This is a genomic window from Nesterenkonia sp. K-15-9-6, assembly GCF_052656005.1.
In genome coordinates this window covers 1-56231 of the sequence record NZ_JBQYEY010000018.1, presented here as the reverse complement: position 1 = coordinate 56231, position 56231 = coordinate 1, and the positions used below count along the sequence as shown (strand labels likewise).

General features: G+C 70.4%; 54 protein-coding genes (1 of these 54 running past the window's edge). 35 read left to right on the top strand and 19 right to left on the bottom strand.

Annotated elements, in window-relative coordinates:
• The 6 genes from nth to SD455_RS11765 all read left to right on the top strand — a co-directional run.
• Nucleotides 1–118 carry the final stretch of an endonuclease III gene (gene nth, locus SD455_RS11790; protein WP_445508218.1) on the top strand. Its footprint begins 677 nt before the window's first position, so 118 of the gene's 795 nt are visible here — the last part of the coding sequence; its start codon lies off the left edge, out of view; it ends in the stop codon at nt 116–118.
• On the top strand, nt 111–920 hold the full coding sequence (locus SD455_RS11785) for an NUDIX hydrolase (RefSeq protein WP_445508217.1): 810 nt from the start codon (nt 111–113) through the stop codon (nt 918–920). The genes nth and SD455_RS11785 overlap by 8 nt, the downstream gene beginning before the upstream one ends.
• A 150-nt stretch (nt 921–1070) precedes the next feature.
• Nucleotides 1071–2228, top strand: a complete 1158-nt coding sequence (locus SD455_RS11780; protein WP_445508216.1) for a hypothetical protein — start codon at nt 1071–1073, stop codon at nt 2226–2228.
• Nucleotides 2221–3528: a TadA family conjugal transfer-associated ATPase gene (locus tag SD455_RS11775; RefSeq protein WP_445508215.1), complete on the top strand. Its 1308-nt coding sequence runs from the start codon at nt 2221–2223 to the stop codon at nt 3526–3528. The genes SD455_RS11780 and SD455_RS11775 overlap by 8 nt, the downstream gene beginning before the upstream one ends.
• Complete coding sequence (locus SD455_RS11770; protein ID WP_445508214.1) at nt 3525–4460, top strand: type II secretion system F family protein; 936 nt, start codon at nt 3525–3527, stop codon at nt 4458–4460. Before SD455_RS11775 ends, SD455_RS11770 begins: the two co-directional genes overlap by 4 nt.
• A complete protein-coding gene (locus SD455_RS11765; RefSeq protein WP_083277491.1) occupies nt 4453–5049 on the top strand; it encodes a type II secretion system F family protein in 597 nt (198 codons plus the stop codon). The genes SD455_RS11770 and SD455_RS11765 overlap by 8 nt, the downstream gene beginning before the upstream one ends.
• A 54-nt stretch (nt 5050–5103) precedes the next feature.
• Here the strand turns inward: SD455_RS11765 and thpR are convergent, their stop codons facing one another.
• Nucleotides 5104–5751, bottom strand: coding sequence for an RNA 2',3'-cyclic phosphodiesterase (gene thpR, locus SD455_RS11760; protein WP_445508213.1), 648 nt, complete (start codon nt 5749–5751; stop codon nt 5104–5106).
• A 60-nt stretch (nt 5752–5811) separates the two neighbouring features.
• Complete coding sequence (locus tag SD455_RS11755) at nt 5812–6573, bottom strand: NAD(P)H-dependent oxidoreductase (RefSeq protein ID WP_445508212.1); 762 nt, start codon at nt 6571–6573, stop codon at nt 5812–5814.
• A 148-nt stretch (nt 6574–6721) separates the two neighbouring features.
• Between SD455_RS11755 and SD455_RS11750 the strand changes: the two genes are divergently transcribed.
• Nucleotides 6722–7093 (top strand): winged helix-turn-helix transcriptional regulator, encoded by a 372-nt coding sequence (locus tag SD455_RS11750; protein ID WP_070160138.1) that lies wholly within the window; start codon nt 6722–6724, stop codon nt 7091–7093.
• Nucleotides 7094–7130: 37 nt separating this feature from the next.
• Here the strand turns inward: SD455_RS11750 and SD455_RS11745 are convergent, their stop codons facing one another.
• From SD455_RS11745 to SD455_RS11735, 3 genes are all read right to left on the bottom strand, one after another.
• Nucleotides 7131–7844: a YqeB family protein gene (locus SD455_RS11745; RefSeq protein ID WP_445508211.1), complete on the bottom strand. Its 714-nt coding sequence runs from the start codon at nt 7842–7844 to the stop codon at nt 7131–7133.
• 83 nt (nt 7845–7927) lie between these two features.
• Nucleotides 7928–8737 carry an aminoglycoside 3'-phosphotransferase gene (locus SD455_RS11740; protein WP_070160120.1) on the bottom strand — a complete coding sequence of 270 codons (810 nt, stop codon included), beginning with the start codon at nt 8735–8737 and terminating at the stop codon, nt 7928–7930.
• A gap of 108 nt (nt 8738–8845) precedes the next feature.
• Nucleotides 8846–9430, bottom strand: coding sequence for a TetR/AcrR family transcriptional regulator (locus SD455_RS11735; protein ID WP_070160140.1), 585 nt, complete (start codon nt 9428–9430; stop codon nt 8846–8848).
• 88 nt (nt 9431–9518) lie between these two features.
• On the opposite strand from SD455_RS11735, the gene SD455_RS11730 reads away from it, so the two are divergent.
• A complete protein-coding gene (locus SD455_RS11730) occupies nt 9519–10142 on the top strand; it encodes a hypothetical protein (RefSeq protein WP_445508210.1) in 624 nt (207 codons plus the stop codon).
• Here SD455_RS11730 and SD455_RS11725 read toward each other — a convergent pair.
• Both SD455_RS11725 and SD455_RS11720 read right to left on the bottom strand, forming a co-directional pair.
• Complete coding sequence (locus tag SD455_RS11725; RefSeq protein ID WP_070160124.1) at nt 10120–10866, bottom strand: PIG-L deacetylase family protein; 747 nt, start codon at nt 10864–10866, stop codon at nt 10120–10122. The genes SD455_RS11730 and SD455_RS11725 overlap by 23 nt on opposite strands.
• A 92-nt stretch (nt 10867–10958) precedes the next feature.
• Nucleotides 10959–11369, bottom strand: coding sequence for a hypothetical protein (locus SD455_RS11720; RefSeq protein ID WP_070160125.1), 411 nt, complete (start codon nt 11367–11369; stop codon nt 10959–10961).
• Nucleotides 11370–11480: 111 nt separating this feature from the next.
• Between SD455_RS11720 and SD455_RS11715 the strand changes: the two genes are divergently transcribed.
• A complete protein-coding gene (locus SD455_RS11715; RefSeq protein WP_085437231.1) occupies nt 11481–12092 on the top strand; it encodes a TetR/AcrR family transcriptional regulator in 612 nt (203 codons plus the stop codon).
• Here the strand turns inward: SD455_RS11715 and SD455_RS11710 are convergent.
• The 3 genes from SD455_RS11710 to SD455_RS11700 are packed head-to-tail and all read right to left on the bottom strand — an operon-like array spanning nt 12047 to nt 14401.
• Nucleotides 12047–12508 carry a DUF6069 family protein gene (locus SD455_RS11710; protein ID WP_085437233.1) on the bottom strand — a complete coding sequence of 154 codons (462 nt, stop codon included), beginning with the start codon at nt 12506–12508 and terminating at the stop codon, nt 12047–12049. The two genes, SD455_RS11715 and SD455_RS11710, sit on opposite strands and share 46 nt — an antisense overlap.
• Nucleotides 12509–12552: 44 nt before the next feature.
• Entirely contained in the window at nt 12553–13554 is a 1002-nt protein-coding gene (locus SD455_RS11705) for an RNA polymerase sigma-70 factor (protein ID WP_070159112.1), read from the bottom strand.
• Nucleotides 13555–13579: 25 nt separating this feature from the next.
• Entirely contained in the window at nt 13580–14401 is an 822-nt protein-coding gene (locus tag SD455_RS11700) for a class I SAM-dependent methyltransferase (protein ID WP_445508209.1), read from the bottom strand.
• 185 nt (nt 14402–14586) lie between these two features.
• Here SD455_RS11700 and SD455_RS11695 point away from each other — a divergent pair, with 185 nt between their 5' ends.
• A complete protein-coding gene (locus SD455_RS11695; protein WP_083277355.1) occupies nt 14587–15237 on the top strand; it encodes an NADPH-dependent FMN reductase in 651 nt (216 codons plus the stop codon).
• Nucleotides 15234–16886, top strand: coding sequence for an MFS transporter (locus tag SD455_RS11690; protein ID WP_445508208.1), 1653 nt, complete (start codon nt 15234–15236; stop codon nt 16884–16886). Before SD455_RS11695 ends, SD455_RS11690 begins: the two co-directional genes overlap by 4 nt.
• Here SD455_RS11690 and SD455_RS11685 read toward each other — a convergent pair.
• The 5 genes from SD455_RS11685 to SD455_RS11665 all read right to left on the bottom strand — a co-directional run bounded on the left by SD455_RS11685 (nt 16821) and on the right by SD455_RS11665 (nt 21851).
• Complete coding sequence (locus SD455_RS11685; RefSeq protein WP_170922586.1) at nt 16821–19802, bottom strand: AfsR/SARP family transcriptional regulator; 2982 nt, start codon at nt 19800–19802, stop codon at nt 16821–16823. The two genes, SD455_RS11690 and SD455_RS11685, sit on opposite strands and share 66 nt — an antisense overlap.
• A gap of 58 nt (nt 19803–19860) precedes the next feature.
• On the bottom strand, nt 19861–20271 hold the full coding sequence (locus tag SD455_RS11680) for an Rv3654c family TadE-like protein (protein ID WP_445508207.1): 411 nt from the start codon (nt 20269–20271) through the stop codon (nt 19861–19863).
• Entirely contained in the window at nt 20268–20699 is a 432-nt protein-coding gene (locus tag SD455_RS11675) for a TadE family type IV pilus minor pilin (protein WP_445508206.1), read from the bottom strand. Before SD455_RS11675 ends, SD455_RS11680 begins: the two co-directional genes overlap by 4 nt.
• Nucleotides 20700–20722: 23 nt before the next feature.
• Nucleotides 20723–20959, bottom strand: coding sequence for a DUF4244 domain-containing protein (locus SD455_RS11670; RefSeq protein WP_445508205.1), 237 nt, complete (start codon nt 20957–20959; stop codon nt 20723–20725).
• 268 nt (nt 20960–21227) lie between these two features.
• Nucleotides 21228–21851 carry a dihydrofolate reductase family protein gene (locus SD455_RS11665; protein WP_445508204.1) on the bottom strand — a complete coding sequence of 208 codons (624 nt, stop codon included), beginning with the start codon at nt 21849–21851 and terminating at the stop codon, nt 21228–21230.
• Nucleotides 21852–22424: 573 nt separating this feature from the next.
• Between SD455_RS11665 and SD455_RS11660 the strand changes: the two genes are divergently transcribed.
• From SD455_RS11660 to SD455_RS11630, 7 genes are all read left to right on the top strand, one after another.
• On the top strand, nt 22425–23480 hold the full coding sequence (locus tag SD455_RS11660) for a methionine ABC transporter ATP-binding protein (protein WP_445508203.1): 1056 nt from the start codon (nt 22425–22427) through the stop codon (nt 23478–23480).
• Nucleotides 23481–23482: 2 nt separating this feature from the next.
• A complete protein-coding gene (locus SD455_RS11655) occupies nt 23483–24190 on the top strand; it encodes a methionine ABC transporter permease (protein ID WP_445508222.1) in 708 nt (235 codons plus the stop codon).
• Between the two features lie 89 nt (nt 24191–24279).
• Entirely contained in the window at nt 24280–25140 is an 861-nt protein-coding gene (locus SD455_RS11650) for a MetQ/NlpA family ABC transporter substrate-binding protein (protein ID WP_445508202.1), read from the top strand.
• 638 nt (nt 25141–25778) lie between these two features.
• On the top strand, nt 25779–26747 hold the full coding sequence (locus SD455_RS11645; protein WP_311023445.1) for a MetQ/NlpA family ABC transporter substrate-binding protein: 969 nt from the start codon (nt 25779–25781) through the stop codon (nt 26745–26747).
• The gene (locus SD455_RS11640; protein ID WP_070158487.1) at nt 26744–27787 is read left to right on the top strand and encodes a methionine ABC transporter ATP-binding protein; all 1044 of its coding nucleotides are present in this window, start codon (nt 26744–26746) and stop codon (nt 27785–27787) included. The genes SD455_RS11645 and SD455_RS11640 overlap by 4 nt, the downstream gene beginning before the upstream one ends.
• 74 nt (nt 27788–27861) lie before the next feature.
• The gene (locus SD455_RS11635; RefSeq protein WP_083277214.1) at nt 27862–28461 is read left to right on the top strand and encodes a methionine ABC transporter permease; all 600 of its coding nucleotides are present in this window, start codon (nt 27862–27864) and stop codon (nt 28459–28461) included.
• A 328-nt stretch (nt 28462–28789) separates the two neighbouring features.
• Nucleotides 28790–31060 carry a fibronectin type III domain-containing protein gene (locus SD455_RS11630; protein WP_445508201.1) on the top strand — a complete coding sequence of 757 codons (2271 nt, stop codon included), beginning with the start codon at nt 28790–28792 and terminating at the stop codon, nt 31058–31060.
• A 126-nt stretch (nt 31061–31186) separates the two neighbouring features.
• Here the strand turns inward: SD455_RS11630 and SD455_RS11625 are convergent, their stop codons facing one another.
• From SD455_RS11625 to SD455_RS11615, 3 genes are all read right to left on the bottom strand, one after another.
• A complete protein-coding gene (locus tag SD455_RS11625; protein WP_445508200.1) occupies nt 31187–33586 on the bottom strand; it encodes a DEAD/DEAH box helicase in 2400 nt (799 codons plus the stop codon).
• Nucleotides 33587–33664: 78 nt separating this feature from the next.
• The gene (locus tag SD455_RS11620; RefSeq protein ID WP_070162220.1) at nt 33665–34714 is read right to left on the bottom strand and encodes a homocysteine S-methyltransferase family protein; all 1050 of its coding nucleotides are present in this window, start codon (nt 34712–34714) and stop codon (nt 33665–33667) included.
• A 289-nt stretch (nt 34715–35003) separates the two neighbouring features.
• Entirely contained in the window at nt 35004–35708 is a 705-nt protein-coding gene (locus SD455_RS11615) for a GNAT family N-acetyltransferase (protein WP_311023437.1), read from the bottom strand.
• Between the two features lie 163 nt (nt 35709–35871).
• Here SD455_RS11615 and trhO point away from each other — a divergent pair, with 163 nt between their 5' ends.
• The 12 genes from trhO (at nt 35872) to SD455_RS11555 (ending at nt 48855) form a co-directional block, all read left to right on the top strand.
• Nucleotides 35872–36822 carry an oxygen-dependent tRNA uridine(34) hydroxylase TrhO gene (gene trhO / locus SD455_RS11610; RefSeq protein ID WP_445508199.1) on the top strand — a complete coding sequence of 317 codons (951 nt, stop codon included), beginning with the start codon at nt 35872–35874 and terminating at the stop codon, nt 36820–36822.
• Entirely contained in the window at nt 36819–38441 is a 1623-nt protein-coding gene (locus SD455_RS11605; RefSeq protein WP_445508198.1) for a DUF7059 domain-containing protein, read from the top strand. The genes trhO and SD455_RS11605 overlap by 4 nt, the downstream gene beginning before the upstream one ends.
• Before the next feature lie 71 nt (nt 38442–38512).
• Nucleotides 38513–39247: an ArsR/SmtB family transcription factor gene (locus SD455_RS11600; protein ID WP_083277764.1), complete on the top strand. Its 735-nt coding sequence runs from the start codon at nt 38513–38515 to the stop codon at nt 39245–39247.
• 54 nt (nt 39248–39301) lie between these two features.
• The gene (gene topA, locus SD455_RS11595) at nt 39302–42148 is read left to right on the top strand and encodes a type I DNA topoisomerase (protein WP_311023433.1); all 2847 of its coding nucleotides are present in this window, start codon (nt 39302–39304) and stop codon (nt 42146–42148) included.
• A gap of 7 nt (nt 42149–42155) precedes the next feature.
• Entirely contained in the window at nt 42156–43208 is a 1053-nt protein-coding gene (locus tag SD455_RS11590) for a Ppx/GppA phosphatase family protein (protein WP_311023432.1), read from the top strand.
• A complete protein-coding gene (locus tag SD455_RS11585; protein ID WP_445508197.1) occupies nt 43195–44079 on the top strand; it encodes a sugar phosphate isomerase/epimerase family protein in 885 nt (294 codons plus the stop codon). Before SD455_RS11590 ends, SD455_RS11585 begins: the two co-directional genes overlap by 14 nt.
• Complete coding sequence (gene proC / locus SD455_RS11580; RefSeq protein WP_445508196.1) at nt 44079–44924, top strand: pyrroline-5-carboxylate reductase; 846 nt, start codon at nt 44079–44081, stop codon at nt 44922–44924. Before SD455_RS11585 ends, proC begins: the two co-directional genes overlap by 1 nt.
• 10 nt (nt 44925–44934) lie before the next feature.
• Entirely contained in the window at nt 44935–46326 is a 1392-nt protein-coding gene (locus SD455_RS11575; protein ID WP_445508195.1) for a TrkH family potassium uptake protein, read from the top strand.
• On the top strand, nt 46319–46990 hold the full coding sequence (locus SD455_RS11570; protein WP_083277765.1) for a potassium channel family protein: 672 nt from the start codon (nt 46319–46321) through the stop codon (nt 46988–46990). Before SD455_RS11575 ends, SD455_RS11570 begins: the two co-directional genes overlap by 8 nt.
• Nucleotides 46991–47027: 37 nt before the next feature.
• Nucleotides 47028–48245: an acetoin utilization protein AcuC gene (locus SD455_RS11565; RefSeq protein ID WP_445508194.1), complete on the top strand. Its 1218-nt coding sequence runs from the start codon at nt 47028–47030 to the stop codon at nt 48243–48245.
• 97 nt (nt 48246–48342) lie between these two features.
• On the top strand, nt 48343–48441 hold the full coding sequence (locus tag SD455_RS11560; protein WP_081652675.1) for a 30S ribosomal protein bS22: 99 nt from the start codon (nt 48343–48345) through the stop codon (nt 48439–48441).
• A 111-nt stretch (nt 48442–48552) separates the two neighbouring features.
• Nucleotides 48553–48855, top strand: coding sequence for a glutaredoxin family protein (locus SD455_RS11555; RefSeq protein WP_445508193.1), 303 nt, complete (start codon nt 48553–48555; stop codon nt 48853–48855).
• A gap of 118 nt (nt 48856–48973) precedes the next feature.
• Here SD455_RS11555 and SD455_RS11550 read toward each other — a convergent pair whose 3' ends face one another.
• Nucleotides 48974–49534: a hypothetical protein gene (locus SD455_RS11550; RefSeq protein ID WP_070162236.1), complete on the bottom strand. Its 561-nt coding sequence runs from the start codon at nt 49532–49534 to the stop codon at nt 48974–48976.
• 319 nt (nt 49535–49853) lie between these two features.
• Here SD455_RS11550 and SD455_RS11545 point away from each other — a divergent pair, with 319 nt between their 5' ends.
• The 5 genes from SD455_RS11545 to SD455_RS11525 all read left to right on the top strand — a co-directional run bounded on the left by SD455_RS11545 (nt 49854) and on the right by SD455_RS11525 (nt 55854).
• Nucleotides 49854–50378 (top strand): CarD family transcriptional regulator, encoded by a 525-nt coding sequence (locus tag SD455_RS11545; RefSeq protein ID WP_070162238.1) that lies wholly within the window; start codon nt 49854–49856, stop codon nt 50376–50378.
• 47 nt (nt 50379–50425) lie between these two features.
• Nucleotides 50426–51820, top strand: a complete 1395-nt coding sequence (gene ispF, locus SD455_RS11540) for a 2-C-methyl-D-erythritol 2,4-cyclodiphosphate synthase (RefSeq protein ID WP_445508192.1) — start codon at nt 50426–50428, stop codon at nt 51818–51820.
• A 9-nt stretch (nt 51821–51829) separates the two neighbouring features.
• Nucleotides 51830–53296, top strand: coding sequence for a cysteine--tRNA ligase (cysS, locus tag SD455_RS11535; protein ID WP_445508191.1), 1467 nt, complete (start codon nt 51830–51832; stop codon nt 53294–53296).
• Entirely contained in the window at nt 53289–54284 is a 996-nt protein-coding gene (gene rlmB / locus SD455_RS11530; protein WP_070158960.1) for a 23S rRNA (guanosine(2251)-2'-O)-methyltransferase RlmB, read from the top strand. Before cysS ends, rlmB begins: the two co-directional genes overlap by 8 nt.
• Before the next feature lie 94 nt (nt 54285–54378).
• Nucleotides 54379–55854, top strand: coding sequence for a maltokinase N-terminal cap-like domain-containing protein (locus SD455_RS11525; RefSeq protein WP_445508190.1), 1476 nt, complete (start codon nt 54379–54381; stop codon nt 55852–55854).
• Nucleotides 55855–56231 lie beyond the last annotated feature (377 nt).

Sequence of the window (56231 nt, the reverse complement as noted above, 5' to 3'; positions counted from 1 at the left end):
GGCGCGCGAGCTGCTCAAGTACGAGCTCGCTCCGGGTCGGGAGGAGCTGCTGGAGAAGATGCGGGCCGGGTGGAGCCGCCGCAGGCTCCGCGAGGAAGGCTACTCGCTCAGTGCCTGAGCCGCAGAGGGGAGACGTCCGCCGAGATGGGCGCCGAGACCAGCAGGGGACGGCCGCCCGGTATCGGGTGGCCGAGGACCTGACGCGCCTGGTCGCCGAGGCGGCGGACTACAGCGCGAACCATCCGGAGGCCGCTGAGCTGGGCGGCTGGTGGTGGACCCCGGAGCCGGCTCTCGAACCGCCTGCCGAGCCCGCCATGCGCGTCGGCGAAGGCCGAGAGGCTGCGGTGCTCGCCCTGTTCTGCCTCGAACCGCACTCCGGCGACGGCGTCCCGGACGTGCCGGGGGTCGTCGAGGCTCCCTACCTCCTGGTGACGGAACGCTCCCGAGGACTCGCGAAGCACCCGGGACAGGTGGCATTTCCCGGTGGCGCGCTCGAGGCCTTCGACCATGGCCCAGGGGCTGCTGCGCTGCGCGAGGCCCACGAGGAGATCGGACTGGACCCTGCGCGGGTCGGGGTGATCGGGCTGCTTCCTCCGGCGCCCGTACCGATCAGCGGCTTCATGGTCACCCCGGTGGTCGGGGTGACCGAGGATCCGGGTCTGCTGACTCCGCAGGCTGGGGAGGTGGAGGCTGTGATCCGGGTGCCGGTTCGCCGGCTCGTGGACCCTGCGAACCGGACCACCTCGGTGATCCGTCGCCACGGCACCACGCATCGGGCGCCGGCGTTCGTGGTGGACGGCACGCTGATCTGGGGTTTCACGGGGATCCTGCTGGACCGCATCCTCAGCAGGCTCGGCTGGGAGGAGCCCTGGGACCAGGAGGCCAGTGTGGACCCGCGGGAGTACCAGCCGCTGTTCTGATCGGCCTGCGCGGACCCTGGGGCGCTGGCTCGGGGACCGTCGGGGATTCGCCGCTGGGCCGTTCCTCCACAGGCTCCGTGACACGCCGACCTCTCCACAGGGCCGCCCCGGGCCCTGGGCGTCTGCCGTCCCGCCCGAGATGCTGGGGCCATGCCGCTGCTCAGGTCAGATCGTCCCCGACCCTCCGTTCCGCCGGTCGGCGCCGAGACGGAGGATCCCTCGCTGCTGCTGGTCACCGACGAACCGGCCCTCCGCGACGACGTGGCCCTGCTGGCCGCCGTCGTCGGCGCCCGCCTGGAGACCTTCTCCACCTGGCAGGAGGCGCCCAACCGCCAGTGGGCGGCGGTGCTGTGCGGACCGGACGCCCCGCCGCCGGAGAGCAGACGCGACGAGGTTCTGCTCGTCATCGGCGAAGGAAGCTGTGCAGACCCTTGGGCCCTGGCCGCTGAGCATCCCCCTCTGCGGCCTGTGCCCCTGCCGGCCGGTGAGCAGTGGCTCGTCGACCATCTGGCCGCCCAGGTCATGGACCGACTGCCCGGGCGCGTGGTGACGGTGCTGGGTGCCCTGGGCGGCGTCGGAGCCTCCACGGTCGCCTATCTGACGGCCGCCGAGGCGGCTGCCCGCGGGATGGGAGTGCTGCTGCTGGACGCCGACGCCGGGGCCGGCAGCGGGCTGCGTGCCCTGCGGGAGCAGGCCCGACGCGCCGGAGTGCTCACCGGGGCGTCGAGCGCCCTGGACTGGGAGGAGCTCGATGCGCTCGACGGTCCCCTCTCGGCGGCCCAGCTCACCGCTGCGCTCGCCGAGGTGGACGGGATCTCGCTGCTCACCGGGGAGGCCTCCGAGGATGACGCCGGTCCCCGAGCCTTGGCGGCGGTGGTCACCGCCGCTCGGCGTGCCGTGGACCTGGTGGTGGTCGACGCCGCGCGACGCCCGGGCGTGCTGGAGGCCCTCGGGGGAGCGCCGGAGGCGGGACTGCTGGTGACCGAACCCTCCGCACGCGGCGCGGTGGCCGTCGCGGAGATGCCGCTGCGCGGCCATGACGTGGACTGGTCCCTGGTGATCAACGGCGCCGCCCGCGGAGGGATCACGGCCGCGGAGCTGACCCGTCGTCTGGGGATCCCGGTGGCCGCCGAGCTCGCCGAGCAGCGGTGGCTGCGGCGGGCAGAAGAGTTCGGGGAGGCCTACGAGGTGCTGCGCAGTCGACGGGGCGCGTCCTTCGCCCAGGCGCTGTTGGAGGCTGTCGGTGTGGGGACCCAGGGGCCTGACGCCGTCGTCCGGAGGATGGGCGGAGGTGGCCTGGATGCCTGAAAGGAGCCATCGACCGCCGCTGGCCATCGGATCGCGGTCAGGAGGCTCCAGGGCCGGCGACGCGCGACGCCAGGGGCCGCCGCGGGACGGTGGCCTGGAGGAACTGCAGGGCCGGCTCCGCGAGGAGCTCACGGCGGGCACCGAGCCGCTGACCGCGGCCCGGATCGCTGAGGCGGTGCGGGACTCCGGGGTCGCCCTGGGCGCTGAGACCACGCGTCGCCTGGTGGGATCCCTGCGGGACGAACTGGTCGGCATGGGGCCGCTGCAGCGTTTCGTGGACAGTCCCGGAGTCACCGACGTGCTGGTGGACGGCCGGCGGCGCGTCTGGGTCGACGGAGTCGAGGGGCTCGCCGACACCGGCGTGCGGCTCGACTCGGAGGAGCAGGCACGGGGCTTGGCGCGGCGGCTCATCTCCCTCTCCGGCGGGCGGTTGGACGAGGGCCACCCCTGCGCCGACGGTCGCCTGGGACCCTGCCGCATCCATGCCGTGATCCCGCCGGTGGCGGTCGAGGGGACGCTGATCTCCGTGCGGATCTCCCGCGCGGCGCAGGCCGGTCTCGATGACCTCGCCCGGCAGTGGCACGGACCGCGGATCTGGCTGGAGCTCATCCGGGGCATCGTCGGCGCCCGGCTGAACGTGCTGATCTCCGGGGCCACCGGCTCCGGAAAGACGAGCCTGCTGGCCGCCATGCTCGGTGAGGCTCCCCCACAGGAGAGGATCCTCATCGTCGAGGACACCGCCGAGATGGTCCCGGACCACCCGCACGTGGTCCATCTGCAGGGTCGGGCCGGCAACGTGGAGGGCGCCGGACGCATCGAGATGGGCGACCTGGTCCGCCAGACGCTGCGGATGCGGCCCGATCGGCTCATCGTCGGTGAATGTCGCGGCGCGGAGCTGCGCGACTTTCTGGCTGCGATGAACACCGGGCACCACGGGGCGGCCGGCACGGTGCACGCCAACTCCCCCGACGCCGTCCCGGCTCGGCTGGCCGCCATGGGCGCGCTGGCGGGCATGCCTCCGGAGGCGGTGGCGCTGCAGGTGGCGGCCGCCCTGGATGTGGTCGTCCATGTCGAGCGGCGCGGAGGCCGGCGGATGCCCGTGGCGGCCTCCGTGGTGCGGCAGCGGCAGGGTCGCCTGCACATGGAGCCCGCCCTCAGCATGGAAGGCCCTCTGCCGGGAGCCGGTGAGGTGAGGCAGGGGCCGGCCTGGGAGGAGCTCGCTGCGCGCAGCGGAGCCGCGGGAAGCCTCCACGGGACACGGCAGCCCCGGTCGGACGACGCGTCGCAGGGGTCGAGATGATCGATGCCGTCCTGCTGATCTCTGCGGGGACGCTCGCGGCCGGAACCGTCCTGCTGCTCCTGCCGGGGGCCGCCGCGCCGGAGATCGTCGGAGAGGCCGCCGGGCCGATGCCGGGCCAGATCAGACGGGTGCGCGGACTCCTCGACGGCGTCCGGAGGCGGCTCACCGGACGGGCGCGGGGTGCAGACGTGATCCGAGAGTCCGCGACGCTGCTCAGGCAGCTCGCCGCCCTGCTGCAGTCGGGACGAGGGCCTGGCCGGGTCTGGGACGATCTGGCCCGGAGATGGGCGATGGCCGATCGGGGAAGTTCCTCGGGACCGGCGGCCGGGGTGGCGACCCGCGGCGCGCACCCCCTGGCTCAGGTGTGCGCCCGGGCCGCGGCCGCCGACCGCATGGGCAGGGGTGCCGCAGACGGACTCGAACGATTCGCCGGCGAACTGCAGGCCCGGCTCACGCACGAGAGGGCCGCCGGGACGGGGTCTGCGCGAGGTTCCCATCCAGCGGGGTCCCGCCGGTGGGGACGGACAGGCGGGCGGCGAGGTCCGGTCCGATCATGGGTCACCGGCTCGCGGCGTGAAGACCAGAGGCTGCTCGACGTCGTCGGCCGTCTTGCCGGGCTGCTGAGGCTCTCCGAGGAGACCGGAGCTCCACTGTCCCGCCTGGTGGAGGAGCTGGCCGCCACTCTCGACGACGACGGTGAGGCCGCCGCGGCGATAGCCTCCGCCGCGGCCGGGCCGCGTCTGACCCAGCGGGTCCTCGCGGGGCTGCCGCTGGGCGGCGTCCTGGTCGGCCAGCTCATCGGTGCGGATGCGGTCGCGGTGCTGCTGGGCAGCGCCCTGGGGATCGCCTGCCTCGTGGCGGGGGCTGTTCTGATGGTGCTCGGGATGCTGTGGAGCCGACGGATGATCCAGGCGGTGGAGAGCCATGCATGAGCTGCTGACGACGGCCCCGAGCATCCTCCTGGCAGCGGCTGCGGCGTTGTTGATGGTCCCTCCGGCCCCGAGCCTGCCCGATGCGGGTCCGGGGCGGGAGCCGGGACCGTCGCGGATCGCGGCCGGCATCACCGCTGAAGGCCCAGCGGTGGAGGAGCTGCGGACTGCCCCGGATGCCGCGATGCTGCTGGATCTGACCGCCGCGCTGCTGACCTCTGGGGTCGGTGTCGAGGCCGCCCTGGACCGGCTGGCCCGGACAGTTCCCGGGGCGGAGCCGCTCGCGACGGTCCACCGCGCCCTGGTGGCGGGTGCCGGGTGGGAGGAGGCATGGTCCGGACAGGACCGGGAGCTGGCGGAGCTCGGTGCGCAGCTCTCCTTCGCCCACGCCACCGGAGCTCCCACGGCTGAGCTGCTGCAGGCCGGGGCGCAGCAGCTGCGGCGGCGACGTCGTCATGAGGCCCAGCGACGCGCCGAGGAGCTCGGAGTGAAGATGGTGATGCCGCTGGGGGCCTGCTTTCTGCCCGCGTTCATTCTGCTCGGCGTGGTGCCGGTGCTGCTCGGGCTGCTGCCGCAGGTGTTCAGCCTGTGAGTGCCCAGATCCGGCCGGTGGGCGAACCGGGGCGGGCGGCCCCGGGGCGAGCGGTCAGCCGCCCCTCGGCAGCCGGGCGAGCGTCTCATGCCGCGGTCCGCCGCCCGGGCCAGCCCCGAGCTCGGAGAGCATCAGCTGTGCCTCGTCCACGCTCCAGGGCGGACCCTCATAGACGGCCAGGGCCTCGGCCAGCCGATGCAGCTGCTCGGCGGCGTCGGCTCCCGGTCCGCGGTGCCGCCCTCTGCCGTTCCCCGCACGACCCCGGGCTCGGGCCAGGGTGAGGTGCGCTCGTCGCCGCTCCGGGCGCTCCACGGTGGAACCCGCCGCTCGACCGGCGCGCTCGCAGGCTGCCATGAGGTCCGTCAGGGGGCCGTTGCGGCGGCTGTGGGCGGCAGGCGCCAGGTCCTGGACGCCGGCCCACAGCGTCCGGGAGGAGAACACACCTGCCCCGCGCAGCCGAAGCTCCAGGGGAGGACACTCCTCCATCACGACGCCGAGCGCGTCATGGAGCTCCTCCACCGCACCAGCCGGGAGCTCTCCGAAGAAAGCCACGGTGATGTGGCGCAGCTCCTCCGGCACCCAGCGCAGCGCGGGGGGACCGTGTCCGGTCTCCAGGGGAACCAGGGCCCGCACCGATTCCAGGGCGTTGTCCAGATGGTCCAGCACCTCCGGCGGCGGGGTCAGCGACACGAAGAGCCTCATGAGGTCAGCATGCCCTGGCGTGCCGTCCGAGGAAAGGCCAGGGGGACGCCACCAGAGGATTCAGCGCAGATGCACGGAGAGCCCGGTCTCGCCGGGACGCACGTCGGGCTGGAGCTCCCACTGGTCGGTGTAGTCACCGGTGAACTGCTCCCGGTAGGGCAGCGGGGCCTCGTCGAAGATCCCCTCGAGGCGACGTGCCAGCGACTGCGCCGCCGCAGCGTAGGACTCGGAGTCCGTGAAGTCAGCACTGGGCAGTGCCCATGGAGACAGAGGTGCCATGCCCGTGTAGGCGAAGGTGCCGTGGAGCAGACCGAACAGCAGCTCGTGGAGCTCGCCGCTCTTCCCCCGCGGGCCGATCGAGGCCGGACGGTCCCCCAGCGTGGTCACCACCAAGGCGCGGGTGCCCCGGAAGGGGCCCTGCTCGAAGCGGAGCCGGCGGCCGGTGACGGGGTCGGTCCCGAAGGCGAATCCGGAGACGAACACCCGGTCGAACCAACCCTTCAGCATCGCTGGCATTCCGTACCACCAGAGGGGGAACTGCACGATGACGGCATCGGCGCCGCGCAGCTTCTCCTGCTCCGCGGCCACGTCGTCACACGGTGCACCCTCGAGCTGGGCGCGCCGCCCCGCCGCTGTGACGCGCACCGGGGCGTCGGTGCCTCGCCGGTCCAGGTTCTCCGCGCGCACCACAGGATCCCAGCCCATGGCGTAGAGATCGGACTGGATCACAGCGTGGCCGCGCCGGCTGAGCGCCTCGATGCCGTCACGCCGGAGCCGTCCGGTCAGCGACTCCGGCTCAGGATGGGCGCTGACCCACAACACAGTGCGACCAGACACGGAGGAGGAGGAAGAAAGCGACGGAGCTGACATAGGAGCAGTCTGCTCCGCTAGGGTGAGAATCACCAGTACGGACATTCTTGTCCCTATAGGGATCCACGGTGCCGTGTCCTTCTGCCGATCGGAGTCTGTGATGCGCCTCCCCGTCCGACGCGCCGTCGAGGTCTGCCCCGTGGAGGTGGCGGTCTCGATCCTCGGCGGCACCTGGAAGCTCACGCTGGTCAAGCACCTGACCGCCGGTCCGCTGCGTTTCGGCGAGCTTGGCCGGCGCGTCCCGGCCGCGAACCGCAAGACGCTCACCCGTGCCCTGCGCGAGCTGGAGGAGGACGGAATCGTCCACCGCGACGTCCACGCGGAAGTCCCTCCCCGAGTGGAGTACTGCCTGACGGCCCTGGGCGGAACTCTCGCCCCGATCGTCGAGGCCATGGACAGCTGGGGCGCGGACTATGCCGCTCGTCTCGCCGCCGACCCGCTCCAGGGGCGCGGCAGCAGCCGCTCGGCGTGAGCACATCGCGCCGACCAGGAGCACGAACCCGCCGGCCTCACCCCGGCAGGATCCGGATCTGCTGCTGGCCTCCGGCACGGTCGCGGACCATCACACCGTGGGCGGCCAGCTGATCGCGCAGCACCTCAGCCTGGGCGGCATCGCCGGTCTCGAGCGCGCGCCGTCGGTCCCGCAGCATCGCATGCATCTCGGCATCCAGCTCCTGGCTGCGGTCGACCCACGGGTGGAACTCCACATCGCGGGGATCAGTGGTGCCGGACCAGGGCAGGCCGAACATGGTGAAGGCCTCCTTCAGCTCGGAGGCCAGCCCGTCCTCCGCCGGGGTGCGGGCAAGCTCGTGCCCAGCGCGGCCCAGAAGCACCAGGTCCGCGTCGTCCAGGAAGACCTCGGTGATGTCCCGGTGCTGGAACGCCGCCGGCCCTTCCGGGCGGTCCACGGTCACGGTCTGGGAGTCGATCGTCAGCCGTCCTACCCGCCGGTCCCGAGCCGAGGAGACCCACAGGCCGATCACGGCACCCAGGACCATGAGGACCGGGACCGACCAGATCAGGCGCACCTGGTCCATCATCTCCACCAGGGTCGGCGGAGAGTCCAGCCGGGTCATGAGCCAGGCGGCGGTGGGGCCGATCGCCATCGCGACCAGGCCTCCCATGGCCGCCCCGGCCACGGTGAAGGCCAGGACCAGGCGGGACCGTAGACGCACCGTCACGGGTGCTTCCGGCGTCGTCGGGGATGGTGTCGTCGGGACCATCGTCGGCCTCCTCTCCCGCGGGGACAGCTCGTGGGTCCATTGTCCTCCTGGCGTCCACGGGTCTCCAAGGGTCGACGGTTCTCTCAGCCTGTCCAGAGCGCGCGGTAGAACTCGATCCGCTCCGCATCCGGCTCCACCCCGTAGGCGTCGAAGAACAGATCATCGTGGCCGGGGCCGAAATTGACGTCCCAGCTGATGCTCATCGAGGCGATCGCCAGGTCGGCCCACCGGTCTGCCACGCCCAGCGCGCCGAGGTCCACATGGGCGATCGCCTGGCCGTCGGAGTCCAGCAGCGTGTTCGGCACGCACGGGTCACCGTGGCAGACCACCAGCCGCTCCGGCTCAGGGGCGTCGGCCAGCCGCCCGTCCAGCCACCGGCAGGTGAACGGGCAGTCCTCCACGGGAAGGGCCTCGTGAAGTCGCCGCAGGCCCCGCGCGATGGCCGGCACGGCCCTGGCCGGGTCCGCCGTCCAGCCGCCAGCCAGCGGGTTCTCTCCCGGCAGGCCCGCGGTGAGCAGCCAGGCTCCGAAGGTGCCAGCACCCCGGGCGGCGCCGTCATCGACCTCGGGAGACTCCGGCACGGCCTCGACGTCCGGCACGGCCTCGACGTCCGGCACCGTCCCGACATCCAGCACCTGCGGCACGGAGAGGAATCGGCCGGCCCAGTCCAGCCGGCGCGCCTCCTCGGGCAGGTCGACGTCGGCCAGCAGCGCGGAGGAGAGCCCGTCATGCGGCTGCCATTTCAGGTACCGCGCCCCGCCGTCGAGTCGGAACGTCCGTCCGCCGAGCTCATTGGTCCACACCAGCTCAGCGGAGCGGCCGAGCCGCTCGAGGACCGCAGGGGGAAGTCCGGCGACGTCGTGCGCCTCCCTCAGGTGCGGGGTGTCCGTCATGGGTCCGTCCGTTCGTCGTCAGGCGCAGGCACGCGCCACGTCAGGTCAGTGCCGCATCGGTCAGTGCGGCATCGAGTCAGCGCCGCCTCAGGTCGGCCTCGCATGAGGTCAGAGCCGCAGCGCCGAGACGAGGCGCGCGGCAGTGGCCCGGGGGTCGTCGAGCGGGCGGTCCTCGTAGGCGGCGAGGAAGGCCTCGTGGAACGCCGCGCCGACCAGCAGCTGGGCGGCTGCGTCCGGGTCCACCTCGGGGGAGATGCCCCCTCGGGAGATCTCGGTGGTCAGCAGGTCGGCCACCGCTGCAGACGGCGCCCGGGGTCCGGCGCCCCGGGCAGCCAGGGCATCCCGGTGGAGCGTGAGGAGGCCCCGATCGCCGAAGAGCGCGGCCGCCATCGGGAAGTTCTGCGCGTAGAACTCCAGAAGTCGGGAGGTGATCGCGCAGAGGCGCTCGCGGGCGTCGCCGTCGTCGGGCCCTGCCGGGGTGAGCCGGGGGGAGCGTTCCTGGAGCACGGCCAGGAAGAGATCTCGTTTGTCGGGGAAGTGCTTGTACAGCAGCGCTTCGGAGCACCCCGCCGTGCGGGCGATGAGCTTCGTGGTGGCGCGCACCAGGCCGTCCTCGCGCATCACCTGGGCGGCGGCGTCGAGGATGCGCTCGCGGGCGGGTCGAGGGTGCCCCTGCTCTGGACTTCTCACCATGGGGCCAGCATACTGGTCGTTCGAGAGGGTGAGTGAACGCTTACTCACCTCCTCATGATGGCTGATGTCGACACGAAGGGAGATCCCCATGGACGCGTCGGAGGTGGGTGTCGGACCTCGCCGCCACCGGGTCGAGCGGCGTCGCGCTGGTGATGGCGGTGCTCTGGTGAGGGGTCGGCTCGTTCCCCTCGCGGCGGTGGCGGTGGTCCTCGTCGAAGTGCTGGCGTTCCTGGGCGACCTCGGCAGTGATCCCGTCGCCTTCGGCCAGGGATGGGGGCCGACGCGCGCGGGGGGACTCGCCGCCTGGTTCCTGCTCGCCGCGGTCTGCCTGCCGATGCTCGGGCTGCCTCGATGGCCCGCTACGGCCGCATGGATCAGCACCACGGCATACGGGGTCGCCGTCGTCACCGACCACGCGTTCGGTCTCACGCTTCCGCCCATGCTGGCGATCCTCGTACTGGCCGCCCGACGTCGGCGGGCTCCGGCCTGGCTGCTGGCCATGGTGGCCCTGGCCGCCACGCTCCTCTGGGTCCACCGTCGCGCCGTCGGCATCATCGATCCTGAGATCGGCGTGCTCGTCTGGATCTCCTTCGGCGTGGTGAGTGCCATGTTCTTCCTGGGATCCGCGCTGGTCGGTGAACTGATCGCCGCGCACAGCTCGCGTCCGGCTGAGGGTCCTTCTCCTGTGCTCAGCCCATCGGATGGACCGTGACGCCCAGGGCATGGGTGACGCCCTCGACGCCGGAGGCCGCCCCGACCTCCGCCGTGAATCCCTCCAGCATGCCGCGCACGTCGAACTCTCCGCCCAGGGCGGCCAGGTACTGCTCATGGGCCTCCAGGGAGGCGACGCCCTTCTCCAGGGGCTCTCCGGTGACATCCACCAGGTGCGTGGGCTCCCCGCCGACCACGACCAGTTCCTTCGCGCCCCAAGGTTCCAGGCGTTCCTGCTCCAGCAGCTCACGGAACACCCAGGGGTTGTCGGCGTCACGCACGGCGTCCACCGTCGCGATGCCGGCGGCCCGGTGATCGGCATGATTCAGTCCCCAGCCGACCTCAAGCTCCCAGGGCTGGGTGACGACGACGTCGGGCCGCACCTGCCGGATCCGGCGGGCGATCTGCCTCCGGGTCTCCAGGTCCGCCTGCAGCATGCCGTCGGGCAGGTCCAGGATCACCAGGTCCTCGACTCCCACAATCGCGCAGGCCCGCCGCTGCTCCTCGGCCCGCAGCTCGGCGACCTCCTCCGGGTCCCGGTCCCGCATCCCGGCCTCTCCAGCGGTGAGCAGCAGATAGGAGACCTTCACCCCGCGGGCCGTCCAGCGGGCGACCGCAGCCGAGGCCCCGTACTCGAGGTCGTCCGGGTGGGCGACCACGCACAGCACATGGCTCAGTGAGGCGTCGTCGTAGAACGGCAGGGCTCTCTCTGCAGCGGTGTCCATGCGCGTCAGCGTAGTCAGCAGCGCCGGCGTGGTCACCGGTGCCCGGCCGCGGGGGCCGAGCAGGTCGGCCGAGCGCCGTCCGAGACGCGTGATCAGGTGGCCAGCAGCCCGACCCCGAGAGTGGCCAGGCCGGCGACCAGGAAGCCCGCACCGATCCACAGCAGCACGATCAGCCGGTTCGGCTCGGTGCGGCCCGGGCCCAGGACCGAGAGGAAGAATCCGGCCGGCATCAGGATCGCGGAGATGAGCACGCCGGTCCGGGCCAGCCACTGCCAGGCGCCCGTGAGTCCGGTGGCCTCCGTGAGCAGCAGGCAGATCAGCCCCAGCATGATCAGGCTGGCGGCATGGGCGTGCCCTGCTCGGAAGAAGGAGACCTGCAGCTCGGTGGCGGGGACCTGCCCGCGGACCACCTTGGTGAGGAAATGGCCGCCGGTGGTCACTGTGATCGCCGCGAGGATGACGATGCCGGCGGTGGTCTGTGCGGCGGGGGAGAGCTCGAGCATGGTCGACTCCGATCGGGAGGCTGCGCTGGGTCGGGCGTGAGGGCCCGTCAGTTTCATGACACTGTTATATAACGCTGTGAGAAAACCTGGTGTCAAGGGTAGACTCCTGCCATGGCCCGGCCCCGCACCCACGATGAGACCGTCAGGACCCGCCTGCTGGAGGAAGCCTCCCAAGTCATCGCCGATTCCGGAGCCCAGGGGCTCTCGCTGCGATCCGTGGCCCGGTCGTCCCACACCACCACCGCCGCGGTCTATTCCCTCTTCGGCGGACGCGAGGCGCTCATCCAGGCCGTGGTGGAGGAGGGCTTCCGCCGCTTCGGCGCCGTGCTCGCCGCCGTCGAGCACACCGACGATCCCGGGGCGGACCTGCTGGCCCTCGGGATGGCCTACCGGGAGTTCGCCCTGGCAGACCCGCACTTCTACCGGGTCATGTTCGAGTCCCTCGGCGACGGTCTCTCCCGCCCCGAGACGCCGGCCTCCCCGACGTTCCAGGTGCTGCGCGCCGCGGTCGCCCGCGCCATGGGCCTGCCGCAGGACGACTCCCGTGAGCCGGGTTCCAGCCCAGATCTGGACCCCGCCGGGCGCGCTGCCCTGCGGCTCTGGGCGCTGGCCCACGGGCTGATCAGCCTGGAGCTCACCGGCCTCGTGCCCGGGGACGCGGACGCCCGGCGTCGTGACTATGCGGCCACGCTGCGCGCCGCCCGCGGGCTGGTGGCCGGCTGAGCCGACCGCACGCGCAGCGCCACCACGGTGAACGCCGCCAGCGGGATCAGGTGCAGCAAGGCCAGTGCGGCCGCCGTGATCCCGTCATGGGCCACCGACGGCGGCACAGCACTGGTGGGGCCGACGATGACCAGCGCGGCGACCAGCAGCACGAGCAGGCCCCTGCGCGAGCGGCGCAGCAGGGCCACCAGGCCGATGCCGATCGCCAGCGGCACGGCGGTCTTCCACGCGACGTCGACCCACCGGAGCAGGTGGCCCGGCTCCTGTCCCAGAGGATCCAGCCGCAGGGAGGCACCCAGGGCCTGGGCGGCGAAGAACACACCGAGGTTCAGCAGCGTGGCGACCAGCACGACGACGGCGCCGAGGGTGAGCAGCGGGCGCCGGGGCTCTGAGCTTCGGCCGGACGTGGTGCTCATGATGACCTCCTTCAGGGGTGGGACGGCAGGTGGGTCCCGCCGCCTCACCCTTCAGGACGATCGGGCCGCGGCCGCTGTGACATCGGCGCCTCGCGCTGTGACATCGACGCCTCACGCTGGGACGCCCGAGCCTGCTGGAACTCCTCCTTGAGCCGCCAGATGTCGCTGACCGGCCCCAGATGACGCAGCTTGTCCGGGTTGCTCACGGCACGGATCATCTCCACTCCGTCCTCGGAGATTTCCAGGATGACCGCATTGACGATCTCGCCGTCCTCGGTCCGGGTGAGCAGGCCGGAGGAGCCGTTGATCTCCCGGGACTCCAGGCGCACTCCGATCGCGGCCATCGGCGCGCCGACCGAGGCCAGCAGGCGAGCGACCTTGTCCCGGCCGGACACCGGATGCGGCACCGACGGAGCCTTGCCGCCGCCGTCGCCGACCATGGTGACCTCCGCGGTGAGGAGATCCCGAAGACCCTCCAGATCACCATGTCGGAAGGCGGCGATGAACCGGCGGGTGAGCTCCTGCCGGGTCTGAGGGTCGGCGGCGTAGCGGGGGCGGGGCAAGGCCATATGCTTCCTGGCGCGGACGGCCAGCTGCCGGCAGGCCGCCTCGGAGCGTTCCACGGTCTCGGCGATGTCCGCATAGTCGAAGGAGAAGACCTCCCGCAGGACGTAGACCGCCCGCTCCAGCGGGCTCAGGCGTTCCAGCAGGAGCAGCGATGCCATGGAGATCGACTCGTCCCGCTCGGCCGCCGCGGCGGGGTCGTCGTCGTGATCGGTGAGGACAGGCTCCGGCAGCCAATGCCCCACATAGTGTTCGCGCTGGAGCCGGGAGGACCGCAGAACGTCCACGGCGAGCCGGGTGACCACAGTGGTCAGGAAGGCGCGCGGCGTCTCCACGACGGCGTCGGTGCGCGCATAGCGCAACCAGGCGTCCTGGAGGACGTCCTCCGCCTCGGCGGCGCTGCCGAGGATCCGGTAGGCCAGGGAGAACAGCAGTGGTCGGAGCTCGGTGAACTCCTCGGTGCGCTGGTGCTGCGTCCCCATGGGTCCTCCTCGTGTCGACGTGTTCTCAGGGGGCCCGGGTCGTCTGCGCGGCGGGGTCAGAGCTCTCCGCAGCCTCGAGGGGGAGGCGCCAGACGGAGACGTGCTGCTCCGAGTCTGCGGTGAACTCCGCGCCGTGCCAGTCGGCGGTGCGTCGTTCCAGCTCCATCCCGGCCATCTGGGCCATCAGGTCCAGCTCGGCGGGCCAGGCGTAGCGCTGTTCGCTGCGGCCCTGCTCGCCGCGCCGAGGCCAGTGGTGGTAGGAGGTCAGCCGCTGGGTGACCGGGTCGATGACGTCGAAGCCCAGGTGTTCCTCAGAGACGTCGAAAGGGCAGGTCAGCTGGCCGGGAGGCAGTCGACGCAGCGGTGGGACGCCCAGCTCCACCACGAAGCGGCCGCCCGGCATCAGGTGGCGGGCCGCGTTGCGGAAGCAGGCGACCTGCTCCTGCTGGGTGAGCAGGTTCGAGATCGTGTTGTACACCAGGTACACCAGGCTGAACCGGCCCGGGACATGTGTGGTGGCCATGTCGCCCACGGTCACCGGGATCCTCTCGGCGCCGGCCTTGGCGCGCAGCTGCTCCACCATCGGCTCCGAGAGCTCGATGCCGTGGACCGGGACCCCACGGGCGGCCAGGGGAACGGCGACCCGCCCGCTCCCCACGGCGAACTCGAGAGCGGTGCCGCCGTCCGCCAGCTGTTCCAGCAGGTCGACGGCGGGCTCCACAGCCTCCGGCGTGCCCATCCACCCGAGCGTGTCGTCATAGCGTGCGGCGGTGTGCGTATCCCATCGCTGGCTGCTGGGACCAGGAGCGGCCTGGTCGGCTGACAGGGGAGGATGCGATGACGTCATGGACTGGAGCCTATCCGGGCGCCCCCGGACGCGGAACGTCTGGCGGCTCAGTCGGGCGCTGAAGGTGCGGGGCGGAGAGCGCCCCGGAGCACCCCGGAGCAGAACCGGAGCAGAACCGGAGCAGAGTCGGAGCGGGGGCGCTCCAGGATCGGTGGCACAGGCACACCACCGATCAGGAGGAGATCATGACCGTCACCGACCAGAGCACCCCGACCACCAGCCGAATCACGGACCAGGACGCCCCCGGGCTGCCGCGGCTGGCGGTGATCATCGGCAGCACCCGGCCGGACAGGTTCGCCCCCACGCCGGCCGGGTGGTTCGCGGCCGAAGCAGGGACCCACGGCCAGTTCGACGTCGACCTCATCGACCTGGCCGAGTTCGATCTGCCCGCCCAGCTGGGCGGCAACGACCCCGACGCCGCGGCTCCCGAGGACGTCAGGCGGCTGGGCGAACGACTGGCCCGCGCTGACGCCTTCGTGGTGGTCACCCCGACCTACAACCGCAGCTATCCGCCGGCCCTGAAGGCCGCCATCGACTGGTTCTACAGCGAATGGAGCCTCAAGCCCGTCGGCTTCGTCGCCTATGGAGGTCATTTCGGGGCGTTCCCGCCCATCGAACACCTGCGCGGCGTGTTCGTGGAGTTCCATGCGGTGCCGCTGCGCGATGCCGTGGTGCTGCAGGACTTCTGGGAGCGCTTCGACCATGACGGCCGCGCCGTCGACGCTGAACGGATGGGCCGCTGGGCGCATCGGATGCTGGACCAGCTGGGCTGGTGGGCGCTCTCCTTGGCGGAGTCGCGCCAGCGGCGGCCCTACCCGGAGGGGATCGCAGAATGAGCACCGCGGAGACGACAGCGGCTCGCGACGGCGGCGAGGCACCGGTCAGGGCCACGGCCCGCCAATGGGTGGGGCTCATCATCATGGTCATCCCCCTGTTCATGCTCGCCACCGATGTGACCGCCCTGTACTTGGCGATGCCGGCGATCACCGCCGATCTCGCCCCGGCGGGGTCCCAGTCCCTGTGGATCCTGCACATCGGCGAGTTCCTGACGGCGGCCACGATGATCACCTTCGGCCTGCTCACCCAGCGTGTGGGCCCCCGGCGGCTGCTGCTGGGGGCTGTGGCGGCCTACGGACTCGCCTCCCTGGTGGCGGCCTTCGCCGGAGAGGCAGAGACGCTGATCGGCGCCCGGGCGGCGCTCGGGATCGCGGCGGCGGCCTTCACCCCGGCGGGCCTGGTGCTCATCCGCACCACGTTCCGGGACGAGCGGCAGTACGGGGTGGCCTTCGCCCTGTTCATGGCCGCATTCGCCGGCGGCATGGCCGCAGGCCCCGCGGTCGGAGGGTTCATCCTGGAGCACTTCTGGTGGGGTGCGGTCTTTCTGATCAATGTGCCCATCGCGGGAGTGCTCGTGCTCTCTGGGCCGTTCTTGCTGCCCCGGAACCATGCTGACCCGACGGTGCGCCTCGACGTCGCCAGCGTGGCCCTCTCCGTGGCTGCCGTGCTGGCGCTGGTGTACGGGATGCAGGAGATGGCCGACGCCGGCCCGGCACCGGCGCCGATGCTCTCGGCCGCAGCCGGCCTGGTGCTGCTGGCGCTGTTCATCCGACGGCAACGCCGGGCCGCCCATCCGCTGCTGGACCTGGCCCTGTTCCGCAGCCGGACGTTCCGCACGCTGATCCTGGTGCTGTTCCTGCTCTGCCTGGGGGCCGGGTTCGTCGACATGCTCATGGCTCAGCATCTGCAGGTGGTCCGTGGGCTCAGCCCGTGGGACGCGGGGCTGGTGCTGCTGGGGCCCGCCGTGGCCGGCACGGTCGGCACGGCGGCGACTCCGCTGGTGGCCCGCCGCGGGCCCGGGCTCGCTGTGGTCCTCCTGCTCGTGGCCGGCCTGGTCGGTGTGGTGCTGGCCGTCCGTCTGCCGGCGGCCTCCGCACCGGAGGTGGCGGTCCTGCTGACAGTCATCGCCCTGCTGGTCTCCCCGCTGATGACGCTGCTCTCCCAGCGGATCATCGGGGCCGCACCCCTGGAGAAGACAGGTCCGGCCACGGCGGTGCAGGAGATCTCCGCGAGCCTCGGCGGCGCGAGCTCGATCGCGGTGTTGGGCTCCGGCGCGCTGTGGGTGCATCGCGGAGTGCTCCGTCAGGAGGTCTCCTCGGACGTGGAGCTCTCCGCGGTCGACGCCGCGGCGGAGACCTTCGGTGCGGGTCCCGCTGTGGCCGCCACGTTGCCCGCGGCAGAGGCTGAGGCGCTCACACAGGCGGCGGACGTCGGCCTGACCGTGGCGACCCAGGCGGGGTATGTGGTCTTCGGAGCGGTCCTCCTGCTCGGTGCGGCAGGTGTGCTGCTCTGGGGGCGACTGATGCGTGGCGACCACGTCGACAGGAGAGTGGACGACGGTCTGGGCGCCGGGGCGGAGGCCTCACGACCCGCTCAGGACGGACGGCTCGCTGAGGATGCGCCGGAGCCACCGTTCCGCGGTGGGTGAGACCGCGCTGTCCCGCAGCGCCGCCGCGCGAGCCTGGTCACCTTCGCGGGCCGCGAGCTCAGCCAGCCCGAGTGTGGCGAACCCGGCCTCGATGTCGGACCCGATGGTGCGCCCCAGCGCCAGGGAGCGGTCCAGGTGGCCGTGCGCTCCGGTGTGGTCGCCGGCGTCGAGGGCGTGGAGTCCTTGGATGGCCTCCCAGAAGCACTCCTCGCCGCGGGCGCCCAGCCGGCGTGACAGGTCCGTGGCTTCTCGGGCTGCGGCCGCGCTGACCTCCCGATCCCCGTCGCGCTCCGCCTGGATGTGACGCATCCCGAGGACCTGCGTGAGCCCGTAGTCGTCCCCGTGCTCCCGCAGGATCTGCTCGGCATCATGCCCGTCCGGCATGCCGACGGCCGGTTCGCCGGCGTCGAGGAGGAACCAGTCCCGCTGGGTGGAGGCGAAGGCGGCCGCGGGCAGGTCGCCGAGCGCGACGAGCCCCTCCACCGCCTCTCCCGCCACCTGCCGCCCCTGGGCACGGGACTCGGGCACGACCAGCAGCGGGGTGGCCGCGAACCATTGGACCTGCAGCCGGGATCGCTGCGCTCTGTGGCTCGGGCCCCCCGGAGAGCTCTCGGTGCGGGCACGGAGACGGTCCAGGGCCTCGAGGATGTCCGCGGTGCTCTCGCCGGGGCTGCCGGACAGCACCGCGATGAGGACCTGCACCTGGGCGTGGGCCCCGTCGTGAGGTCCTGGGCAGGCCGCCGCCTGCCGCAGCTCGTCGAGCAGGCCTGCGGTCTCCCCGGTGATCCATCGGTGCCAGAACCAGGCGAGGATGAGGTCGACGGCGGCGGCTCCGTCCTGGACGGCCACGGCCTCCGCGAAGGCGTGGCGCAGATGGGCCCGTTCGGCGCGTATCCGGCGGACCCAGTCGCGGGCGTGGGCGGAGAACAGATAGTCCTGCGCGCAGGAGATCTCGGTGCGCCAGTGCTCCCGATGGAGGCGGGCGATGTGCTCGCGCTCGCCGGCCAGGCGCAGCTGCTCCGCCGCGTAAGCTCCCACCGACTCCAGCAGCCGGTAGCGCGTGCCGTGTTCGGTCGGTTCCGCCACCACCAGGCTGCGGTCCACCAGGCTCACCAGTGCGGGGACGACGGCCGCGCATCGCAGGGGTCCGTCCTGGCTGTCCGCGCAGACCGACTCGACGGTCTCCACCGTCCAGCTGACCGGATGGACCGCCAGCCTGCGCAGCAGGACCCGCTCCGGCTCGTCCAGCAGGGACCAGCTCCAGTCCAGCATGCCGCGGAGAGTCTGCTGGCGCCGTGGTGCCCCGCGTTCGGGGCGGCTCAGCAGGTCCAGCCTGTCGGTGAGACGGTCCAGCAGCCTCGTCGGGTCCAGGGCGGCGGTCTGGGCCGCGGCGAGCTCGAGGGCCAGGGGCAGACCGTCGAGGCGTCGGCACAGCTCGGCGACGACAGCCAGTGTGTGCGGGTCCTCCGGAAGGTCAGGGGTGACGGCCCGGGCCCGGTCGAGGAAGAACGTGACCGCGTCGTCGTCGGGTGCCTGTGCTGACAGCGGGGTCAGCGCCAGGCGCTGCTCACCGGGAAGCCCGAGCGGCTCTCGACTGGTGGCCAGGATCTTCAGCGCGTTCCCTGCGGAGAGCACGGCGTGGGCGAAGCGGGCGGCCTCATCGGCGACGTGTTCGCAGTTGTCGAGCAGCAGCAGGCCTCCGGTGGCCTGCAGGGCCGCCGTCAGCCGATCGAGGAGGTCCCGGCTCTCCTCGCGCAGCTGGGTGAGCCCGATGCTCTCGGCGACCAGCCGAGCGACCCGAGCGGGACCCGTGTCAGGGGGCGGGCAGGCGTCGAGCGAGCTGAGGTCGACGAACCACGCCGCGTCGCCGGACTTCTCGGAGAGCAGCTCGGCGGCACGCACCGCCAGGCGGGTCTTCCCCACGCCGCCGATCCCCAGGACGGTGACCAGCGGGCTCCGCGTGAGTCGCAGCTCCACCTCGCGGAGCTCGGGCATGCGGCCCAGGAAGGACGAGGCGAACACCGGCAGCCGTGGCGCCGGCGCGGCTTCCGGGCGGTGCGCCGCAGCGTCGGGTCGGTGGAACACAGAGTCATGATCCTGTGGACGGTCCTGCAGCCTGGGGTCCTGCTGAAGGATGCGCACGTGCAGGTGGGAGGTCTCCGGATCCGGGTCCGCTCCGAGCTCTTCGGCCAGGTGGCGTCGGTGCCGTTCGTAGACGCCCAGCGCGTCCGGGTGGCGATGGGCCCGATGCAGGGCCAGCATCAGGGCACGGGTCAGGCGGGCGCGCAGGGGGTGGTGCGCGGCCAGGGGCTCCAGCACGGTGACGGACTCCTGTGCCTGACCGACCTCGAGCAGCGCCTCTGCCAGCGATTCGGCGGCCTCCAGCCGCAGCTCGTGCAGCTGTCCGATCTCCGGGGCGAGCCAGGTGGCGTCCCGGAGCTCCGCATAGGGCTCACCGCGCCACAGCTGCAGGGCCGCACGCAGCAGCTCGGTCCGCTCGGCGAGGGCCTCCGATCCGCGGGCGCGGACGATCAGCTGCCTGAACTCCTCGGCATCGACCTCCACCTCAAGTTCCCTCTCGGGCTCCTGAGCACCTCCGGAGCCTCCCGCTGCGGGTGCCGGGGCGCTGGTGGAGAGCCTATGGCCGCCCGGCCCGCTGCTCAGCAGGGCTCGGCCCCCGGGTTCGGTCTCGTCCAGAGCCGACCGCAGCTGAGACAGCTTGGCCTGCAGCACACGGGTCGGGTGGGCCGGGAGGTCCCCGCCCCAGACGCGATCGATCAGGGTGTCAGCAGGCACGGCGTCACTCAGGTCCACGGCGAGAGCGGCCAGGACGGCGCGGACCTTGCGCTCGCGGACCTCCACCGCCTGACCTGTGGAGGTCCGCAGCCGGATGGGGCCCAGGACCTCGATCTTCATGCGCCCCAGTCTAGGTCCGCCCCGGGTTCCAGCTGCTGCATTCCGTGGACGCATCACCTCAGCCCCAGGCATCCGCCGGCGGCCCGGCTCGTGCGCTGCCGACAGCCTCCCACCCGCCGCCGGCAGAGCCCGGGGGCTCCGCGCCCGGCCCGAGCAGCTTCGGCAGGACCGGGACCACCACCTCCACCACGGCCTCGGTGCCGTGGTCTCCGGTGATCACGCAGTGCCGCAGCATCACGCCATTCCGGGTGGCGACGTCGTCGGCCACGGTGCACGGGTCCCCGGTGGTGAGGCCCCGGGCGGAATCTGCTGCGGCGAGGGCGGCGAGATCTGCCCCGCGGGCGGCCTGCGCCGCGGCCACGGCGGCGGCGCCGACCACATGGACCACCCCGATGAGCATCACCAGCGCTGCGATCGCCGCCAGGACCAGCACCGTCCCGGAGCCATGCTCCTCGTGATGGGCGATCATGGTGGGCCACCCGGAACCGCATCGCCCAGGGAGGGCTGCTCCACGCGGGCCGAGGCATCGGCTGTCTGCACGGCAGAGAGCTCCAGCAGGCCGAGAAGCTGCACCGGCCGGCTGAGCCTCACCCGGGCGTGCTCCCCGTCGCGGGAGATGCTGACCTGCACCGATTCTCCGGCGACCCGACGGACGGCGGCCTGGGCGGAGGCTTCGGTCTCTCCGCGGGCCAGCTCCCGAGCGGCCGCGCGGGCGCCCTCTTCGAGGGTCACCTGCGCGGCCGCGTGCATGCCCAGTCCGAGGAGCAGCGTGAGGATCAGGACGGCGGCTGGGAGCGCGGCCGCGAACTCCCCGCTCACCGCGCCGTCGTCGTGGATCCCCGGGGCTCGGCCCCTGGGTCGGCTCCTGGGCCGGCCCCCATCGTCCTCCACTCGCATCGGCTGCACCTCTGGCTGTCTGATCAGAGGGTGAGGGCCCGCTGGACGATGCCGGCGAGCATCTCCCGGACCTCTCCGGAGGACAGCACCGCCACCAGCAGTCCGGCGAAACCGACGGCCGCCAGCATGACGATGCCGTACTCCGCGGTGGCGAGCCCGTCCTCCTCCTGATGCAGCTCGCGGAGGAGCTCCTCCGTTCCGGAGTCGCGGTGCTCCCCGGGCGGATGGGCGGCTGGGGCGGGTTTGATGAGTGACGCCATGGTGATCAGTCCTTCCAGTTCCTGCGGTTCGACGGCTCCGCCCGTGGACCCGGGCGGTCCCTCGATCCTGACGCTCGGAGGGCGGGCGCAGAAGGGCGCAGCGGTGCGCTGTGGAGACCTCCGCGTGTCCCACCGGCGGATGTGCAGCTGTGGAGGAGTCTGGGGTGGAGACGAGCGGCGAGGAGGGTCCGACCTCCTTCAGCCAGCATCGTTCAGCCAGCATCGTTCAGTCAGCATCGTTCAGCCAGCATCGTTCAGTCAGCATCGTTCAGTCAGCGTCGCGGACCCGTGGTGCGGGCGGTTCGTCCAGGCAGGCGAAGCGATGCCGCACCACTCCGGCGTCGAACTGTTCCGGCGGGGCCAGCGCCTGCAGTCGGAGGGGCGGGGCGCCGTCGGGGAAGAGCCGCTTGCCCTGGCCCAACACCACCGGGCAGGCCCACAGGGTGAGCCGGTCCACCAGATGCAGGCGGAACAGGGTCCGCAGCAGGTCCCCGCTGCCCCAGACGTGGATCTCGCGGTGCCGAGTGCGCAGGGTGTCCACCTCTGCGGCGAGGTCAGTCAGCTGGGTGCTGTCCTTCCAGGTCAGCTCGGCTCCACGCCGGGAGGCGACGTACTTCGGCACGCCGTTGAACACCTCGGCGATCGCCCCGTCGGCCTCGGGCCAGTAGCCGCGGAAGATGTCATAGGTGACCCGTCCCAGCAGCAGGGCGTCACAGGCTTCGATGTCCGCCACCAGGCGTTCGGCCGCCGCCGCGTTCCAATACGGGCTCTGCCACCCGGCGTACGGATAGTCCCCGTCCTGCGGAGTGGGGCCGCCGTTGGCCTGGATGACGCCGTCCAGAGTCACATGGACCTGGGCATGCACCACACCCTGAGCCTCTGGCTGGTTCATCCTGTGCTCCTGACCTGTGCTCCTGACCTGTGCCCGGCCGTCCGTCTGCGCTGATCCTAGAACAGGCTCGGCCGCTGTCGAAGACCTGCCGCCTCGTCGCCGTCGCCCGGTGAGATCAGGTCAGATCGACCGCCGACGCTGTGATCCGAGCATCATCTGTGACGCCGCACGACGACGGCGCACCGGTGGGCATGACGGAGCTCCTCGGGTTCCGCTAGGCTGAAAGATGCTTCACGAGCAGTGACCCGGGGCCACGCGGCCCCGACCGATCCACGACAGGTCACTCACCAACCCCATGTTCACGGGTGGTCAGGATCGACAGAAGCGGCCCGTTCTCGCTGGTCCCCAGCTCTGGATGGAACGGGCAAGAGCAGCGACGAAAGGATCGATGAGGCCGGCACAGCCAGATGCCCGCCCCACTGACACTCCATCTCTCCGCGTCACCGTGGGCCCACGACCTGCGCCCGGCGACGCGCACATGCCCAGACCTGTGCCCGGCCTCGCGCCGGGCCGCCGTGCAGGAGCCACGCCTCACAAGGGCGCCTGCCCACACCCAGAATCCATGGAGTCCGCATGATCGAACTGACAGACGTCAGCAAGGTCTACCCCGGCGGGGTGACCGCGCTCGACTCGGTGAACCTCACCATCCCGGATGGGGAGATCCACGGCATCGTCGGCCGCTCCGGCGCCGGCAAGTCCACCCTCATCCGCTGCCTGACCGGGCTCGACCCGGCGACCTCGGGCAGCATCAGCGTGGACGGCGTCGACCTCGGCCAGGCCCGGGGTGCCGCCCTCATGAAGGCACGCCGCAGCATCGGCATGGTCTTCCAGCATCACAACCTGCTGGACTCCCGCAGCGCGGAGAAGAACATCTCCCACCCGCTGGAGATCGCCGGGGTGCCGGCCAAGGAACGGAAGCGCCGCGTCGAGGAGCTGCTGGAGCTGGTCGGACTGGCCGATCGTCGTCGCAACCATCCTGCCCAGCTCTCCGGCGGGCAGAAGCAGCGGGTCGGCATCGCCCGGGCGCTGGCCGCCGAGCCGCGGGTGCTGCTGTGCGACGAGCCCACCTCCGCCCTGGACTCCGGCACCACGCGGCAGATCCTGGAGCTGATCCGCCGGCTGCGGGACCGGCTGGGCATCACCGTCATCATCATCACCCATGAGATGTCCGTGGTCCGCGAGATCTGCGACTCCGTCTCCCTGCTCTCCGAGGGTCGCATCGAGCGCTCCGGCGCCCTGCTGGACGTCATCCAGGACACCGGCTCCCCGCTGTCGAAGGAGCTCATCTCTCTTCCTCCGACGGCGGCGCTGCGGCCCGGCGACACCCTGGTGGAGGCGCTGATGGCCGAGAGCAGCCAGTTGGCCGACGTCGGCCAGCTGTTCTCCCTGCTGTCCTCCCAAGGGCTCGACGCCCGTGTCGAAGCCGGCACCATCGAGACCATCCAGGGCCGTCAGGTCGGCCGTCTGCACATCAAGCCGACCACCCGCGCCGAGGCCGAGCAGATCGCGGCGGTGCTGCGTGACCACGGCATCCACGCCGAGCTGACCACCGGCGCCGAGGTGGAGGCTGAGCGGGCTGCGCATGAAGAGGACGACGCCCGCGCCGAGCAGCAGGAGGAGAACCAGTGAGCATCACCGCATCCGGTCTCGCCGCCGCGACCCCGCTGGCCTCGGGGCGTTTCCTGGACAACCCCGTCTTCCACAACCAACTGCCGGACGCCGTCCTGGAGACGATCTTCATGACGGCGGCCACGGCCGTCATCGTGGCGCTCTTCGGGCTGCCGCTGGGCATCCTGCTGCACAACCTCGGGCCCAAGGGGCTCTCTCCGAACGCCCCCGTCTATCGGGTGGTGTCCCTGGTCGTGGACATCGGCCGGTCCATCCCGTTCATCGTGCTGATGATCTCGCTCATCCCGTTCACCCGCTTCATGGTGGGCACCGCGCTGGGCTGGCAGGCCGCCGTCGTGCCGCTGTCCATCGGAGCCATCCCGTTCTTCGCGCGCCTGGTGGAGAACGCGCTGCGCGAGGTCTCTTCCGGGAAGGTGGAGGCCGTGAAGATGATGGGCGCCTCCTCGGGGCACATCATGCGCCAGGTGCAGGTCCGTGAGGGCCTGCCGGGCATCGTGGGCGGCTTCACCGTCACCGTGGTGGCGCTGATCAGCTACACCGCCATGGCCGGCGCGATCGGCGGCGGCGGGCTCGGGGCGCTGGCCTACAACTACGGCTATCAGCGGTATCAGGGCGACACCATGCTCGCCTGCGTGATCCTGCTGGTGATCATCGTGGCGCTGGTCCAATGGGCCGGCGACCGGGTCGCCCGCGGAATCGACCACCGCTGACCAACGCTGACCAAGGCTGACCACCGCTGACCCGCGCCGGCCCTGCACCGGCCATCGCATCTCTCACTCGCATACAGAAAGGCAGTTCCATGGCATCTCCGCACACTTCACGCGCTCTGCGCCTCTCCGCCGTCGTCGGGGTCTCTGCGCTCGCCCTGACGGGCTGCGGCCTCTTCGCCGACGACGAGGTCGCCGTCGGCACCGAGAACGAGGACGGCACCGTCACCCTCACCGTGGGGGCGACCCCCGTCCCGCAGGGCGACATCCTGCGCTTCATCGACGAGGAGCTGGCCGCCGACGCCGGTCTGGACCTTGAGGTCGTCGAGTACCAGGACTACACCGAGCCCAATCCGGCCCTGGTCGCCGGAGAGCTCGACGCCAACTACTTCCAGCACCAGCCGTGGCTGGAGTCCGAGGTGGAGGGCCAGGGCTATGAGCTGGCGCACTACGACGGCGTCCACGTGGAGCCCTTCGCGCTGTTCTCCGAGCGTCACGACAGCATCGAGGACCTGCCTGAGGGCGGCCAGATCGGCGTGAACAACGACCCCTCCAACCAGGGCCGCGCCCTGGCGATGCTGGCCGATGCCGGGCTGATCGGCCTCGCCGACGGCGTGGACCCGGCCGAGGCCACCATCAACGACATCGCGGACAACCCGTCCGAGTTCGAGTTCATCGAGGCCGACGCCGCCTCCCTGGCGCGCACCCTGGACGACGTCGACGCCTCCGTGATCAACGGCAACAACGCCCTGGAGATCGGGCTCTCCCCGACCCAGGACAGCCTGCTGGTGGAGGACCCCGAGGGCAGCCTGTACGCCAACTTCCTGGCCGTGCGTGAGGGCACCGAGGAGGACGAGAATCTGCTGAAGCTCGACGAGCTGCTGCACTCCGACGAGGTCCGTGACTTCATCGAGGAGACCTGGCCCGACGGTGAGGTCGCCCCGGCGTTCTGATCGGCTGAGGCGCACTGAGCTGAACGATTCAGCGCAGACTGGAGCGGCACCGCGCTGAGCCGAGGTCTCATGACGGAGGCCCCTGCACCGACCGGTGCGGGGGCCTCTGCGCGTCCACCCGCCGTCGTCTGGTGCTGTCGCCCCGTCCTGATCGCAGAACCCCGAGAATCTTGCGGAGGATCTGTGATCAGGACGGGGCGGGACGGCGCCGGCCCGGTCAGACCGGCGGCCCGATCCGGGCCCGTGACCTTCTGCGGCAGACCTCCACTCACTCCGGGGCCGGTCGGTTACAGTGGAGATGCTTCACGAGCAGCGACCGGAGGGCGCCCGCCCTCCATGATCCGCCAGCGGTCGCTCGCCAACCCCATGTTCACGGGTGGTCTCGGATCACGAAGCGGCCCCTCTCAGCGCCGCGGCCTCACAGTGGCCGTCGCAGACCGGATGGGGCAAGAGCAGCATGAAAGGAACTCTCCCGGGCTCGATGCTCGCCGCGACGACGGCGCCTTCCGTCCCGCTGACGATCCGTCACGGACTTCGCCTGCCAAGACCTCGCCCTGCCCCGGCCAGGTCCGACGGGCCCGGCTCCTTGGAGGAGCCACGCAAGATTCCACCCCGGCTCATCGAAGGAGCACACGCTCATGATCCCGTTCACCACACCTGTCGGCTCCACCGTCCGCGGCCCCCGTCGGACCGCCTTCTCTCTGACCGCGCTGGGCCTCACCATCGCCCTGACGGCCACCGGCTGCACCGTCTTCGGCGGAGGTGACGACGCAGCCGACGACGAGACCTTCCGCATCGGTGTGACCGCCCAGGACGAGACCAACCAGCTCCTGGCCGACATCGCCGCCGAGGAACTCGGCTATGACGTGGAGATCGTCAACTTCGACGACTACAACGTCCCCAACACGGCATTGAGCAACGGAGACCTCGACGCCAACTGGTTCCAGCACATCGCCTACCTGGCCAACTACAACGTCAACAACGATGACGATCTCACCATGATCGGCGGCACGGAGATCGTCCCACTGTCCCTGTACTCCGAGACGTATGACTCGGTGGAGGACTTCCAGGACGGGGACACCGTGGCCATCGCCAATGACGAGATCAACCAGGCTCGAGGCATCAACGTGCTGGTGGCCGCCGGGCTCGTCGTCCTGGAGAACGACGTGCCCGAGCCCCGTCCCGCGGACATCGACGAGGACGCCTCCACCGTCTCCGTGCACCCGGTCGACGCCGCGCAGACCGTCAACGCCCTGCAGTCGGTGGAGGGTTCGGTGATCAACAACAGCTTCATCAACGACGCCGGCATCGACCCCAACACCGCCCTGTTCGCTGATGATCCGGAGGACCCGGAGGCGTTCCCCTACATCAACGGGTTCGTGGTCCGGGACGAAGACCGAGACAACGAGGCCCTCCGGGAGATCGCTGCCCTCTATCACGACCAGCGTGTCCTGGACTCGGCGGCCGAGATCTCCGAGGACACTTCGGTGCCTGCCGACCCGAGCATCGAGGAGCTCGAAGCTGGTCTGCAGGAGTACGAGGACTTCCTCCGCGGTGACGCGACCGACGCCGAGGACGCAGAGACCGACGAGGACGAGGACGAATGAGCGGCGGCGCCGCGGGCGCCGACCCGCTGATCGAGTTTCGCCACGTCACCCGGAGGTTCGGGAAGGGGGAGAAGGCCGTCACGGCGGTCGACGACGTCTCTCTGCATGTGGACCGTGGCGAGGTGTATGGCGTCATCGGATTCTCTGGGGCGGGGAAGTCCACGCTCATCCGGATGATCAACGGACTGGAGAAGCCCACATCCGGTTCGGTGCACGTCCTCGGAGAGGAGATCTCTGCACTGTCCGAAGGCCGGCTCAGCAAGGTGCGGTCCCGGATCGGCATGGTCTTCCAGCAGTTCAACCTCTTCCATTCCCGCACGGTGGCCGGCAACGTCGGCTACCCGTTGAAGGTGGCTCGATGGAAGAAGGCCGATCGGCAGGCTCGGGTGTCCGAGCTGCTGGAGTTCGTCGGCCTGGCCGACAAGGCTGACCAACATCCGGAGGAACTCTCCGGCGGCCAGAAGCAGCGCGTCGGCATCGCCCGAGCCTTGGCCGCCAAACCGGACATCCTGCTGGCAGACGAATCGACCTCGGCCCTGGATCCGTCCACGACGGCGGAGGTCCTCGCTCTGCTGCGTCGCGCGAACGAGGAGTTGGGGATCACCATCGTCGCGATCACGCATGAGATGGAGGTCATCCGTGCCATTGCGGACCGGGTGGCCGTCATGGATCGCGGCAGAATCGTGGAATCCGGCCACGTCTATGACATCTTCTCCAATCCACGTGACGGGGAGGAGGCCAGCTTCGTCGGGGCCGCATTGAAGGACCGACCGTCGCCGGAGGACGTGCTGCGCATCCGGCAGCACACCTCGGGGCGGCTCGTCACCGTCTCATTGAAGGACTCGGTGGCCGTCGGGAGTGTGCTCGGCCAAGCCGGTCAACATGGGGTGGGCTTCGAGATCGTCCACGGGGGAATGAACACCACCAAGGACGCCGCCTACGGGCTGCTCACGTTGGCCCTGACCGGTGAGTCCGACGCAGTGGAGCAGTTCGTCGGGGCGCTGTCTGCGGCCGGCGCCGTCCAGGAGGTGGCGGCGTGATCGAGACGTACCGCGACCTGGACTGGTCCTATTACGGGCCGACGCTGCTGGAGGCCATCGGGGACACCATCTACATGGTGGCGTGGAGCTTCGTTTTCGCCGGTCTCATCGGCCTCGCCATCGGCGTGACGCTGTACACCACCCGTGACGGCGGCCTGCTCGCCAACCGGCCGGTGTGGCTGCTGACGAACTTCGTCGTCAACCTCATCCGCCCGATCCCGTTCGTGATCCTCATCGCGGCGCTCCAGCCGGTCACGATCTCCGTGGTGGGCAAGGGTATCGGTAATGATGCCGTGATCTTCGTGATGATCTGGGCCTCCACGTTCGCGATCGCGCGCATCGTGGAGCAGAACCTGGTCTCCATCGACCCGGGTGTCATCGAGGCGGCCCGCGCCATGGGAGCCTCGCGGACACGCATCATCATGACGGTCATGCTGCCCGAAGCACTGGGACCGCTGATCCTGGGCTACACCTTCGTGATCATCGCCCTGACCGACATGTCGGCCCTCGCCGGCATCATCGGCGGCGGCGGGATCGGCAACTTCGCGATCGTCGAGGGGTACAACAGGTTCCGTCCGGAGGTGACCTGGTTGGCCGTCATCGTGGTCATCATCTTCGTGCAGTCGTTGCAGATCATCGGCAACTGGGCGGCCCGGAAGGTCATGCGCCGCTGATGGGCCAGGCGCGCCCCTGCGGCATGTGCCGCAGGGGTGCTGCTGTGTCGGGGGCTCCGCCGTCGTCTGGTGCTGTCGCCCCGTTCTGATCGCAGAACCCCGAGAATCTTGAGGAGGATCTGTGATCAGGACGGGGCGTGACGGCGCCGGCCCCACTGCCCGCTCCACCTCACTCGTGCGCTTCAGCGATGACTCTGACGTGCACGGACTCTCTCAGTGATACCCATTGCGCATCTGCGTTGTACCTGGCGAGCGCCTTCCATAGGGTCATTGCAACGTTTCAATACGTGACGTGAATCACCCGACCGCTTTACTGAGGGAGTTGAGCATGTCGAGCGCATCGACACCGAGGCCCCGGCCTCTGGGTAGGACGAGTACCCGCGGCAGGCGCCGCAGCGCGCTGGCGACGGCGGCCGCGCTGGCCCTGCTGGCGCCGCTGGGAGTCGCCTCCAGCACGGCGGCCAGCACCGCCACGAACACGGCGACCACCAGCCCCGCATCCGCGATCCAGCCAGCAGACGGCATCCCGCCGGGCGAGGTGCTGGCCTTCGACTTCGGCTGCGCCGGCGGGCCGGTCGCCGAAGGCCATCACGAGGTCACCGAGTCCACGCTCTACGACGCCGAGTCCGGCTTCGGGCTCAGCGCCCCGGTCGCCTGCCGGGATCGTGGCGCGCCGGATGCCATGCGCCGCGACTTCGTCCTGGCCGGAGGCGAGCAGTTCCAGGTGGATCTCCCCGACGGCGAGTATCACGTCACGGTCATCTCCGGTGATGAGATCGCCTCCAACAACACCCAGCTCACGGTCCAGGGGGAGTTTCAGGGCAGCCTGAGCCCACGCGGCAGCGGGGAGTACGCCGAGCACAGCGTCTACACGGAGGTCACCGACGGCTCCCTGGTGCTGGAGGTCTTCGGGGACGGGCGGTTCAACGGCGTCGAGATCTCCCAGGTGGCCCCGCCCACCGGGCTGGAGGCCGCCGAGGTGAGCACCGAACCGCCGTCGGCCACCCTGGCCTGGGACGAGGCCATCGGCGCCGCCGCGTACACGCTCTATCGCTCCGCCCACGGGGAGCAGGACTTCCAGGCGGTGGGCAGCACCGAGGGCACCAGTCTCCTCGATGAGGACGTGGAGCTGGGCTACTCCTATGACTACGCGGTCACCCAGACCAGCGCCGCCGGGGCGGAGTCCGGGCACAGCGAGGTCCTGACCGTCTCCATCGTGGATCCGGAGGTCGCCGCCCCGTCAGCGCCGCAGGACCTCGCGCTGGAGAAGGCGAACCCGTCGCGGACCACCATCTCCTGGACCGGTGACGATGCGGCGGACGAGTACCACGTCTACCGCTCGCTGAACGCTGACCGGGGCTTCGAACGCATCGCGGAGACCACGGACACCACCCACACCTCGCCGGGCGAGGCCGAACACAACTGGTACTACACCGTGCTCGCCGTCAACCCCGGCGGTGTCTCGGAGCGGCCCGATCCCCTGCTGGCGCCGGTCACCGCCCGCGGGGACAACGGCAATCCCTTCGAGGAGTGCACCACTGACGGCGCTGACGCCGTCGTGACCCGCCACGGGGACACCTGGCGGGCGGTCAATGACGGCGAGACCGTGCTGGAGACTTATGCGATGGTCGAGGCCATGCAGGCCGCCGTCGACAGTCTCACCGAGGGCCGCACGGAGCAGGAGTCCGTGGTGGTCCGCGGCTCAGGCACCATGACCGCGGACGCCGCCGTCGACCTTCCGAGTCACACCTCCTTCTCGGTGTGCGGCACCATCCACGTGGCCGGCAATGAGTCGAACTTCAGCTACGAGGACCACACCGGTGTGGTGCGGATCCGGCACGCTGAGGACGTCGCCGTGCCGTTCCTGTCCGTCACCGGCAACCCGAACTTCGGCGTGTATCTGCGCACCTCCTCGGACGTGCACTTCGGGCAGATGGACCTGCGGCTCTCCGGGGGCCACGGGATGCGGATCGACAGCCGCGACGACGATTCGGTGCGTGAGGCCCGTGACATCACCATCGATGACGTCTATGTCTCCGGCACGCAGACCCACGGCGTGGAGACCTACGGGGTGGACGGGCTGACCATCGGCACCGTCACCGCGGTCGACACCGGGCATGCCGGTCTGCTTCTCAATGACACGGTCAACGCCGACATCGAACGGATCGTCGGTGACGGTGCGGCGGCCGGCACCGGATACGCGACCTTCCGGACGGCGAACCGCAACGGGCAGATCGACGGCGAGTACCCCACCAACATCCGGGTCGGGGAGCTGATCGCCGACGGCGGCGGCCGCGGGTTCTTCTGCGTCTCCGAGTCCGGCGGCGTGGAGATCGAGACCCTGGAGATCCGGGACACCGGGTCGAACGCCATGCTGATCGAGAACTGCCACAACATCACAGTGGCCAGCGAAGAGGGCTACGTCTCGGGGCCGGGCGACCTGCGCATCTCGGCGCGCAGCGAGTTCGCCAACACCTCGGACATCCGGTTCGCGAACCTCACTCTGGAAGACACGGCGATCAACGAGAGTCCGTGCGGAGAGAACATCACCGCGGAGAACATCACGCTGATCGACTCGGAGCTCAACCTCTGCGAGTGAGCTGAGCCCCCTCCGACGCGCGGTCTGTCCCCGTCGTCTTCGTCTGTCCCCGTGAAACCCGGTGGGGAAAGACGAAGACGACGGGGACAGACGTGTCTGCCGGAGCCAACGCGGGTCGCGCCGCGTCTACGGGGCCGCCGCCAGCAGAGCCTCCAGCAGGTGCAGTGCGGCGATCTTCTCCAGCGGCGAGTTTCGGTTCCCGCATTTGGGGGACTGCACGCAGGAGGGGCACCCGGTCTCGCAGGCGCAGTCACGGATGGTCTGCGCGGTCGCGGCGATCCACTCCCGCACTGCCGCGTGCCCGCGCTCGGCGAACCCGGCCCCGCCGGGATGCCCGTCGTAGACGAAGATCGTGGGCTGCTCGGTGTCGGCGTGCAGCGCGGTGGAGACCCCGCCGATGTCCCATCGGTCGGAGGAGGCGATGAGCGGCAGCAGTCCGATCATCGCGTGCTCCGCGGCGTGCAGGGCCCCGGGAACCTGCTCGGGCACCACCCCGGCGGCGGCCAGCGCAGTCTCCGGCGCGGTGATCCACACCGCCTGGGTCTGCAGGCGCGACGGCGGCAGGTCCAGCGGCTCGTCGGAGAGGACCTCGGAGGTGCCCAGCGCCTTGCGCTGGAACCCGACGACGGCTGAGGTCACCTCCACCTGCCCGAGATGCAGCCCGAACCGGTCCCACGCCTGGGAGGCGGAGGTCTCGAGCACCTCGATCGAGGTGGTCTCTCGGGCCTGGGTGTAGTACGGCGGGTTCGCCCGGGAGACCAGCACCACGCCGTCGTCTGTGGCCAGGTCCTCCACGATGAACGTGCGGCCCTGGTGCACGTACACGGCCCCGGGGTGCGCCTGCGGCTGAGCCTGGGCGGCCCCCATGTCGCCGATCACCGAGCCGTCCTCGGCGTCGACGATCGTGTACGGCCCGCCGCCGTCGGAGCGCAGGCGCACCCAGTCGGCGGCGGAGGCGTCGTCGTGGGCGAAGAACCAGCCGCGCGGTCGGCGTCGCAGATGTCCCTGCTCGGTGAGCGCGTCGATCAGCCATCGGCCGGGTTCGAACAGCTCGACGTCGTCCAGAGTCAGCGGCAGCTCCTGCGCGGCGGCCAGCAGGTGCGGGGCGGCCACATGCGGGTTGGAGGGGTCGATGACGGCGTCCTCCACCTTCGCGGAGAAGATCGCCTCCGGGTGCTCCAACAGGTAGGAGTCCAGCGGGTCGTCCCCGGCGATGAAGAATGCGGCCCCGCGCTGCCCGGAGCGCCCGGCGCGTCCCAGCTGCTGGAAGAAGGAGGCTCGCGTGCCGGGCCAGCCCGCGATGATCACCGCGTCCAGACCGGAGATGTCGATGCCCAGCTCCAATGCAGGGGTGGAGGCGACGCCGAGGAGCCGGCCGTCGCGCAGCGCGTCCTCCAGGGTGCGCCGCTCCTCCTTCAGGTACCCGGATCGGTAGGCGGCCACGCGTCCCAGCAGGTCGGTGTCGATCTCGGCCAGGTTGTCGGCGGCGATCCGGGCGATGGTCTCGGCGCCGCGCCGGGACTTGATGAACGCCAGCGTCCGGTGCCCGGCCACCATGAGGTCGGTGAGGATGTCGGCGGCCTCCACGGTGAGGCTGCGTTTCAGCGGGGCGCCGCCGTCGCCGGTGTGTTCGGAGAGCGTGGACTCCCACAGGTAGACGTCCACGGCTCCGTGGGGCGAGCCGTCCTCGGTGACAGCGGTGACCTCCTCGGCGGGAACCCCGATGAGGCGGGAGAACGACGACGCCGGATCGCCGCTGGTCGCCGACGCTGCGGCGAAGACGGGCTCGGCGCCCCGGCGGTAGTGGGCCACCACGCGGCGCAGCCGGCGCAGCAGCAGGGCCACGTGGGAGCCGAAGATGCCGCGACAGCTGTGCGCCTCATCGATGATGACCAGTCGCAGGCGGGCCAGGAAGCGGGCCCAGGCCCGGTGGTTGGGCAGGATGCCCACGTTGAGCATGTCCGGGTTGGTGAGCACCACGTTGGCGTGCTGACGCACCCAGCGGCGCTCCTCGGGGTCGGTGTCGCCGTCATAGGAGGCGGCGCGGATCCCGCCGTCGGCGGTGTGCGTCTCGCTGTCGGCCAGGGCGTGGTCCACCTGGCGGGCGAGCTCGGTGAGCGCGTCGAGCTGGTCGGCGGCCAGGGCCTTGGTGGGGGAGAGGTAGAGGACGGTGCCGCCCTCGGCGAGCACGGCGGCCAGACCGGGCAGCTGGGTGCCCAGGGACTTGCCGGAGGCGGTGCCGGTGGCCAGGATCGTGTGCCGTCCGGCCCGCAGGGCCTCGGCGGCGTCGACCTGATGCGTGTAGAGCTGTCCGATGCCGACGCCGGCGTAGCCCTGCGCCAGCGGCTCCGGAACCCACTCGGGCCAGGGCGCGGTGCGGGCGGTGCGGGCCTCGAGGGTGCGGACGTGGCGCAGCGGGCCCTCGTCGCTGACCGTGGCGGGCAGTCCGGCGCGGCGCAGCAGCGTGAGTGCGGCGGAGGGGTCCTCGGCGACGTCGTCAGCGGGGTCGGCGGCGGGGCGGGTCATCCCGTTCAGGGTACTCGCCCCGCCGCCGCAGTCGCCGTCTGAGGCCCGGCCGCCCGGGCCCGTCGTCGGCCCCTGTCGTCAGGCCCTGGAGCCGAGCTCCGCGATGTGCTCGGGCAGCCGGTCATGGGAGCCGTACATGAAGTGGTTCTCCATGCGCTCCGAGTAGCGGCTGGCCTCGGTGGTGCGGCCCACCGCCTCGGCCACCTGGCGGATGTGCATCGGGGACGCTCCGCAGCACACGCCGAGGTAGTTGATCCCCAGGGCGTGCGCCTCGGCGGCGAAGGCACCGATCTCATAGCGGTTGGTGAAGAGCGGGTCCAGCGCGGTGGGGAAGGTACGGCCATGCGGGGAGGGAACGGCGGCGCCGTCGTCGGAGAGGTTGAAGAAGGTGGGCTCCGCCTCGGTGGTGCGGTAGGGGATCGGCAGCGCGCCCACGTGGCAGGACACGGCCTCGCGGATCTGTCGCAGCCAGGACATCATGGTGGCTGGGCCGCGGAAGCAGTTCAGGCCGACGACGTCGGCCCCGGCCTGCTCCAGGCGCTGGCAGGTCTCCACCACGCCCAGGCCGTCGGCCATCTCCTCGAAGGCCATCGGCGCCAGCGTGAGCACCACCGGCAGCTCGGCGGAGCGGGCGATCTCCAGGGCGGCGAGCGCTTCGCCGGCGTAGTAGAAGGTCTCCCCGATGATCAGGTCGGCGCCCTCCTCGACGGCCCAGCCGACCATCTCCTCGAACATTCCGCGCACCTCGGCCTGCTTGGCGGGGTCGGCGGGGTCCCAGATGTTGGAGTTGGAGATGTTGCCGGCCATGAGGTCGCCGGGGCGCGCGTCGGCCACCTCGCGGGCGATCTGCAGGGCTGCGCGGTTCAGCGGCTCGAGCAGCTCCTCCTTGCCGATGACGCGCATCTTCTCGCGGTGTCCGTTGTACGTGAAGGCCTCGACGACGTCGGAGCCGGCGCGCTGGAAGTCCACGTGCAGCGCTCGCAGCGCGTCGGGGTGCTCGAGGGCCACCTCGGGGACGAACTCCCCGGCGGTGAGGTATCCACGGCGTTCCAGCTCGAAGAGGAACCCTTCGGCGCAGATCACCGGTCCGGCGTCGAGTCGGTCTGTGAACGATGGCTGGGCGGTCATCACCGCTCCTCTCAGTCATGGGATGTGACGTGCCACGGGTGGGAGCGGCCGATGCGAGGCCTCGCGTCTCCGGCCGGGTGGGTCGATCTGTCGTGGCGGTGACGCCGACTCTACAAGAATGATCACGTCGATGGGAATTATGTTCATAGAGTGACACGGAGGATCGGGAGGAGGCGGCTCCAGACGACGACGGGCCGTCCCCTACGGAGCTCCGCCGGGAAGGGCGGAGCCGCAGGAGACGGCCCTCAGGTCGGCGCGGCGGTGCCGCCGCGCAGGAACGCTCGGAGGCTCAGGCCTCGCTCTTGAGGTCGTCGAACTGGGAGTGCGAGGGGCGGATGCGTTCGCTGCCCGGGGCGCCGTAGACGTAGACGTCGCCCAGCAGCGTCCAGCCCAGATACTCGTAGAGCTCCAGGCCCTCGGCGTTGGCCACCAGCAGGCCCTCCTCGACGTCGCCCTCCAGGGCGATGGCCACCAGGGCGCGGGTCACGAACGTGCCCAGGCCCTGACGGCGGAAGTCGGGATTGGTGTAGATGCGGTCCAGGACGGCGTACTCGTCGACGACGGCGACGCGCCCGCGGGCGGCTACGGTGTCGCCGGAGCAGACGGTGAACAGGGTCCAGCCGTCGAAGTCCTCCCGGGTGGTGGTGTAGCCCTCCGGGGTGATGGGGTCCTCGACGTCCTGGGTGCCCATGTCGACGACCATCAGCTTCTCTTCGTCGCTGATGCGCTCGAGGCCGTTGATGGAGTCCTTCAGGGACTCGTCGCCGGGCTCGGCGATCAGCGTCAGCAGTCGCCCCGGGCTCTTCGTGACCGCCGAGATGACTTGGCGCAGAGCGGTCTCGTCCGGGGCGTGGAGGACGTATTCCCAGTCGTCCGAATCGCCGGAGCGCAGGGCGGAGTGGACGGCTCCGTCGTGGTCGACGTCGTAGTCGTGGGTCCGGGCCCAGCCGGTCACCCAGGTGCGGACGAGTGCGTCGTTCAGCTCGGAAGTCATGAGACGACTATATGAGTTCAGACCGGGGGTGTGGGAGGGGCCACGGCAACGAGTTCATAAAGATCGATGCGCTGAACCCCGTGGTCAGCACGATCTGCGGGCGACTGACCAGGGGCGAAGGATCTGTCCGGATCGTCGGTGTGCGCCGGTATCCTGGTGCCCCGTGAGCATCTCGCGGATCGTCCTCTACTACGCCTTCACCCCGCTGTCCGACCCGGAGGCCGTACGGCTGTGGCAGCACACGCTGTGCCGGGAGCTGGGGCTGAAGGGTCGCATCATCGTCTCCCCCCACGGCATCAACGGCACCGTCGGCGGAGAGCTCTCAGCGGTGAAGCAGTACGTGAAGCAGACGCGTTCCTACGGCCCGTTCCGCGGCATGGAGTTCAAGTGGTCCGACGGCGGTGCCGCGGACTTTCCTCGACTCTCGGTCAAGGTCCGCCCCGAGCTGGTGGCCTTCGGGGTCCCGGAGGAGATCGAGGTCGACGAGCAGGGCGTGGTCGGCGGCGGCGAGCACTTGACTCCGCAGCAGGTCCACGAGCTGGTGGAGGCCAAGCGAGCCGACGGTGCGGAGGTGACCTTCTTCGACGGCCGCAACGCTATGGAGGCCCAGATCGGCCGGTTCAAGGACGCCGTCGTCCCGGAGACCGAGACCACTCGGGACTTCATCGCGGAGCTGGACTCCGGGAAGTATGACCACCTGAAGGATCAGCCGGTGGTCACCTACTGCACCGGCGGCATCCGCTGCGAGGTCCTCTCCGCGCTGATGAGGCGGCGGGGCTTCGAGGAGGTCTATCAGATCGACGGCGGCATCGTCCGCTACGGGGAGACCTACGGTGATTCCGGCTACTGGGAGGGTGAGCTCTACGTCTTCGACGGGCGCATGAACACCCGGTTCAGCCAGGAGGCCGTCACCCTGGGCGAATGCACCGCCTGCGGAGGGCCCACCAGCACCTTCCACAACTGTCGGGACCGTGGATGCTCCACGCTCATGCTCTACTGCGAGGACTGCCGCCACATCCCTGAGACCACCCGCTGCGCGGACTGCGAGGCCCGACTGGCCGCGCACCCGCAGGACCCCAACTCCGGACACCTCGAGAGGCCCCGACGCCGATGACCCGCCTGTCCCGCGAGGCTGCGGCCGCGCTGCCCGCCCCCCGTTCCGAGAGCGACGCCGCGGTTGCCGCCGTCGCTGTGCTGCGTGCCGAGCTTCAGGCCGCCCGGTTCACCAACGCACGGGTCTCCGAGCTGCTGGGTCCCGAGGCCGTGGCCGCCCTGGACCGGGAGCAGATCGCCCCGGGCCAGCTGGTGGTGTCCCGGCTGCTCCAGCAGGAGCGACCGGACCCCTGCGCGGTGTTCACCGCCCTGTGGCTGCTGGACATGGAGGTCGATGCCGACGTCGTCTCCGCCGCGCTGCCGCGGCTGGGAGCAGAGGGCCTGCAGACGCTGGGCCTGGCCCACCGCGACGGCGGGACCTGCCGTCCGTCGGTGGATCTGCGCCCCTATCAGGTCCAGGGCCGCGAGGGAGAGTCGGACCTGTGGGTCACCTCCGACCTCTCCGCTCATCAGGTGGACGGTCCTCTGCCTGCGGAGCATGTGCTCGGTGTCGGTCAGGCCAGTCTGACCCTGGCGTCGATCACCCACCGTCGCCCGGTGCGCCGGGCGCTGGACATCGGCACCGGCTGCGGCATCCAGCTGTTCCATCTGCTGGACCATGCTGAGCATGTGGTGGCCACCGACCTCTCGGACCGTGCGCTGGCCTTCACCCGCTTCAACCTGCTGCTCAATGCGCCCGCGCTGCGCCTGGACCCGCGCCGGCTGGCCGATCGGGTCGAGCTGCGTCGCGGGAGCCTGCTGGACCCGGTGGCCGGCGAGACCTTCGATCTGGTGGTCTCCAATCCGCCGTTCGTCATCACCCCGCGCGTCACCGAGGCCCGCGTGGGGGAGCGGTACACGTACCGCGACGGCGGCCGCACCGGCGATGAGCTCATGGCCGAGCTGATCGGGGGTCTGCCGGCGGTGCTCGCACCCGGTGGGACCGCCCAGATGCTGGGCAACTGGGAGGTCCATGGGGCCTCGGACTGGCAGGAGCGTCCCCGCGGCTGGGCTCAGGAGGCCGGTCTCGACGCGTGGTTCGTCCAGCGCGACCTCCAGGACGGGCCCGGCTATGCGGAGACCTGGCTGCGCGACGCGGCCGAGGAGCGTGACCTGGACGACTACCGGCGCCGTTACGCCGAGTATGTCGAGGACTTCGCGACCCGTGGCGTCACCGCCGTCGGATTCGGCCTGATCTGGCTGCACCGGCCCCGCGCCGGCGCGGGGCCGTCCTGGGTGCGGCTGGAGGAGATCACCCACCCCGTGGATCAGCCGCTCGGCCCGATCCTGGGGCGTGCCGCTGAGCGGGCGCTCGCGGCGGCCGCCGACCCCGCAGCGGTGCTGGATCAGCGGCTTGTCGTCGCCGGGGACGTCACCGAGGAGCGGCATCAGCGGTTCGGCGCCGCGGACCCGGAGGTCATCCTGGCGCGTCAGGGCGGCGGTCTGCGCCGGGCGCGTCCCGTGTCCTCGGGGGCCGCGGGCGTGCTGGGCGCGGCGGATGGGGACTTCGAGGCCGGGCAGCTCATCACCGCGGTCGGGGCGTTGCTGGACGACGGGACGGTCGACGTCGAGCAGCTGACCTCCGCCCTGCGCGAGGAGGTCCTGGAGCTCTACGTGGACGGGTTCCTCACCGAGGCGTGAGGCGGCTGCGGGCGTCCTCGGATGACGCGCGATGATGTCTGCGTCACATCCGCTCGTCTAGACTTCCCACCATGTCACCTCGCGCCGCACTCGCAGACCACGATGACGCCGCGACAGGTCCGGCGGCCCCGAGGAGCGGGCACGACCATGAGGACCTGCCGCCGTCGGTCGTCATCGAGGACGTCCAGGCCATCCGTGCGCTCGCCCATGAGGCGCGGCTCACCGCCCTGGACGAGCTCTTCGGGACCCATCGGGTCTACACAGCCACGGAACTGGCGGCCCAGTGCGACATCTCGCCCTCGGCGATGAGCTACCACCTGCGGGCATTGGAGAAGTACGGATACATCCGGCGGGTGGAGCATGCCGGGGACGGACGCAACCGGTACTGGCAGGCCGCCGCCCGGCGGCTGCGGATCTCCGGGTTCGACTCCTCGGCGCACGCCAAGAACGCCTACGCCAACGCGCAGATCAAGTCGCTGCAGCGACGCATCGGGGACGAGATCCTGCGGCGTGAGCAGCGCGGTCCCAGCTCGGTGGAGCTGCACCCCATCCTGTCTTCGGGCATCCTGTCGCTGGATGAGGATCGTGCTCAGGAGTTCAAGGATCGGCTCTACGCCCTGGTCGCCGAGTACGAGCAGGCCTGCTCGGAGCACCCTGAGGAGGACCCGGCCAGTCGACTGCACTACTTCGTCTCGGCCATCGAGGAGCCGGTCCGCCGGGCTGCTCCGGAGGGGCCAGAAGAGCCCGCGGATTCCGGGGACGGGGCCGATGAGACGGGGTCGGAGGCCGACGACGGCGCCGTCTGACGGCACTGATATATTGAGCACCGCCGCCCACCCAACCCGACGTCGAGGAGTGCAGTGCCCCCCAAGGCCGCAGCAGGCAAGAAGCTGGTGATCGTCGAGTCGCCGGCCAAGAGCAGGTCGATCGCCAAGTATCTGGGCGACGACTTCATCGTGGACGCCTCGGCCGGGCATATCCGTGATCTGCCGCAGCCCTCGGACCTGCCGGCGGAGATGAAGAAGGGCCCGTTCGGGAAGTTCGCGGTCAACCCGGAGGACGGCTTCGAGCCGTACTACGTGATCTCCGAGTCCAAGAAGAAGAAGGTCTCGGAGCTCAAACGGGCGCTCAAGGAGGCCAGCGAACTCTACCTGGCCACTGACGCCGACCGCGAGGGTGAGGCCATCGCGTGGCACCTGCTCGAGGTGCTCAAGCCGAAGGTGCCGGTCTACCGGATGACCTTCACCGAGATCACCCGGGAGGGGATCACCCGCGCCCTGGACAACGTGCGCCAGATCGACGAGGACCTGGTCGACGCGCAGGAGACCCGGCGCATCCTGGACCGCCTCTACGGCTATGAGATCTCCCCGGTGCTGTGGCGCAAGATCGGCCGCGGCCTGTCCGCAGGCCGGGTGCAGTCCGTGGCGACCCGCCTGGTGGTCGAGCGGGAGCGGGAGCGCATGGCGTTCATCCCCGCCTCGTACTGGGACCTGGCGGGGACCTTCACCACCGACGCCGGCGAGTCCTTCGCCGCGAAGCTCCACGCCGTCGACGGCGCCCGGGTGGCCACCGGGGCGGACTTCGACGACCGCGGGACGCTGAAGTCCACCCGGTCGAAGTCCGAGGTCACCGTCCTGGACCGGACGGCCGCCGAGTCGCTCGCCGAGGGGCTGACCCAGGCGCGCTTCGAGGTCGACTCCCTCGAGGAGAAGCCCTACAGCCGCCGGCCGTCCCCGGCCTTCACCACCTCCACGCTGCAGCAGGAGGCCTCCCGGCGTCTGCGGTTCTCCTCCCGCGTGACCATGCAGGTCGCCCAGCGTCTCTATGAGAACGGCTACATCACCTATATGCGCACCGACTCGGTGACGCTGTCGAATGAGGCGATCACCGCGGCGCGCCGTCAGGCCTCCGAGCTCTACGGCCCCGAGTCCGTGCCGGAGAAGCCTCGGCACTACGCCAAGAAGAACGACTCCGCCCAGGAGGCCCACGAGGCCATCCGTCCGGCGGGAGACCACTTCCGCACCCCGGGCCAGGTGGCCGGGGAGCTCTCCAAGGAGGAGTTCCGCCTCTACGAGCTGATCTGGAAGCGCACCATCGCCTCGCAGATGGCCGACGCCAAGGGCTTCACCGCCTCGGTGCGGCTGACCGGTCAGGCCTCCGACGGGAGGCGCGCCACGTTCGGTGCCTCCGGAACCGTCATCACCTTCCCTGGCTTCCTGGCCGCCTATGAGGAGGTCAAGGAGAAGACCGCCGCCGAGGGCGAGGAGCAGGGGGAGAAGGACGACGCCGCATCCTCGGACCGGCGGCTGCCCAAACTGGAGCAGGGACAGAACCTCACCGGCGAGGACGTCCGGGCCAAGGGGCACGAGACCACGCCGCCGGCCCGCTACACGGAGGCGAGCATCGTCGCCGAGCTGGAGAAGCGGGAGATCGGTCGCCCGTCCACCTATGCACCGACGATCTCCACGATCATGGATCGCGGCTACGTGACCAAACGCGGGGCGGCCCTGGTGCCCTCCTGGACCGCCTTCTCCGTGATCCGGCTGCTGGAGGAGCACTTCGGCCGCTACGTGGACTATGACTTCACCGCACGCATGGAGGACGACCTCGACCAGATCGCCCGCGGAGAGATCGAGCGGGAGGCGTGGCTGCAGGGCTTCTACTTCGGAGCCGACAGCGGCGCCGAAGGGCTGCGTCACGTCGTCGACAACCTCGGGGAGATCGACGCCCGGGCCATCAACTCCATGGAGATTGCGGAGGGCGTCACCCTGCGTGTGGGGCGGTACGGGCCCTACCTGGAGCGTCCGAACCCCGAGGGCGGGGAGGGCGCAGAGCCGCTGCGCGCCAACATCCCCGAGGACCTTGCTCCGGACGAGCTGACCGCCGAGCGTGCGGAGGAGCTCTTCGAGAAGGCCCAGCACTCCGGCCGGGTGCTCGGACATGACCCGGAGACCGGCCGGGAGATCGTCGCCAAGGACGGCCGCTACGGCCCCTATGTCACCGAGGTCATCGAGGAGATGACCGAGGACCAGGTGCAGGCGTATCTGGACGCCCAGCCCACCGAGTACTACAAGAACGGCAAGCCCAAGCCGAAGAAGAAGCCCAAGAAGGAGAAGCCCCGCACGGGCTCCCTGCTGAAGTCGATGTCGCTGGAGACGGTGACGCTCGAGGACGCGCTGAAGCTGCTCTCCCTGCCGCGGGTGGTCGGCGTCGACGCCGACGGCGAGGAGATCACCGCTCAGAACGGGCGCTTCGGTCCCTACCTGAAGAAGGGCACCGACTCCCGTTCGCTGGAGTCGGAGGAGCAGCTGTTCACGATCACGCTGCAGGAGGCCCAGGCGATCTACGCCCAGCCCAAGCAGCGGGGTCGGCGTCAGGCGGCCGCACCCCTGGCCGAGTTCGGGCAGGATCCCACCTCGGAGAAGCCCGTGGTGGTCAAGGACGGCCGTTTCGGTCCGTACGTCACCGATGGGGAGACGAACGTGACGGTGCCGAGGGGGACCTCGGTGGAGTCGCTCACGAAGGAACGGGCCTTCGAGCTGTTGGCCGAGAAGCGCGCCAAGGCGCCGGCGAAGAAGGGCGCACGGAAGTCCGGCACCTCCACGAAGTCCGGTTCGTCGAAGTCCTCGAAGTCCTCCGGGGCGAAGTCCACGACGACGAAGAAGTCCTCCAGTGCCAAGCCCGCCACCGCAGGGTCGGGGAAGTAGGGGTCTCATGCGACTGGGCGTGCTCGACATCGGCTCCAACACCGTCCACCTGCTCCTGGTGGACGCGCACGTCGGAGCCAAGCCCGAAGCCTTCGCCTCGCATAAGCGGCCGCTGTCCCTGGTCCGTCACTTGGACCCCGAGGGCGCCATCACGCGGGCGGGGCAGGACGAGCTGATCGGGTTCATCGACGAGGCCGCCCGCTTCGCCGCCCGGCACCGGGCCGAGGATCTGCTGTCCTTCTGCACCTCGGCGATCCGCGAAGCCACCAACGGGGACGAGGTCCTGGCCCGCGTGGCCGCTGAGACCGATGTGGAGCTCATGGAGCTCACCGGGGCGCAGGAGTCGGCCATGACGTTCTTCGCCGCCCGTCGGTGGCGCGGCTGGAGCGCGGGCCACATCCTGAACTTCGATATCGGCGGCGGCTCCTTCGAAATGGCCTACGGGCAGGACGAGCTGCCCAGCACGGCGATGTCGGTGCCGCTGGGCGCGGGTCGGCTGACCCGGGACTGGCTGACCGAGGATCCCCCCACCAAGGAGCAGATCAAGGCGCTGAAGACCTATGTGCGGGAGGAGATCGCGGCCGCCCGCCTGGAGTTCCCGATGCTGAACTCCCATACCGAGGTGCTGGCCACCTCCAAGACGTTTCGTTCTCTGGCCCGGATGACTGGCGCGGCACCGTCGGCCTCCGGCCCCTATGTGCGTCGTACGCTGGCGCATAAGGACCTCAAGCCGCTGGTCAAGCGGCTGGGCCAGATGAGCGCCACCGAGCGGGCGGAGCTGCCCGGCGTCTCCGTCGTGCGCGCGCGGCAGGTCTTCGCCGGTGCGCTGGTGGCGGAGGCGGCCATGAAGACCTTCGGCATCGACGAGCTGCAGATCTGCCCCTGGGCGCTGCGGGAGGGGCTGATCCTGCGTCGGCTGGACGCCCTGGTGCGGGAGCACGGCGTCGAGGTCGCCCACGCGCCCGGGGTGGGCCATGTGGACCTCGCCCGCGAGCTGAGGCGGCCGACGCGCCGCGACGTCGCGGCGACTCGAGCGGCGGTCGAACATGCCCACCGCTGAGCCGCGCATCCCGGTGGCGCTGTCCACGTCCTCGGTCTACCCCCTCGGGGCGGCTGAGGGCTTCTCCATGGCGGCCGATCTCGGCTACGACGGCATGGAGGTCATGGTCACCCACCGGGCCGAGACGCAGCAGGCCGACGTGCTCAACGAGCTGTCCTGGCGCTTCGGGCTGCCGGTGATGGCCATCCACGCGCCCACGCTGCTGCTGACCCAGCAGGTGTGGGGCTCCGCCTGGGAGAAGCTGCGGCGCAGCGCCAAGCTGGCCGCCGCCGTCGGGTGCGCCACGGTGGTGGCGCACCCCCCGTTCCGCTGGCAGGCCGGCTACGCGGAGGGCTTCGCGGACGGCATCGCCAAGCTGGAGCAGGACACCGGGGTCCACTTCGCAGTGGAGAACATGTACCCGTGGAAGGCCGGAGGGCGCACCGCGGCCATGTACCTGCCGCACTGGGACCCGGTGGGTCAGGCTTACCCTTACGTGACCTGGGACTTCTCCCATGCGGCCACCGCGGAGGCCGACTCGCTGGACTCCTGCCGCAGGTTGGGCGGCCGGCTGCGGCATGTGCACCTGACGGACGGCTGGTCCAACGGCTTCAAGGACGACCACCTCATCCCCGGCCACGGCGAGCAGCCTGTCGCGGAGACTCTGGAGCTCATCGCCTCTCCCGACTTCGCCGACGGGCAGGGGTTCCGAGGCGTGGTGGCGGTGGAGGTCGCCACCCGTGCGGCCAAGCAGGTGGGTGAGAAGGAGCGTTGGCTGGCAGAATCACTGGAGTTCGCCCGCCGCCACCTGGCGCGCGGCGCGGCCTCGGCCGAGGGGGCCGGGGTCGATGACACGGCTGACGCAGCTGACACGGAGGAGGAGAAGTCCTGATGCGCATCGCGATGCTGGGGCTCGGGTCCATGAACGGCGCCATCCTGTCCGGTTTTCTCGCCTCGGGGGTCTCGGCCGACGACGTCGTCGCCACCTCGCGTTCGGCGGCCTCCGCCCGGGCGCGGGCCGCCGAGCATGGCGTGACCGTGCTGGCGGAGGAGGACGACGCCGAGGCCAACCGTCGCGCGGCCGCCGAGGCCGACGTCGTCTTCCTGGGCGTGAAGCCGCATGGGATCGTCGCCCTGTGCACGGAGATCCGGGACGCGCTGAGGCCCGAGGCGGTCGTGGTCTCTGTGGCCGCCGCGGTGGACCTGCAGATGATGCAGGACGCCCTGCGTGCGGGCCAGCCGGTGATCCGCTCCATGCCCAACACGCCGCTCTCCGTGGGCCTCGGTGTGGTCGGCCTGGTGCCGGGCGCCCACGTCACCGCGGACCAGACTGACCGGGTGAAGGGCCTGCTGGAGGCCTGCGGGGCGGTCCATGTCATCGACGAGGCCCAGATCGATGCCCTGACCGGCATCTCCGGCTCCGGGCCGGCCTACGCCTTCCACCTGGCGGAGCACATGGCCGCCGCCGGCGTGGAGCTGGGGCTGGATCCTGCGTTGGCCGCCGACATCGCCGCTCGGACCGTGCAGGGCGCGGGGACGATGCTGGTGGAGAACCACGTCTCGGGCGCCGCCGATGCGGCCGCCCTGCGGCGAGCGGTGTGCTCGCCCAACGGGACCACCGAGAGGGCCATCGGCCAGTTGGACTCCCATGGCGTCCCGGAGGCCGTGGTCGCCGCCGTGAAGGCCAGCGCGGACCGGGCCGCGGAGATGACCGCACAGCTGCGAGAACAGGCCTAGGCTCTCTTCCATGGTGAGGGATCGACAGCCGCAGGCCCGCGGGGGCCTGTGGTCAGACTTCATGGGGTGGATGAAGAGTGTGGCCGGGGCGTCCCCCGCCCGTGCGGCTCTGCTCATCTTCGCCTTCGCGATCGCCTTCTTCACGTCGCTGCTCATGATGCCGTGGGCCACGGCCAGCGGCCGTGCGGCCTCCCTGCCGGAGGCCCTGTTCGTGGCCACCTCGGCCGTGTCGGTGACGGGGCTGACCCCGGTGAACACCGCGGAGCACTGGTCGTTGGCGGGGGAGATCACCATCATCGTGGCCATCCAGCTGGGCGGCCTCGGCATCCTCACGGTGGCCTCTGTGCTGGCCGCCAGCGTCTCCCGCAGCCTGGGCGTGCGCACCAAGCAGCTCGCTCAGGAGGGTTGGAAGACAGATCAGCTGGGGGAGGTCGCCAGTCTGATCCGCATCGTCATCATCATCTCGCTGGCCATCGAAGCCGCGTTGGCGGCCGTGCTGGTGCCGCGGCTGATCGCGATCGAGGGCGACGTCGTCACCGGCTTCTGGCATGGGATCTTCTATGCGATCTCGGCGTTCAACAATGCCGGGTTCGTGATCCATGCCGACGGGCTGGAGGCCGTAGGTCATGACCCGATCGTGCTCTGGGCCATCATGATCGGTGTGGTGCTGGGAAGTCTGGGCTTCCCGGTGCTCTACGTGCTGTGGCGGTTCCGCTGGCATTACCGCAGCTGGAACATCCACGCCAAGCTCACCGTGGAGGTCACGACGCTGCTGATGGTCGTCGGAGCGGCGATCTACGCGTTCCTCGAGTGGAACAACAATGCCACCATCGGGGAGATGCCGATGTGGGAGAAGCTGCAGAGCTCGCTGTTCGCGTCGGTGAACATGCGCTCGGGAGGTTTCTCCGTGGTGGAGTCCAACCATGAGAACTCCACCACCATGCTGATCTCGGACGCCCTGATGTTCGCCGGGGGCGGTTCGGTGTCCACGGCGGGCGGCATCAAGGTCACCACGATCGCGGTGATCTGGCTGGCGTTCCTGGCCGAGGCACGCGGTGACAAGGAGTCGGTCGCCCATCAGCGGACCATCCCGGCCTCGGCGGTCCGTGTGGCGGTCTCCGTGGTGGCCATGGGGGCCACACTGGTGCTGATCTCCACGCTGGCGCTGATGCACATCACCGGCCTGGACATGGAGCGGCCGCTGTACGAGTCGATCTCGGCCTTCGCGACGGTGGGGCTGACCTCGGGGCTCACCGAGGAGCTGCCGCCGTCGGGGCTGTATGTCCTGGCCGCCTTGATGTTCGCCGGCCGGGTGGGCATCATTACCTTCGCGGCCGCGCTGGCCGTGCGTCAGCGCACCACGCGCTACCGCTATCCGGAGGGGAGGCCGATCCTTGGGTGATCGCCGTCAACAACGCAACCGTCCCGTGCTGGTCGTGGGGCTGGGACGGTTCGGCATCGCGCTGGCCGAGCAGCTCATGGCCCAGGGCAAGGAGGTGCTCGCCGTCGAGCGGCACAGGGGTCTGGTCCAGAAGTACTCGGACACGCTCACCCATGTGCTCGAGGCCGACGCCACCGACATCGAGGCGCTGCGCCAGATCGGCGCCGACGAGTTCGACTCGGCGGTCGTCGGCGTGGGCACCTCCATCGAGTCGTCGGTGCTGATCGCGGTGAACCTGGTGGACCTGGGGGTCCGGCACGTCTGGGCGAAGGCCATCAACCCCACCCACGGGAAGATCCTCAAACGCATCGGGTGCCATCACGTGATCTATCCGGAGCACGACGCCGGCGTGCGCGCCGCGCACCTGGTCTCCGGGCAGATGATGGACTTCATCAAGTTCGACGACGACTTCGCCATCGTCAAGATGCGGCCGCCGAAGGACCTGCAGGGCAAGACGATCGACCAGTGCCAGCCGCGGCGTCGACACGGGGTCAATGTGGTCGGCGTGAAGTCCCCCGGCAAGGAGTTCGTCTACGCCCAGCCGGACACCCTGGTGTCGCCGGGGGACACGATCATCGTCTCCGGAGACGTGACGAAGCTCGAGCACTTCGCCGAGAGCGCCTGATCGCCTATCCGGGTCGTCCTGTCGTAGGCTCGGGCGTGTGACACAGCCCTCGTTCCACGCCGCCGTGCCCACCACCGTGATCTGGGATCCGGCGCTGCTGGAGTACCGCTTCAACGCCACCCACCCGATGGATCCGGTGCGCCTGGACCTGACCCACAGGCTCTGCCGCGAGTTCGGGATCCTCGACGACCCTCTGGTGCGTCTCGTCGCGCCCGGCATCGCCGACGACGCCACCCTGCTGACGGTCCACGACGCCGACTATGTGGAGGCCGTCAAAGCCGCTTCGGCGGATGGTCTCCCCGCCCCGCAGCACGGGTTGGGCACCGAGGACACCCCGGTGTTCCCCCAGCTGCATGCCGGGGCGGCGCGGATCGCTGAAGGCGGCCGGTTGTGCGCGGAGGCCGTGCTGACCGGGGAGGCCGTCCATGCGGTGAACTTCGCCGGGGGCCTGCACCATGCCGGCCGGGCGCGGGCGGGCGGCTTCTGCGTGTACAACGACGCGGCCGTGGCCGTCCAGCGGCTGCTGGACGGCGGGCTGTCCCCGGTGGTCTACCTCGACGTGGACGCCCACCACGGCGACGGCACCCAGGACATCTTCTATGACGACCCCCGGGTCATGACGGTCTCCCTGCACCAGACCGGGGTCTCGCTGTATCCGGGCACCGGGTTCCCCGATGAGACTGGCGGTACTGCGCCGGACGGCACGAGCGCCGCCGGCACCGTGGTCAACGTGGCGCTTCCCCCTCACACCGGCGACGCCGGCTGGCTGCGGGCCTTCCATGCGGTGGTGCCGCCGCTGGTGCAGGCCTTCGCCCCGGAGGTGGTGGTGTCCCAGCATGGCTGCGACACTCATGAGGAGGACCCGCTGACGGACTGTCGGCTCAGCATCGACGGGCAGCGTCAGCTGGCCTTGGACGTCGCGCATCTGGCGGAGGAGCACTGTCAGAACCGCTGGATCGCCACCGGCGGGGGAGGGTATGAGGTCCACCGGGTGGTGCCTCGCAGCTGGACGCATCTGGTGGCGATCGCCGCCGGCGATCCGCTGCCGCTGCGCACCGCGGTGCCCGAGCCCTGGCGGGACTACGTGCGGCGCACTTGCGGTGTGGAGACCCCGGAGCGGATGCACGACGACGCCCAACTGTGGTGGCGCAGCTGGGAGCTCGGCTATGACCCCGCGGACGCGGTGGACCGGGCGGTCATGCAGACGCGCAAAGAGCTGTTCCCGCACTACGGGCTCGACCCCTGGTTCGACTGACCAGGCGCTGAGGGCCGATTCCAGGCATGGGCCCAGTAACCGCTACACTGTTCCGAGACCTTTCGACTATTCACCGACAGACAAGGATCTGCTCCCTATGGGCTCAGTGATCAAGAAGCGCCGCAAGCGTATGGCGAAGAAGAAGCACCGCAAGCGTCTGCGCAAGACTCGCCACCAGCGGCGCAACAAGAAGTAAGCTCAGCTGAGCTGACACAGACCCCGGAAGCGTCCGCGCTCCCGGGGTCTGGTCGTCTCCGGGGAGGTCCGGGGCGGCTGAGTCTCATCGATGACCAGGAGGCTGACTGATATGGATCCGTCCCAGGAGCAGAGTGCGGTGAGCCCGGGCGGCGCGGGGGACCGCGGCGTCCTCGTGGAGGTGCTGACCAAGCCGGGCTGCCATCTCTGCGAGGAGGCGCTGGCGGTCGCCACCGAGGCCTGTGCGGAGTTCGCGTTGGAGCCGGTGGAAGTGGACCTGAGCGCCGATCCGGAGGCTCTGGCCCGCCATGCTGAGGAGATCCCGGTGCTGCGGATCGACGGTCGGGTGCGCGATTTCTGGCGCTTCGATCCGATCCGGCTGCGGCGGATGCTGCGGGAGGCGACCGCTCGCTGAGCGGCGGCCCTGGCCTGCGGGTCGTGGGTGCCCCCGCAGATACGAGGAGGGCCCAGCCGATCTCTCGGCTGGGCCCTCCTCGCAGGAGCCGACCGCACGGGTTGGCCGGAGCGGATGCTCAGTGGCCGTCGTCGTCCGGGTCGTGGTGTGCGGCCCCGGAGCCCCAGGTGTCCGGTCCGTGCTCGAGGTGCTCCACCACGGCCTCGTCGTAGCCGTCCGGGAGCAGGGCCCGGTACTCGGGCAGCACGCCGTCGAGCACGGTGGCGCCGATGTCCTCCGTGTCGCCGTCGACCGTGAGGGTGACGTCGTGGATGCTGCCGGGGGCTCCGCTGAAGCCCTCGACGATGAACTCCTCATCGTTCTCCAGGGAGACGGCCTGACCGGCCGGCACGGTGAAGGAGTGGGACTGGCCGTCGGCGCTGATCTCGACTTCGACGTCCTCGACTCCGCCGTTGTTGACGGTGCCGATGGCACGGGCGGGTCCGCCCTCCTCGGCGCCGACGAAGGCGATGTGCCGGAACTTCACGTCGTCGATGTCGACGCGCACGCCGTCCGACCCGGAGTACTGGTGCGTGGTCGCCTGGTAGTTGATGGCGCTGCAGCCGGTCACGCCGATGACGGCGACGGCGGCCAGGGATGCCGCGGCCGCGCGGCGGACCTGGGAGGGGGCGAGCTTCACGTCGAGAGTCTCCTCACGATGTCGGTGCGACGATGATCGCCTCCAGACTACGTCATCTGTGTCCGTGCCAGGAGGCGTCACGCCGCAGATGTGGCCGCGCGGAGAAAGGTACGGACGCCGCCGGGGAAGGCGGTGACCAGGCCCGAGGTCGACGTCGACCCCAGGTCCGCGCGGAAGGCGGGTGTCAGCCGTGATTCTACAGGTTGTCGAAGAACTGCGGCCGCACACCTTATGCCGTGTGACGGCAAGGGTGGGATCCGACACGCTGTCGCGCATGTGATCCGTGATAAACTTGTCCGCGGGAAAGGGGAACAATTACATGATTTTTGAGGTCGGCGAGACAGTCGTATACCCGCATCACGGAGCGGCCACCATCGAAGAGGTCAAGATGCGTACCATCAGGGGCGAGGAGAAGATGTACCTCAAGCTCCGCGTCTCCCAGGGCGACCTGACGATCGAGGTTCCGGCGGAGAACGTCGACCTGGTCGGCGTGCGTGATGTGGTCGGCAAGGAAGGCCTGGAGCATGTCTTCGATGTGCTGCGTGCCGAGTACACCGAGGAGCCGACGAACTGGTCGCGTCGGTACAAGGCGAACCTGGAGAAGCTGGCCTCCGGCGATGTGAACAAGGTCGCCGAGGTGGTCAGGGACCTCTGGCGCCGGGAGAACGACCGAGGCCTCTCCGCGGGGGAGAAGCGGATGCTGGCCAAGGCGCGGCAGATCCTGGTCTCCGAGCTGGCTCTGGCCAAGAAGCTCGAGGAGGACGAGGCGGAGAAGCTGCTGGACGAGGTGCTGGACGAGGCGCCCAAGCCGCAGGACGCCGACGCCGCGTCGGCGAAGAAGTGACCTGAGGCCCGACCACGGAGCGAGGCACGCAACAGGTGAATCATCAGGTGGGACCCCAGGTCGCACCGGCTGAGACGAAGCGCCCGGATGCTGAACAGCACCGGGCGCTCGTCATTGTCGCGGCCGGAAGCGGACAGCGTCTGGGGCACGGCATTCCCAAGGCTCTCGTGGAGCTCGGCGGCCGTCCGCTGCTGGCGCGTGCGCTGGACTCTCTCGGCCCGCTCCGGGCGCCCGGCCTCGGCATCGACCTCGTGGTCCTCGTGCTGCCGGGGCTGCCGCCGGCCCGGGAGCGGCTCGCGGCGCTCGGCGCCGAGCATGCGCGCCGCGCGGGCATCCCGGTGATCGTCCGCGACGGCGGCCCCTCCCGTCCCGCCTCCGTGGCGCGTGGTGTGGACGCCGTGGCCGAGCAGGCCCGGCACCATGGGTGGGATGAACGCTCCCTGACCGTCCTGGTCCACGACGCCGCCCGGCCGCTGACCCCCGCGGACGTCGCCGAGCGGGTGGCCCGACAGGTGGAGGCCGGTTCGGTCGCCGTCGTGCCAGCGGTCCCCGTGACGGACACGATCAAGCGTGTCGATCCGGCCGGACGCCTCGGCCACCACTCGGAGCAGGCCGAGCAGGTGCGCGAGACCCTGCCTCGGGCCGAGCTGCGGGCTGTGCAGACGCCGCAGGGCTTCACCCTGGAGTTCCTGCTGCGGGCCTTCGCCCATCTGGGGGAGCTGAAGGCGGAGGAGGCCGAGGCGCTGACCGATGAGGCCATGGTCGCTGAGGCCCTCGGGGTCGACGTCGCCGTGGTCTCCGGGGACGCCCGTGCGCTGAAGATCACGACTCCGGCGGATCTGCTGGCCGCCGAGGCGCTGCTCGCCGAGCACGGCTCTGAGCCGTCCTCGCCGGGCACGGACCCTGCGGGGAGGCCCCCGGCCGTGGTCGTCCCGCGGGTCGGCATCGGGCATGACGTCCACGCTGTGGCATCGGCGGGGGAGCCTCGGGAGCTCTGGCTGGCGGGCCTGCATTGGCCCGGCGAGCAGGGACTCACCGGGCATTCCGACGGCGACGCGGTCGCCCATGCCGCCTGCGACGCCCTGTTCAGCGCAGCCGGTGTCGGAGACCTCGGCGTGCACTTCGGGGCGGACACCCTGGGCACGGACCGGGAGGACATGGAGGGAGCCTCCGGTGTGCGACTGTTGGAGGAGGCGGCGCGGATCGTGCGTGAGGCAGGATTCGAGATCGGCAGCATCTCGGTGCAGTTCGTGGCGAGGCGCCCCAAGTTCGGTCCGCGGCGCGAGGAGGCGCAGCGGGTGCTCTCGGCGGCGGCCGGGGCCCCGGTAGCGCTCAGCGCGACCACCTCGGACGGGCTGGGCTTCACCGGCCGCGGCGAGGGTGTGCTGGCCACCGCCACTGCCGTGCTGATCCCGCAGTCCCCGTCGCCAGCGGTCAGTTAGGCTTTCCCCGTGGCACTGCGACTCTATGACACCAAGACGGCGACCGTCCGCGACTTCGAGCCCCTCCAGCCGGGACGGGTCTCGCTGTACTACTGCGGGGCCACCGTGCAGGGCCGCCCGCATGTGGGCCACGTCCGCTCGGCGGTGGCCTTCGACATCCTGGTGCGCTGGCTCGAGCACAGTGGATACGACGTCCTGTCCGTCCGCAACGTCACCGACATCGATGACAAGATCCTGGAGAAGTCTGCCGCGTCGTATGCCGCGGACTTCGTGCCGGATGAGGACTACCCGGCGGGGGAGCCCTGGTTCGCCCTGGCCTATCGCTTCGAGCAGGCCTTCCATGAGGCCTATGACGCCCTGGGTGTGCGTCGGCCCCGGTATGAGCCGCGCGCCACGGGCCACATGACAGAGATGTTCACGCTCATCCGCCGGCTGATCGACGCCGGCCACGCCTATCCGGCCACCGACGACTCCGGCGACGTCTATTTCGACGTCCGTTCCTGGCCCGCCTACGGGGAGCTGACCCGCCAGCGGGTGGAGGACATGCAGGACGCCCCCGATGCTGATCCGCGCGGCAAACGGGATCCGCGCGACTTCGCGCTGTGGAAGGGACATAAGGACGGGGAGCCGGAGTCTGCCTCCTGGGACTCGCCCTGGGGTCGTGGTCGGCCGGGCTGGCATCTGGAATGCTCCGCGATGTCCACCAAGTACCTGGGTCCGACCTTTGACATCCACGGCGGCGGCCTGGATCTGCGCTTCCCGCACCATGAGAACGAACTGGCCCAGTCGGCCGCGGCCGGCGACGGCTTCGCCCGCTACTGGCTGCACAACGGCATGGTCACCTACGAGGGCGAGAAGATGTCCAAGTCGGTGGGCAACACGATCTCTCCGGAGGAGATGCTGGCGTCGGCCCGACCGGTGGCGGTGCGGTATTTCCTGGGTCAGGCGCAGTACCGCTCCCAGCTGGACTACCGGCCGAGCTCCCTGGCTGAGGCCGAGGCCGCCGTCGACCGCATCGAGACCTTCCTCGCCCGTGCAGGCGAGGTCGAGGAGATCGCTCCCGGCGATGCCGTGCCCGAGGGGTTCGCCGCGGCGATGGACGACGACCTCAACGTGCCTGCGGGCCTGGCGGTGCTGCATGACACTGTCAGGGCCGGCAACACCGCCTGGGATGCGGGAGACCGCGGCACGGCCGTCGCCCGTGCTCGGGAGGTGGCGACGATGGCCTCGGTGCTCGGCCTGCTGGACGTCCCGTCCCCGAGCCGCGCTGCGGACGACGCCGGCCACGCCGCCCTCGCTTCCCTGGTGGAGGGTCTGCTCGAGGAACGGGCCGAGGCCAAGGCGGCGAAGGACTATGCGCGCGCGGACGCCATCCGTGACCGGCTGACGGCGGTCGGGGTGCAGATCGAGGACTCCCGCGACGGCGCCCGCTGGTCGCTGGCCCGTGGAACCGACAAGGAGGCCGCTCATGGCTAAGGACTCTCGACCGAAGTCCGCCGCAGTGCGGAAGAAGCAGAAGAAGGGAGCCGTCGTCGGCTCCGGCGGGCAGGGGCGCCGCAAGCTCGAAGGCAAAGGCCCCACTCCGAAGGCGGAGGACCGGGTCTATCACAAGGCCCACCGGCAGAAGAAGCTGGCGGAGCGCGCCCAGGCCAAGCAGACTCAGCAGCAGTCCCGCGGCCGGCGCGGCTCCGGGCACGGAGCCGATGACGTCGTCGCCGGGCGCAACGCGGTGGTCGAGGCGTTGGCCGAACGGGTGCCGGCCCGCGAGCTGCACATCGCCACCGACATCGACTCGGACGGACGGGTGCGTGACGCACTGCGCCATGCCGCGGAGCAGGGTGTGCGTGTCAAGGAGGTGGCGCGCCGTCAGCTGGACACCACCACCGGCGACGCCGTCCACCAGGGCGTTGCTCTGGTGCTGGAGCCCTATGACTACGCCGACCCGGTGGAGCTGACCGAGTCCCTCCTGGAGAGCGCGAAGAAGGGCCACATCCCGCATCAGCCGCTGCTGGTGGCCTGCGATTCGATCACGGACCCTCGCAACCTGGGCGCCATCCTCCGTGCCTCGGCGGCCTTCGACGCCGACGCCGTGATGATCCCGGAGCGTCGCAGCGCCGGCGTCACCGCCACGGCGTGGAAGACCTCGGCCGGGGCGGCGGCACGGATCCCCGTGGCCCGTGCGAAGAACCTGACTCAGGCGCTGAAGGAGGCCAAGGATCAGGGATACTTCGTCCTGGGGCTCGACGGCGGCGGAGAGGTCGAACTGCCAGGGCTGGAGCTGGCGCTCGAACCGATCATCCTGGTGGTGGGCTCGGAGGGCCGCGGGCTGTCGCGTCTGGTGCGCGAGACCTGCGACCAGATCGTCTCGGTGCCGATCGCCTCCTCGACCGAGTCGCTGAACGCCTCCATGGCGGTGGGGATCTCCCTGTATGAGGTGGCGATGCGTCGTCGGCGTGCCGACTGAGCGCGCGGATCGCCACGAGATCGGGGTCACCCTGCGGTAACGTCGGTGAGGGGGCGGGCAGGCCCGTCCGGATCTGAGGTGTGAGGAGGCACGGATGGCGCGAGTGCGTGGTGAGGAGCAGCCTGGCTTCCTGGAAGTCATGGAGAACTGGCTGGTCCACCAGCCGTGGTTCCCTGCGCGCCGAGGTCGTCGCGCCTTCACCCGTGTGGGGGGTCTCCGCCTTCCGACTCCCGCCGGCGATGCCGACCCGGAGCTGTTCCTGGAGGTGCACGTCTTCGACGTGGACCACGTCGCCTCTCGACGGGAGCGTCACCGTGACCAGGTCGCCGTTCCGGTGGCCGTGCGCAGTCGGCCCTCCGCCCTGGCGGGGAAGAACGCCTTCATCGGCCGGCTGGCCCGAGCCGACGGCGCTGAGGTGTGGCTGTACGACGGCGCCCGGGACCGCGCCTTCCTGGCCGCCTGGCTGGAGATGGCACGACGCCGGCAGGGCAGTCGCAATGGGCGGTCCAGGGGAGAGGCCATGGCCGGGTTCGATCAGTGGTCCCCTTTCACCGTCCAGCTGCGCCGGACGGCGAGCGAGTCGAAGCTCCGCCCGGTGACCCGCACGATGGTCACCCCTGAGGGGCTCTCCGACGACGCCGGTCTGTCCCAGCGCGCCGTGGTGGAGTTCCAGCGACGCCCCCGTTCCGTGCGGGACATCGAGCTCGAGACCGCGATGACGCTGACCGAGTCCGACTCGTCCTCGATCGCGAAGGTGCTCGGCGTGGTGAGCTGTTCGTGGGAGGACCGCACGGCCGCACTGGCAGAAGGCGTGGAGGAGGCCTGGGCCACAGGTGACCTGGCGATCATCCGGGAGGCGATCGGCCAAGCCCCCGATGGACGGACCTTGGCCAGGAAGGCGATGGCAGAGGGGAAGACCTTCAAGCGCCTGGCTCGGCGGATGGGTCGTGCCCTGGGTGACTTCCACGCGGACCTGGCGACGGCGTTCGGCGGGCACCCGCAGAGCCGGGAGCAGCTGAAGGTGATGGCGGACCAGGCACGCACCGATCTGCGGGCCCACTGGGAGCAGGTCCGTGAGGAGTTCGACGACGATGAGCGCACGGACATGGCGGAGGTCGTCGACCTGATGCTCTCCGAGCTGCGAGAGGTCGACGAGCCTCTGCAGGTGCAGCGCATCCATGGAGCCTTGGGCCTGGCGCACACCCACCTGGCGGATCCGGAGTCGGAGCGATGGATCTTCAATGAGGACGGCGGCATGGCAGACCAGGCTCTGCCGCTGCGGGACGTCGTCACCATGCTGATGTCCTTCGCCAACGTGGTGATGGAAGCGGCGAGCGAGGGCCACCAGGGCAAGAAGCCGGCCGAGGTGGACGCGGTGAACTTCGGACAGTGGTACGAGGACGTCTCCGAGGTGTTCCTTGAGGGATACCGGCAGTCTGAGGCAGACACCACCGGAGTGGACTCGGTGTTCTTCCGAGCGGCCATGCTCTCTGAAGCGATGGACCTGTTCTCTCGCTGGCAGGGGCAGTGGGTCTTCCGGCCCTCGATGCTGCTGCAGGCGGAGTCTTGACCAGGGGGATGTCGCGAGCGTGAGCCGTGCGTCGCGAATTGTGACCACGGTCTCATCCGCGTGCAGCTCCCGGAGAGGGGCCCTGACAGGGCTGGATCCCAGTGCTGGCGCGGATTTCGGGGCGCTGTTCACGCCGAGTTTACATTCGCTCAGAGATGGTGCTAGAGTTTCATTCCGCGCCGGGGACGACGGCAAGGCCGACGGGCCTGGCGCAGGCTTCGAAGTCTTCGAGGCCATCCTGATGAGATCGAGCAGCTCGGATCGAGCGGGTTTGACAAGCAGGATGGATCAGGTAAGATAGAGAAGTTGCTGTCCGGAGGGCGGCTCGGGACCGGGTTTGACAGCCGGAAACGAGATGTTCTAGGATAGAAAAGTTG

Coding starts and splice junctions, on each gene's coding strand:
- SD455_RS11780 (WP_445508216.1), top strand. CDS start 1,071: ATGCCGCTGCTCAGGTCAGATCGTCCCCGACCCTCCGTTCCGCCGGTC.
- SD455_RS11775 (WP_445508215.1), top strand. CDS start 2,221: ATGCCTGAAAGGAGCCATCGACCGCCGCTGGCCATCGGATCGCGGTCA.
- SD455_RS11770 (WP_445508214.1), top strand. CDS start 3,525: ATGATCGATGCCGTCCTGCTGATCTCTGCGGGGACGCTCGCGGCCGGA.
- SD455_RS11765 (WP_083277491.1), top strand. CDS start 4,453: ATGCATGAGCTGCTGACGACGGCCCCGAGCATCCTCCTGGCAGCGGCT.
- thpR (WP_445508213.1), bottom strand. CDS start 5,751: ATGAGGCTCTTCGTGTCGCTGACCCCGCCGCCGGAGGTGCTGGACCAT.
- SD455_RS11750 (WP_070160138.1), top strand. CDS start 6,722: ATGCGCCTCCCCGTCCGACGCGCCGTCGAGGTCTGCCCCGTGGAGGTG.
- SD455_RS11745 (WP_445508211.1), bottom strand. CDS start 7,844: ATGGTCCCGACGACACCATCCCCGACGACGCCGGAAGCACCCGTGACG.
- SD455_RS11740 (WP_070160120.1), bottom strand. CDS start 8,737: ATGACGGACACCCCGCACCTGAGGGAGGCGCACGACGTCGCCGGACTT.
- SD455_RS11735 (WP_070160140.1), bottom strand. CDS start 9,430: ATGGTGAGAAGTCCAGAGCAGGGGCACCCTCGACCCGCCCGCGAGCGC.
- SD455_RS11730 (WP_445508210.1), top strand. CDS start 9,519: ATGGACGCGTCGGAGGTGGGTGTCGGACCTCGCCGCCACCGGGTCGAG.
- SD455_RS11725 (WP_070160124.1), bottom strand. CDS start 10,866: ATGGACACCGCTGCAGAGAGAGCCCTGCCGTTCTACGACGACGCCTCA.
- SD455_RS11720 (WP_070160125.1), bottom strand. CDS start 11,369: ATGCTCGAGCTCTCCCCCGCCGCACAGACCACCGCCGGCATCGTCATC.
- SD455_RS11715 (WP_085437231.1), top strand. CDS start 11,481: ATGGCCCGGCCCCGCACCCACGATGAGACCGTCAGGACCCGCCTGCTG.
- SD455_RS11710 (WP_085437233.1), bottom strand. CDS start 12,508: ATGAGCACCACGTCCGGCCGAAGCTCAGAGCCCCGGCGCCCGCTGCTC.
- SD455_RS11705 (WP_070159112.1), bottom strand. CDS start 13,554: ATGGGGACGCAGCACCAGCGCACCGAGGAGTTCACCGAGCTCCGACCA.
- SD455_RS11700 (WP_445508209.1), bottom strand. CDS start 14,401: ATGACGTCATCGCATCCTCCCCTGTCAGCCGACCAGGCCGCTCCTGGT.
- SD455_RS11695 (WP_083277355.1), top strand. CDS start 14,587: ATGACCGTCACCGACCAGAGCACCCCGACCACCAGCCGAATCACGGAC.
- SD455_RS11690 (WP_445508208.1), top strand. CDS start 15,234: ATGAGCACCGCGGAGACGACAGCGGCTCGCGACGGCGGCGAGGCACCG.
- SD455_RS11685 (WP_170922586.1), bottom strand. CDS start 19,802: ATGAAGATCGAGGTCCTGGGCCCCATCCGGCTGCGGACCTCCACAGGT.
- SD455_RS11680 (WP_445508207.1), bottom strand. CDS start 20,271: ATGATCGCCCATCACGAGGAGCATGGCTCCGGGACGGTGCTGGTCCTG.
- SD455_RS11675 (WP_445508206.1), bottom strand. CDS start 20,699: ATGCGAGTGGAGGACGATGGGGGCCGGCCCAGGAGCCGACCCAGGGGC.
- SD455_RS11670 (WP_445508205.1), bottom strand. CDS start 20,959: ATGGCGTCACTCATCAAACCCGCCCCAGCCGCCCATCCGCCCGGGGAG.
- SD455_RS11665 (WP_445508204.1), bottom strand. CDS start 21,851: ATGAACCAGCCAGAGGCTCAGGGTGTGGTGCATGCCCAGGTCCATGTG.
- SD455_RS11660 (WP_445508203.1), top strand. CDS start 22,425: ATGATCGAACTGACAGACGTCAGCAAGGTCTACCCCGGCGGGGTGACC.
- SD455_RS11650 (WP_445508202.1), top strand. CDS start 24,280: ATGGCATCTCCGCACACTTCACGCGCTCTGCGCCTCTCCGCCGTCGTC.
- SD455_RS11645 (WP_311023445.1), top strand. CDS start 25,779: ATGATCCCGTTCACCACACCTGTCGGCTCCACCGTCCGCGGCCCCCGT.
- SD455_RS11640 (WP_070158487.1), top strand. CDS start 26,744: ATGAGCGGCGGCGCCGCGGGCGCCGACCCGCTGATCGAGTTTCGCCAC.
- SD455_RS11635 (WP_083277214.1), top strand. CDS start 27,862: ATGGTGGCGTGGAGCTTCGTTTTCGCCGGTCTCATCGGCCTCGCCATC.
- SD455_RS11630 (WP_445508201.1), top strand. CDS start 28,790: ATGTCGAGCGCATCGACACCGAGGCCCCGGCCTCTGGGTAGGACGAGT.
- SD455_RS11625 (WP_445508200.1), bottom strand. CDS start 33,586: ATGACCCGCCCCGCCGCCGACCCCGCTGACGACGTCGCCGAGGACCCC.
- SD455_RS11620 (WP_070162220.1), bottom strand. CDS start 34,714: ATGACCGCCCAGCCATCGTTCACAGACCGACTCGACGCCGGACCGGTG.
- SD455_RS11615 (WP_311023437.1), bottom strand. CDS start 35,708: ATGACTTCCGAGCTGAACGACGCACTCGTCCGCACCTGGGTGACCGGC.
- SD455_RS11605 (WP_445508198.1), top strand. CDS start 36,819: ATGACCCGCCTGTCCCGCGAGGCTGCGGCCGCGCTGCCCGCCCCCCGT.
- SD455_RS11600 (WP_083277764.1), top strand. CDS start 38,513: ATGTCACCTCGCGCCGCACTCGCAGACCACGATGACGCCGCGACAGGT.
- SD455_RS11590 (WP_311023432.1), top strand. CDS start 42,156: ATGCGACTGGGCGTGCTCGACATCGGCTCCAACACCGTCCACCTGCTC.
- SD455_RS11585 (WP_445508197.1), top strand. CDS start 43,195: ATGCCCACCGCTGAGCCGCGCATCCCGGTGGCGCTGTCCACGTCCTCG.
- proC (WP_445508196.1), top strand. CDS start 44,079: ATGCGCATCGCGATGCTGGGGCTCGGGTCCATGAACGGCGCCATCCTG.
- SD455_RS11575 (WP_445508195.1), top strand. CDS start 44,935: ATGGTGAGGGATCGACAGCCGCAGGCCCGCGGGGGCCTGTGGTCAGAC.
- SD455_RS11560 (WP_081652675.1), top strand. CDS start 48,343: ATGGGCTCAGTGATCAAGAAGCGCCGCAAGCGTATGGCGAAGAAGAAG.
- SD455_RS11555 (WP_445508193.1), top strand. CDS start 48,553: ATGGATCCGTCCCAGGAGCAGAGTGCGGTGAGCCCGGGCGGCGCGGGG.
- SD455_RS11545 (WP_070162238.1), top strand. CDS start 49,854: ATGATTTTTGAGGTCGGCGAGACAGTCGTATACCCGCATCACGGAGCG.
- rlmB (WP_070158960.1), top strand. CDS start 53,289: ATGGCTAAGGACTCTCGACCGAAGTCCGCCGCAGTGCGGAAGAAGCAG.
- SD455_RS11525 (WP_445508190.1), top strand. CDS start 54,379: ATGGCGCGAGTGCGTGGTGAGGAGCAGCCTGGCTTCCTGGAAGTCATG.